This is a genomic window from Acidovorax soli, assembly GCF_014207955.1.
In the GTDB taxonomy this organism is placed as follows: Bacteria; Pseudomonadota; Gammaproteobacteria; order Burkholderiales; family Burkholderiaceae_C; genus Acidovorax; species Acidovorax soli_A.
Genome location: NZ_JACHLK010000009.1, coordinates 1 through 55052, shown reverse-complemented (window position 1 = coordinate 55052; position 55052 = coordinate 1). Strand labels below are relative to the sequence as shown.

Below are 55052 nucleotides of genomic sequence, written 5' to 3'. Positions count from 1 at the left end.
GGCCAATGGCATGCGCGCCAAAGCCCCGTGTCGGTCGCGGCCATGGTGCAGGCATGCCGGGCCGAACTGGCGCAGCGCGGCATCACCGGGCCGTACCACCTGCTGGCCATGTCGCTGGGGGCCATGGTGGCCACCGAATGGGCGCGCAGCGCTCCGGCCGAGGTGCAGGGCTGCGTGCTCATCAACACCAGCTTCGGCAATTTCAGCCCCTTCTACCGGCGGCTGCGGCCGCGCAACTGGGCGCCGCTGGTGCGCGGGGTGCTGCTGGCACGCGGCCCGCGCGAGGCCGAGGCCACGGTGCTGCGCCTCACCAGCCATCGGGCGGCTGAACGCCTGGCCGTGGTGGACGCGTGGGTGGCGGCACGCCAGGCGCGGCCGGTGTCGGGGGCCAACGCACTGCGCCAGCTGGTTGCGGCCGCGCGCTACCGGGCCCCGCGCACCCGACCGCTGGAGCGCATGCTGCTGCTTTGCAGCACCCGGGACGGGCTGGTCAGCAGCCGCTGCTCCGAAGCCATCGCGCGCGCCTGGGGCTGCCCGCTGGTGCTGCACCCCTGGGCCGGGCATGACCTGCCGCTGGATGATCCGGTGTGGGTGGCGGCACAGGTGGCCGGCTGGTCAGCTTGAGGGGGCCCACCAGGTGGGCAGCAGTGCGCGCACTTCGCGCCGGCCGAAACGGTCGTCCATCAGGTGCACCACGCCTTCGTCGCTGGGTGTGCGGATCACGCGGCCGGCTGCCTGCACCACCTTCTGCAGGCCGGGGTAGAGGTAGGTGTAGTCATAGCCTTCGCCGAACAGCGCCTGCATGCGCTCCTTGACCTGCTCGTTGACGGGGTTGACCTGCGGCAGGCCCAGCGTGGCCAGGAAGGCGCCGATCAGGCGCCGGCCCGGCAGGTCGATGCCCTCGGCAAAGGCGCCGCCCAGCACGGCGAAGCCGATGCCTGCGCTGGTCTCGGTGAAACGGTCGAGGAACTGGCGCTGCTCTGATTCGAGCATGCGCCGTGACTGGCTCCAGTGCGGCAGACCGGGGTGCTGTTCGGCCAGCAGCGCGGCGGCCTGCTGCAAATACTCATAGCTGCTGAAGAAGGCCAGGTAGTTGCCCGGCCGCTCGCCGAACTGCCGTGCCATCAGCGCCACGATGGGCGCGAGCGAGGCCTTGCGGTCCGGGTAGCGGGTGGAGATGTGGCGCGCCACCTGCACGCTGAGCTGCGCGGCCTGGAAGGGCGATTCCACCTCGATGGCCAGGTGGTCCTCGGGCAGGCCCAGCAAGTCGGTGTAGTAGCGCTGCGGTTGCAGCGTGGCCGAGAACAGGGTGCTGGTGTGCGCAGCCTCCCAGCGTGGCGCGAGAAAGGGCGCGGGCACCAGGTTGCGGATGCACAGGGTGGAGCTGCCGGGCGCGCGCGCCGCCTTGGGCAGGCCCGGCGCTGTGGGCTGGGTCACGTCCACCAGCGAATGCGCATCGAGCAAGCCGGCCATGCGCACCAGGTGCAGGGCATCGAAGTAGAAGGCCTGCAGGGCCGCATCGGGCTCGGCCGGGTGCTCGGCCAGGTGGTCGGTGAGGGTGTTGCCGCACAGCTGCAGGGCGGCCAGCAGGTCTTCGGGGAAGGTCTCGTGCACGGCGTAGGCGCTGGCCTGCTGCTTGTCCAGCGCCACCCAGGCGCGGCGCACCTTGTCCAGCGCTTTCTTCACCGCGGGGTAGCGGGCCGCGGTGGCGGACTGGCGCGCCTGGGCCATGCCCTCGGGGCGCAGCTCGGCGGTGTACATCTTGCGCCCCCGGTCCACCAGGTTGTGCGCCTCGTCCACCAGCAGCGCCGTGCGCCAGCCGTTGGCCTGGGCCAGGCCGTGCAGCAGGCCCCCCATGTCGAAGTAGTAGTTGTAGTCGCCCACCACCACATCGGCCCAGCGTGCCAGTTCCTGGCTCAGGTAGTAGGGGCAGACCTGGTGCGCCAGCGCGGCGCTGCGCACCTGGGCCTGGTGCAGGGGGATGCGCTCGCTGCCGGCCCGGGGCTGCAGGGCGGCAGCGCGCGCGGCGGGCAGGCGGTCGTAGAAGCCCTGGGCCAGCGGGCAGGACTCGCCGTGGCAGGCCTTGTCAGGGTGCTCGCAGGACTTGTCGCGCGCCACCATCTCCAGCACGCGCAGCGGCAGGGCGGGCGCGCTGTCGGCCAGGCGGGTGAGGGCGTCCAGCGCCATCTGCCGGCCCGAGGTCTTGGCCGCGAGGAAGAACACCTTGTCCAGCCGCTGCATGGGCGCCGCCTTGAGCAGCGGGAACAGCGTGCCCATGGTCTTGCCGATGCCCGTGGGCGCCTGGGCCATGAGGCAGCGGCCGGCGCTGGCGGCCTTGTACACGGCCTCGGCCAGTGGCCGCTGCCCGGTGCGAAAGCCGCCGAAGGGAAAGGCCAACGCGGTGAGCGCCGCATCGCGCGCCGCGCGGTGCGCCACCTGCGCCTCGGCCCAGGCGAGAAAGCGCTCGCACTGCGCCTCGAAGTGCTGCCGCAGCTCCTCGGCCGTTCGGCGTTCGGTGAACACCGTCTCCTTCTGGCTGGCTATGTCGAAGTAGACCAGCGCCAGGTCGATCTGCTCGAGGCCCTCCTGCGCGCACAGCAGCCAGCCGTAGATGCGCGCCTGCGCCCAGTGCAGCGCGCGGTGCGACGCGGGCTGGCGGTCAAGCCGGCCCTTGAAGGTCTTGACCTCGTCGAGCCGTGCGTGCTCGGGGTCGAAGCCATCGGCCCGGCCCCGCACGCGCAGGGTCTTGTAGTCGCCGGCCAGGGCCACCTCGGCGCGGTAGCCCTCGCCCCGGCGCGCGGCGGCCACGGCATGGCCTGCCATGCCCTCCAGGGCCGTGGGGGCGGGCGTGAAGCGCAGGTCCAGGTCACCCTCTTTGGCGGTGAACTCGCACAGCTCGCGCACCGCCACGGTGTAGCTCATGGGGCGTCACCACCAATGGGCTCACCGAGGTGGGCCTGGGCCAGTTCATCCTCGCTGCGCAGCGGCGTGGCCTTGCACAGGGCCATCCACACCGCAAAGGGCAGGGTACAGCTCGCATGGCGCGCCGGGCGCAGCAGCTCGAAGCGGCCATCGTCCACCCCGCCGTGCAGCACCCAGATGCCGAAATGCTCGGGGATTTCTTCCGGCTCGGCGATGCCCGCCGGGAACACGTAGTAGCACTCCTCGCACAGCCACTGGTAGGCCTGGCGCTTGGCATCGTGGCGCAGGTCCGACAGCAGGTCGGCGCGGCTGTGCTTGATCTCGTGCACCATGGGCTGCAGGTAGGCCGGCACGGTGGTGTTGCGCACCGAAAACAGGTCCGGCCGCGCCATGCGCCAGACATTGGCGGCCTTGCGGCTGGCGGGCGTGTCCTCGCTCCACAGCGGGTTGCTCGCTACCGGGGACGGTGGCACCGCCTCAGCGGGCAGGCCCTCGATCACGGCGCGCAGCGACAGCTCGCGCCAGACGATGCGGCCCGAGGCCAGCAACTGCGCCGCAAAGCGCTGGCCCATGCGGTCATGCGGGCTCAGGGCGCGCACGCCGCGCTGGCGCGCCTCGGCCAGCAGGCGGATGCCGCCCTCGGTGAGCTTCAGCGTCTCGAAACCCTCGGCCGAGGTGTGCAGGGCCACGAGCTCAGCGGCCAGCAGGTCGATCTCCAGCGCGTCCTTGCAGGGCCAGCCCGCCGACCGCCAGATCTGCATCAGGCGGGTGCGGTGGAAGCGGGTGATGGTGAGCGCCGTCATGGAGGCCGTGGGGTGGTTGAAGTACTGATTGTAAATACAGTATTTTCCACCCTGCCCACGGCGCGGTCATCCCCGGGGTTTCACCACTCGGCGAAGCTCCCGTCCTTGTGGCGCCAGACCGGGTTGCGCCAGCGGTGGCCCTCGGCGGCACGCTCGCGCACATAGGCTTCGTTGACTTCGATGCCCAGGCCCGGCCCCTGGGGGATGGCGACCATGCCGTCCTGGTACGCGAACACCTCGCCGTTGGACACGTAGTCCAGCAGGTCGTTGCTGGCGTTGTAGTGGATGCCCAGGCTCTGCTCCTGGATGAAGGCGTTGTAGCAGACGCCGTCGAGCTGCAGGTTGGCCGCCAGCGCGATCGGCCCCAGCGGGCAGTGCAGGGCCAGGGCCACGTCGTAGGCCTCGGCCATGGCGGCGATCTTGCGCGTTTCGGTGATGCCGCCGGAGTGGGATGGGTCGGGCTGGATGATGTCCACATAGCCTTCGGACAGCACGCGCTTGAAGTCCCAGCGCGAGTACAGCCGCTCGCCCAGCGCGATGGGGGTGGACGACAGGTGCGCCAGCTCCTTCAGGGCCTCGTAGTGCTCGCTGAGCACCGGCTCCTCGATGAACATCAGCCGGTAGGGCTCGAGTTCCTTGAACAGCACCTTGGCCATGGGCTTGTGCACCCGGCCGTGGAAGTCCACGCCAATGCCCACGTTGGGCCCCACGGCCTCGCGCACGGCGGCCACGTTGTTCAGACAGCGCTCCACCTTGTCGAAGCTGTCCACGTACTGCAGTTCCTCGGTGCCGTTCATCTTCACGGCGGAAAAGCCGCGCTCCACAGCCGCCTTGGCGGCTGCGGCGGTTTCACTGGGCCGGTCACCACCGATCCAGCTGTAGACCTTGATGCGGTCGCGCACACAGCCGCCCAGCAATTCGGAAACAGGCACACCCAGCGCCTTGCCCTTGATGTCCCACAGCGCCTGGTCGATGCCGGCCAGCGCGCTCATGTGGATGCCGCCGCCTCGGTAGAAGCCGCCGCGGTACAGCACCGTCCAATGGTCCTCGATGTGGCGCGGGTCCTTGCCGATCAGGTAGTCGCCCAGCTCCTCGATGGCCGCGGCCACCGTGTGGGCGCGGCCTTCGAGCACGGGTTCGCCCCAGCCGACGATGCCCTCGTCGGTCTCGATCTTCAGAAAGCACCAGCGCGGTGGCACGATGAATGTGGTCAATCGGGTGATCTTCATGGGGGCGGCTCGTCGAAAAAAGGAGAGAGGGCAATCAAATCGGTCAGGGGGCAGGGTAGGCGGCGCGCCAGGCCTGCATGAAATCGGCGGCATGGCGCGCCACGTCGACCGCACTGTCGCCGGGCTTGTACAGGGCCGATCCCAGGCCAAAGCCGCTGGCCCCGGCCTGGGCATAGGCCGCGATGCTGCCGGGCGTGATGCCGCCCACGGGCAGCAGCGCCACGGGAGGGCGCAGCACGGCCCGCCAGGCCTTGAGCACGGCCGGCGCCAGTGCTTCGGCCGGAAAGAGCTTGAGCACATCGGCCCCGGCTGCCAGTGCGGCATAGGCCTCGGTCAGCGTGGCCACGCCCGGCGCGCAGGCCATGCCGGCCGCCTTGGCGGCGCGGATCACCGCCGCATCGCTGTGCGGCATGACCACGATCTGCCCGCCGGCCGCGGCCACGGCGGCGCAGTCCTCGGGGCGGATCACCGTGCCGGCGCCGATCAGCGCATCGGCGGGCAGGGCGTCGCGCAGCGCGCGGATGCTGGCCAGTGGCTCGGGCGAGTTGAGCGGCACCTCGATGACCCGAAAGCCCGCGTCGTACAGCGCCTGGCCGATGGCGATCACCTCGCCGGGCTGCACGCCGCGCAGGATGGCGACCAGGCCGTAGTGGCGCATGGCGCTGGCCAGAAGTTCAGAAGAAGAGGGAAGGGTCATCGTGCAGCCTCCGTGCTGCGGGTGTCTGAAGGGGTGGCCAGGCCGGCGGCGGTGGCGATCTGCCAGAGCCCGCGCGCGGTGGCGTTCTCGGCGATTTCGGGCGCTGGCAGCCCATAGGCTGCCAGCGCCAGGGCGTAGCGCCGGCACAGGTCGGGCTCGCCACAGAGCACGACGCGTGTAGCTCCCTGGTTTGGCTGGGCAGCGAGCGCAGCCACCTCGTGGCCGATAAGCAGGCCCGAGAGGTAGTCGGCCTGGGCCGAGCCGGGTAGCGCGCCGGTGAGTCCCAGGGTGCGCGTGCTGAAGATGTGCGAGAGCAGGCCCAGCGGGGCATCTGCCGAGCGCGCCACCTGCAGGCCGCGTGCGAACGCGGCATCGTCGGTCGTGTCTGCCGCTTGCATGGTGCGGCCCAGGATGGTGTGGCCGCGCAGGGTTGCGAATACCTCGCCCGTCATGAAGGTGTGGAACTGCGCGATGGAGCGTTTGCGCGCCAGCACCCATTTGCTGTGCGTGCCGGGCAGGCCGATCAGCACCGGCGCCTGGTCGGGCCGGTCCGGGCCGGCCATCACGCCCAGCACCTGGGTCTCCTCGCCGCGCATCACATTGGGCAGGTCGCCGCGCTGGATCAGGCCGGGCACGATGTGTACCTGGTGTCCGGCAGCATGCTGCACCAGCGTGAGGCCCTGGGCCAGGTGGTCCAGCGAGGCCGGCGATTCCAGATAAACGGCCTCACGCCAGCCCTGGGCACTGCCCACCATGCCGCAGGCCAGCACGGGTACACCCGGCTCGGCCTGCAGCCAGTCGCCGCAGACATCGTCGAAGGCATGCTCGAAGGCGGCAGCGTGAGTGGTGTGGGGCTGGCCGTCCGCTGCGGGCGGCAGGTTCATGATGCCCCAGGGCCGGTGGCGCATCTGCTGCACCTGGCCGGTGGCATCGAAGCGGAAGGCGCGCAACGAGCTGGTGCCCCAATCCAGGCCGATCAGGGCGGTGTCAGTCTCGGGGGCTTGGGTTTCCTGTTCCATGGCGGCGTTCACTTTGCCCAGCGCAGCACCAGCGGATCGAGCCGGCGTGCGATGTCGATCAATCCCCGCCGCACTTCGGGGTGCATGGCCGGGAAGGGGTGGCGCCCGGCCTCACAGGCGATCACGCCGCCTTCCTTCATGAGCGCCTTGGCGGTGAGGATGCCGCCCTGGCGGTTTTCGTGGTTGATGAGCGGCAGCCAGCGCTGGTACAGCGCGAAGGCCTGGTCCGCATCGCCCTGGCGGTGCGCCTCGATGATGGGGCGGATGCCGTCGGGAAAGCCCCCGCCCGTCATGGCCCCGGTGGCGCCGGCATCGAGGTCGGCCAGCAGGGTGATGGCTTCCTCGCCATCCCAGGGCCCTTCGATGGCCGCGCCGCCCAGGCGGATCAGCTCGCGCAGCTTGCTGGCCGCGCCCGGCACCTCGATCTTGAAGTAGGCCAGGTGCTCGATCTCCTGCGCCATGCGCGCCAGGAACGGGGCCGACAGCACGGTACCGCTGGCCGGAGCATCCTGCACCATGATGGGAATGCCGATTGCATCCGAGACGCGGGCATAGAACTCGTGGATCTGCGCCTCGGGCACGCGGAAGGTGGCGCCATGGTAGGGCGGCATCACCATCACCATGGCCGCGCCCATGTCTTGCGCGGCGCGGCTGCGCTCGGCGCACACGCGCGTGCCGTAGTGGGTGGTGGTCACGATCACGGGTACGCGGCCGGCCACGTGTTCGAGCGAGACACGGGTCAGCGTCTCGCGCTCGGCGTCGGACAGGGAAAACTGCTCGGAGAAATTGGCCAGGATGCACAGGCCGTCCACGCCGGCGTCGATCATGAAGTCGAGGCAGCGCTTCTGGCTTTCGATGTCCAGCGTGCCGTCTTCATGGAAGGTGGTGGGCACCACGGGGAAGATGCCGCGGTAGCGGGGGGAGGAAGAGGTGGTGATTGGCATGTCGTTGCAGTGAGGGGTGTCGATCAGTGCGAGTGGCGCGGCACGGCGGCACCGCGGCAGCCCACCAGGAAGTCGAAGTCGCAGCCATCGTCAGCCTGCAGCACATGGTCCACATACAGGCGCTGGTAGCCGCCGCGACCACCGTTGTCGGTGCCTGCCAGGGCGGCCAGGCGCGCGGCCAGTTCTTCGTCGCTGATATCGAGGTGCAGGCGGCCCTGTTCGCAGTCGAGCTCGATGTAGTCGCCGTCGCGCACAGCGGCCAGCGGGCCGCCCGCGGCGGCCTCGGGCGCCACGTGCAGCACCACGGTGCCGTAGGCCGTGCCGCTCATGCGCGCGTCGGAAATGCGCACCATGTCCTTCACGCCCTGGCGCAGCAGCTTGGGCGGCAGCCCCATGTTGCCCACCTCGGCCATGCCGGGGTAGCCCTTGGGGCCACAGTTCTTCATCACCATCACGCAGCTGGCGTCGATGTCCAGGTCTTCGTCGACGATGCGTTCCTTGTAGTGCTCCAGGTTCTCGAATACCACGGCGCGGCCGCGGTGCTTGAGCAACTCGGGCGAGGCCGCCGAGGGCTTGAGCACCGCGCCACGCGGCGACAGGTTGCCGCGCAGGATGCAGATGCCGCCATCGGCGATCAGCGGGTTTTCGATCGGGCGGATCACCTCGTCGTTGTACTGCGGGGCCTCGCGCACGTTGTCCCACAGCGTCTTGCCGTTGACGGTGAGGGCGTTGGGATGGGGCAGCAGCCCGTTCTCGCCCAGGCGGCGCAGCACGGCCGGCAGGCCACCCGCGTAGTAGAACTCCTCCATCAGGAAGCGGCCCGAGGGCTGCAGGTCCACCAGCGTGGGCGTGCCGCGGCCGATGCGCGTCCAGTCTTCCAGGTCCAGTGGCACACCGATGCGCCCGGCGATGGCCTTCAGGTGGATCACCGCGTTGGTCGATCCGCCGATGGCCGCGTTCGTGCGGATGGCGTTCTCGAAGGCCTCGCGCGTGAGGATCTTCGATAACGTGAGCCCTTCGTGCGCCATCTCCACGATGCGCCGGCCCGACATGTGGGCCAGCACGTAGCGGCGCGCATCCACCGCCGGAATGGCGGCGTTGTGCGGCAGCGAGGTGCCCAGCGACTCGGCCATGCAGGCCATGGTGCTGGCCGTGCCCATGGTGTTGCAGGTGCCGGCCGAGCGCGACATGCCGGCTTCGGCCGCGAAGAACTGGTGCTCGTTGATCTCGCCCGCCTTGAGCGATTCGTGCAGGCGCCACACGGCCGTGCCCGAACCGATGTCCTTGCCGTCGAGCTTGCCGTTGAGCATGGGCCCGCCCGTGACCACGATGGCCGGCACATCGCAGCTGGCCGCACCCATCAGCAGGGCGGGCGTGGTCTTGTCGCAGCCGACCAGCAGCACCACCGCGTCGATGGGGTTGCCGCGGATGGCCTCCTCCACGTCCATGCTGGCCAGGTTGCGCGTGAGCATGGCCGTGGGGCGCAGGTTGGATTCGCCGTTGGAGAACACCGGGAACTCGACCGGAAAGCCGCCCGCCTCGTAGATACCGCGCTTGACGTGCTCGGCGATCTTGCGGAAGTGGGCATTGCAGGGCGTGAGCTCGGACCAGGTGTTGCAGATGCCGATGATGGGGCGGCCATCGAACTCGTGGTCCGGGATGCCCTGGTTCTTCATCCAGCTGCGGTACATGAAGCCGTTCTTGTCGGCGGTGCCGAACCATGCGGCGGAGCGGAGCTTGCGCGGGGAGGATGTCATGCTTTTGTGAGAGAGAGGTGATGCAGTGGTTCAGGAAGGCTTGCCGCTGCGGTGCGTGAGCAGGCGCTGCAGCAGGCAGAAGACGAAGAGCAGCACGCCGACGACGATGCGCGTCCACCATGAGCTGAGCGTGCCGTCGAAGGAGATCAGGGTCTGGATGATTCCGAGCATCAGCACGCCGAACAGCGTGCCGGCCACATAGCCGACGCCGCCCGTGAGCAAGGTGCCGCCGATGACCACGGCGGCGATGGCATCGAGCTCCATGCCCGTTGCGTGCAGGCCATAGCCCGAGAGCATGTAGAAGGTGAACACCACGCCGGCCAGCGCCGAGCACAGGCCCGAGAGCGTGTACACGCCGATCACCGTCGCGCGCACGGGCAGGCCCATGAGCACGGCGGAATGCTCATTGCCGCCCACGGCATACACGTTGCGGCCGAAGGGCGTGCAGTGCGCGACGAAGATCGCCAGCAGCAGCACGGCGATGGCGATCAATGCGCCCAGCGAAAGCGAAGCGCCCTCCCACAGTTCCAGGCGCCACTGCGCCATCTCGGAATAGGCCTCGTCGGCCATGCTGATCGAGTCGATGCTGATGAGATAGCACAGACCGCGCGCGAGGAACATGCCCGCCAGCGTCACGATGAAGGGCTGCAGCCGGAAGCGCTCGATCAGAAAGCCCATGAAGGCCCCGAACACCGTGCCCATGAGCAGCACCAGCGGGATGGCGGTGAGCGGGCTCCAGTGGTGGTGCTCGACCAGGCTGGCCAGCACCATGGTTGTCAGCGCCACGACCGAGCCCACCGACAGGTCGATGCCGCCCGAGAGGATCACGAAGGTCATGCCCACCGCGACGATGATCAAAAAGGCGTTGTCGATCAACAGGTTGAGGAAGACCTGGGCCGAGAAGAAGCCGGTGTAGAGCACCGAGCCGGCCGTGGCCATGGCCAGGAACAGCGCGATGGTGGCGACCAAGGGCAGGTACTTGGGGTTCAGGCGCATGCGGGTGGGGGCAGGGCGTTGGGCGGGCAGGGTGGTGGGTGGGGCGGCACCCAGGGCCGGGCTGTGTCCTTGGCTCATGACAGGGCTCTCCCGGCTGTGGGACGGCGCACCAGCGCGCCGACCTGGGCGCGGAACTCGGGCGATTGCAGCAGCATCACGATGAACACCACCACGGCCTTGACCACCAGGTTGATCTCGGGCGGCACGCCCATGGAATAGATGGCGTAGGTCAGCGTCTGGATGATGAGCGCGCCGATCACGCTGCCCACCAGGCTGAAGCGCCCGCCGGTCAGTGCCGTGCCGCCCAGCGTGACGGCCAGGATGGCGTCGAGCTCCAGCATCTGGCCCGCGTTGTTGGCATCGGCGCTCTTCACGTTGGAGCTGATGAGCAGGCCCGCGATGCCGGCGCAGGCGCCGCAGAAGGTGTAGGCTGCAACCACCAGCCGGCGCGACTGCACGCCGGCCACGCGCGCTGCCGTGGGGTTGATGCCCACCGCCTGGATGAACAGGCCCAGTGCCGTGCGCGTGACTGCCAGGTACAGCCCGGCAAACACGGCGGCCAGCACGAACAGCGAGAACGGCAGGCCCAGCAGGTAGCCCCCGCCCAGGAAGAAGAAGGGCGTGTAGTAGATGGTGATGATCTGGCCGTCGGTGATGAGCTGGGCGATGCCGCGGCCCGCCACCATGAGGATCAGTGTGGCGATGATGGGTTGCATGCCCACCTTGGCGACCAGCAGGCCGTTCCACAGCCCGCACACCAGGGCCACAGCGATGGCGCCCAGGATGGCCAGCGGCATCGGAAAGCGGCTCTCGGTGCCCGAGACCGCGCCGCCGATCATCCAGGCGCCCACGGCCGCCGCAATGGCGACCACGGCACCCACCGAGATGTCGATGCCGCGCGTGGCGATCACCAGGGTCATGCCCAGCGAGACCAGGGCCAGCGGTGCCGCGCGGTTGAGGATGTCGATCAGGCTGCCGTAGAGGTGGCCGTCGCGCCACTCGATGTGCAAAAAGCTGGCGTTGAAGGCCGTGTTCACAGCCAGCAGCAGGGCCAGCGTGACCAGCGGCCAGGTGAGCCGGTGGCGCAGCGCGGCGGCGAACAGGGAGGGGGAGGTGGCTTCAGGCATGTTCGGCGGCAATCAGTTCGTACACGGCGTCTTCGCTGCTGCCGGCGGGCAGTTCGCCGACCTTGCGGCGATCGCGCAGCACCACGATGCGGTGCGCCACGCGCACCACCTCGCTCATTTCGGAGGAGATGAAGACCACGGCCATGCCGGCCTGGGCCAGGCGCAGGATCTGCTCCATGATTTCCTGCTTGGCGGCCACGTCGATGCCGCGCGTGGGTTCGTCCAGGATCAAGAGGCGCGGCTCGGTCGCCATCCAGCGCGCCAGGATGGCCTTTTGCTGGTTGCCGCCCGAGAGCAGGCCGATGGGCGTGTCCACGCTCGCAGTCTTGATGCCCAGGAGCTGCACGTAGCGCTCGGCGATGGCCGCCTGCTCGGCGCGCGACAGGAAGCGCCCCATGCCCATGCGCGCCTGCAGCGCCAGGGCGATGTTTTCGCGCACCGAGAGCTCGGCCACGATGCCGTCGGTCTTGCGCTCCTCGGGGCACAAGGCCAGGCCTTCGCGGATGGCGTCCATGGGGTTGGCGAAGCTCACCGTGCGGCCATCGATGCGCAGCACGCCCTTGTCAGGTGCCTGCAGACCGAAGAGCAGGCGCGCCAGCTCGGTGCGGCCCGAGCCCAGCAGGCCCGCCAGGCCCACCACCTCGCCGGCCCGCACCTGGAGGTCCAGGGGCTGCAGCTGGCCGCTCTGGCCCAGGCCCTCGGCCTGCAGCAGGGCGGGGGCGGCATCGTCGAAATCGGGCGCCACGGGCGTCTCGGTGGACTGGGCGGCCAGCTCGCGCCCCAGCATGGCATTGATCAGCGCCTGCGCCGGCAGGTCGGCCGCGGCCCATTCACCCACCCAGGCACCGTTGCGCAGCACGGTGATGCGGTCGGACACGGCATACACCTGGTTCAGGAAGTGGGTCACGAAGACGATGGCCAGGCCCTCGCCGCGCAGGCGGCGCAGCACCTCGAAGAGCTTTTGCACCTCGTCATCGTCCAGGCTGGAGGTGGGCTCGTCCAGGATCAGCACCTTGGCCTCGATGCTCAGCGCCCGCGCGATGGCCACCAACTGCTGCACGGCCACCGGGTAGTCCGAGAGCAGGCGCGTGACGTCGATGGACAGGCCGATGCGCGCCACCAGTTCGCGCGCGCGCTGGTGCAGCGTGGCCCAGTCGATGCGAAAACCCTGGGCAATGCCGCAGCGCGGGTAGCGTCCGGCAAAGATGTTCTCGGCCACCGACAGGTTGGGGCAGAGGTTGACCTCCTGGTACACGGTGCTGATGCCCAGGCGCTGGGCGGCCAGCGGCGAATCGGGCCACACGGCCTGACCGGCCAGCCGCATCTGGCCGCTGCTGGCCGGCAGCACGCCGGTGAGCACCTTGATCAGCGTGGACTTGCCCGCGCCGTTCTGCCCCATGAGGGCATGGATCTCGCCCGGATACAGGTTCAGCTGCACGTCGCGCAGCACCGGGATGCCGGCAAACTGCTTGTGGATGCCCGTAAGCTGCAGCACGGGCGCGCGGGTGGGGGCATTCATGGGCTTTCAGCCTTTGTTCTTGTTGTAGACATCCACCAGCACGGCGGCGAGCAGCACCACGCCCTTGATGACCTGCTGGTAGTCGATGCCGATGCCCAGGATGGACATGCCGTTGTTCATCACGCCCATCACGAAGGCGCCGATCACCGCGCCCATGACCTTGCCCACGCCGCCCGAGGCCGATGCCCCGCCGATGAAGCAGGCGGCGATCACGTCGAGCTCGAACCCGAGGCCTGCCTTGGGCGTGGCCGTGTTCAGCCGCGCGGCGAAGACCAGGCCGGCAAGAGCCGCCAGCACGCCCATGTTGATGAAGGCATAGAACGACAGGCGCTCGGTCTTGATGCCCGAGAGCTTGGCCGCCTTCTCGTTGCCGCCCATGGCGTAGATGCGCCGGCCGATGGTGGTGCGGCTCGTCACGAAGTCGAACAGCACGATCAGCAGGGCCATGACCACCAGCACATTGGGCAGACCCTTGTACGAGGCCAGCAGGTACGAGAAATAGACCAGCAGCGCCGCAAAAACGGCCGTGCGTGCCGCGAAGAAGGCCAGCGGCTCGGCCTGCACGCCATGCCTGAGGCGGTTGGCGCGGGCCCGCACACCGGCCACGGCCAGCGCGACGGCCACGGCCACGCCCAGCAGCAGCGAGGTGAGCTTGAGGCCTTCCACGCTGAACAGGTCGGGGATGAAGCCCGAGCTCAGCATCTGGAATTCTGGCGGGAACGGACCCACCGACTGCCCCGCCAGCAACGCCAGCGCCAGGCCCTTGAAGACCAGCATGCCCGCCAGCGTGACGATGAAGGACGGAATGCGCGAGAACGCCACGAACCAGCCCTGCAGCGCCCCGATGAGGCCGCCGCACAGCAGGCACACCAGCGAGGCTGGCAGGAAGTGCCAGCGGTACTCCACCATCAGCACCGCAGCCAGCGCGCCGATGAAGCCGCAGACCGAGCCCACCGACAGGTCGATGTGCCCGGCCACGATCACCAGCAGCATGCCCAGCGCCATGATGACGATGTAGCTGTTCTGCAGCAGCAGGTTGGTGAGGTTGAGCGGCTGCAGCAGCGTGCCGTCCGTCATGAACTGGAAGAAGCCCATGATGGCGATCAGCGTGATGAACATGCCGTATTCGCGGAAATTGTGCTTGAGGTGCTCGAGCAGCGGCTTGTCTTGGCCGGCTGGCGCTTCGGCAGGGGCGCTGGCGAGCGTGGCGGTGGGGGTGGGAGTCATTGGGGTCATGTCAACTGGCTTTCACGATGGCGCGCATGATCTTTTCTTGAGAAGCGTCGGCCGTAGGCATTTCGGCCACGAAGCGGCCTTCGTTCATCACGTAGATGCGGTCCGTGATGCCCAGCAGTTCGGGCATCTCCGAGGAGATCACGATCACGCATTTGCCCTCGGCCGCCATCTGGGCGATCAGGGTGTAGATCTCGTACTTGGCGCCCACATCGATGCCGCGCGTGGGCTCGTCGAGGATGAGCACCTCGGGGTTGGTGAACAGCCATTTGCCCAGCACCACCTTCTGCTGGTTGCCGCCCGAGAGGTTCACGGTCTTCTGGTCCACACCCGAGCAGCGGATGCGCAGCTGGCGCCGGTAGCCCTGCGCGACCTGGTGCTCACGGCCCGGGTCCATCACCGTGGCGGTGGAGATGCCGGCGAGGTTGGCCAGCGAGACGTTGAACTGGATGTCTTCATTGAGCACGAGGCCGTTGCCTTTGCGGTCCTCGGTCACATAGGCCAGGCCGTGGCGCACGGCCTTTTCCACCGTGCTGACGTCGATCTCCCGGCCGTGCAGCAGCACCTGCCCGCTGATGCGCTGGCCCCAGGAGCGGCCGAAGAGGCTCATGGCCAGCTCCGTGCGGCCTGCGCCCATGAGACCGGCGATGCCCACGATCTCGCCGCGGCGCACCGTGAGATCGATGCCCTTGAGCACCTCGCGCTCGCTGTGCTGCGGGTGGTGGGCGCGCCAGTTGCGCACCTCGAACACGGTGTCGCCGATCTCGGGCTGGCGCGGCGGGTAGCGGTCGGCCATTTCGCGGCCCACCATGGCTTTGATCACACGGTCTTCGCTGACCAGGCCGGTGCGGCAGTCCAGCGACTCGACCGTGCTGCCATCGCGCAGCACGGTGATGGCATCGGCCACGCGCGAGATTTCGTTGAGCTTGTGCGAGATCAGGATGCAGGTGATGCCTTGCTTTTTCAGCTCCAGCAGCAGGTCCAGCAGGGCCTGGCTGTCGTTCTCGTTGAGGCTGGCCGTGGGTTCGTCCAGGATCAAGAGGCGCACCTGGCGCGATAGCGCTTTGGCGATCTCCACCAGTTGCTGCTTGCCCACGCCCAGGTGGGTGACCAGGGTCTCGGGCGATTCCTTGAGGCCCACCTTTCTGAGCAGGGCCTGGGCCTTGCTGTGCGCCTCCATCCAGTCGATCACGCCGTGGCGCGCGGTTTCATTGCCGAGGAAGATGTTCTCGGCGATGGAGAGCAGGGGCACCAGCGCCAGCTCCTGGTGGATGATGATCACGCCCAGGTGCTCGCTGTCGCGGATGCCGCCGAACTGGCGCTCCTGGCCTTCGAAGACGATATCGCCGCTGTAGCTGCCGTGCGGGTACACGCCCGAGAGCACCTTCATCAGCGTGGACTTGCCTGCGCCGTTCTCGCCGACGATGGCGTGGATCTCGCCGGCGCGCACGTTCAGGTTCACCTGGTTGAGTGCGACCACGCCGGGAAAGGTCTTGCGGATGTTCCGCATTTCAAGAATCATGGACTGGGCCCGTACAGGAGGCGCCGCCGGGGCGTCCGTCCTCTGTTGTCTCACGCTGCCCTGGCACCGGGGAGATGCGCTGCCTCCCCGGGGCCAGGCCTGGCTTACTTCACCTGCGATTCCTTGTAGTAACCGCTGCCGACCAGCACCGCATTCCAGTTGCCGGCATCGACCGACACCGGCTTGAGCAGGTAGGAGGGGACGACCTTCTCGCCATTGTTGTAGGTCTTGGTGTCGTTGACCTCGGGCTGTTTGCCCGAGAGCGTGGCGTCCACCATGCCGGCGGCCACCTTGGCCAGCTCGCGCGTGTCCTTGAACACGGTGGAGAACTGCTCGCCCTTGAGGATGGACTTGACCGAGGGGATCTCGGCGTCCTGCCCGCTCACCACGGGGCAGGGCTGCTGCGCCGTGCAGTAGCCCACGCCCTTGAGCGAGGACAGGATGCCGATGGACAAGCCGTCGTAGGGCGAGAGCACGGCATGCACCTTGTCCTTGCCGTAGTAGGCCGAGAGCAGGTTGTCCATGCGCGCCTGGGCCACCGCGCCGTCCCAGCGCAGCGTGCCTACCTTGTTCATGCCCACCTGCTTGCTGCGCACCACCAGCTTGCCGCTGTCGAGGTAGGGCTTGAGCACGCTCATGGCGCCGTTGTAGAAGAAAAAGGCGTTGTTGTCGTCGGGCGAGCCACCGAACAGCTCGATGTTGAACGGGCCCTTGCCCTGCTTCAGGCCCAGCTTGTCCACGATGGAGTTGGCCTGCAGCACGCCCACCTGGAAGTTGTCGAAGGTGGCGTAGTAGTCCACGTTCTTCGAGCCCTTGATCAGCCGGTCATAGGCGATGACCTTGACGCCCTTGTCGGCCGCGCTCTGCAGCACGCGCGACAGCGTGGTGCCGTCGATGGAGGCGATCACCAGCACCTTGGCGCCCTTGGTGACCATGTTCTCGATCTGGGCGAGCTGGTTGGGGATGTCGTCTTCGGCGTACTGCAGGTCGGTGCGGTAGCCGCGCTCCTTGAGCACCTTGACCATGTTGTCGCCGTCGGCGATCCAGCGCGACGAGGACTTGGTGGGCATGGAGATGCCGATCAGGCCCTTGTCCTGCGCCTGGGCCAGCGGGGCCGCGCCGATGGCAGCCAGGGTCGCGGTGGCCAGAACGGCCTTGAAAATTGCTCGCTTCATCTTTCTGTCTCCAAGTTTTGTGTTTTTGGTGTTGGCCTGTGCCATGTCTGTTGCCTGTGAAACGGGCGCGGCCCAGGCCAGTGCCGCCGCGCAAGGGCCGCCCCGCCGCGCGGGCGGCGTCCCCCTGAGGGGGAAGGCGCGCAGCGACTCAGGGGGCATCAATATTTGCGTTTCGGGAACTCGGCGGCGGCCACTTCCATCGGGAAGATGCCTTCCTCGGTCACGATGCGCTTTTGCACCGCCTTGCCGGCCTTGATGTCCTTGACGGCCGCCATCAGCTGCGGGCCCAGCAGGGGGCTGCATTCCACGCTCACATTGAGCTTGCCGGCGATCATGGCCTCGAAGGCGCCCTTGACCGCGTCGATGGAGATGATGGTGATGTCCTTGGCGGGTTTCATGCCGGCCTCTTCAATGGCCTGGATCGCGCCGATGGCCATGTCGTCGTTGTGCGCGTAGAGCACGTTGATCTTCTTGCCCTCGGCCTTGAGGAAGGCTTCCATCACCTCCTTGCCCTTGGCGCGGGTGAAGTCGCCGGTCTGCGAGCGCAGGATCTTGAACTTGGCATCGGCCTTGATGATCTCCTCGAAGCCCTTCTTGCGGTCGATGGCCGGGGCCGAGCCCACGGTGCCCTGCAGCTCGACGATGTTGATGTCGCCCTTCTGGTCCTTCATCTTGTCGACCAGCCAGCGGCCGGCCTTGCGGCCTTCTTCCACGAAGTCCGAGCCCATGAAGGTCACGTACAGCGACTGGTCCTTGACGTTGACCGAGCGGTCGGTCAGCACCACGGGGATCTTGGCGGCCTTGGCTTCGCGCAGCACGTTCTCCCAGCCCGACTCGACCACGGGCGAGAAGGCGATCACGTCGACCTTCTGGGCGATGAAGGAGCGGATGGCCTTGATCTGGTTCTCCTGCTTCTGCTGCGCGTCGGAGAACTTGAGCTCGATGCCCGCCTCCTTGGCGGCGGACTTGATCGATTCGGTGTTGGCCGTGCGCCACTCGCTCTCGGCGCCCACCTGGCTGAAGCCCAGCACGATGGGTTTCTGCGCCCAGGCGGCGCCCGGGAGCAGCCCGGCCGCGGGGGCGCAGGCGAGGGCGGTGACGAGGGTCCGGCGGTTCAGTTTCATCATTTGTCTCCTGTCTGTCGGTTGTTGACGCTGTTGTGGAAGAAAGAAATGCACTGCGGGAAAGAAACCGGGGGCGTCAGGCCAGCATGTAGCCGGTCTTGACGGTGGTGTAGAACTCGGCGGCGTAGCGGCCTTGCTCGCGTGGGCCGTGGCTTGAGTCTTTGCGCCCGCCAAAGGGCACGTGGAAGTCCACGCCCGCCGTGGGCAGGTTGACCATGGTCATGCCGACCACGGCGTTGCGCTTGAAATGCATGGCGTGCTTGAGCGAGGTGGTGCAGATGCCGGCGCACAGGCCGTAGGGCGTGTCGTTGGCCAGGGCCAGCGCATGCTCATAGTCGTCGGCGCGCAGCACGCAGGCCACGGGGCCGAAGATCTCCTCGCGCGCGATGCGGTGCTCGGGCCGCGCCAGGAACAGTGCCGGCGCCATGTAGTGGCCGGGCGTGGCGCGCGCCAGGCGCTCGCCGCCCCAGACATGCTGGGCGCCCTCGCTGCGGGCGACTTCCAGATGGGCGAGGTTCTGCTCCAGCTGGCCGGCGTCGGCCACCGGGCCCATCTCGGTGCCGCGCTCCAGCGCATGGCCGACCTTGAGGGCCGTGAGCCGCTGGCGCAGCCGCTCCACGAAGGCATCGTGCACGCGCGATTCCACGATCAGCCGGCTCGATGCCGTGCAGCGCTGGCCGGTGGAGAAGTAGGCACCCTGCAGAGCGCAGTCGATGGCCTGGTCCATGTCGGCGTCGGCCAGCACCACCAGCGGGTTCTTGCCGCCCATCTCCAGCTGCACCTTGGCGCGCCGTGCCGTGGCCGACTTGAGGATGCGGTCGCCGGTATCGACCGATCCCGTTAAGCTGATGGCGTTGACCAGCGGATGCTCCACCAGGGTCTGGCCGACCTCGCGGCCGCTGCCCATGAGCAGGTTGAACACGCCGGCCGGAAGGCCGCAGCGGCTGATGATCTCGGCCAGGGCCCAGCCGCAGGCGGCCACCAGTTCGGCCGGCTTGAACACCACGGTGTTGCCATAGGCCAGGGCGGGCGCGATCTTCCAGGCCGGTATGGCGAAGGGGAAGTTCCAGGGCGCGATGATGCCGACCACGCCCACGGGCTCGCGGGTCACGTCCACCTGCACGCCCTGGCGCACCGAGGCCATGAGCTCCCCCGGAATGCGCAGTGCCTCGCCGGCAAAGAACTTGAAGATCTGGCCCGCACGGGCGACCTCGGCCACGGCCTCGGGCAGGGTCTTGCCTTCCTCGCGGGCCAGCAAGGTGCCCAAAGCGTCCTTGCGTGCCAGCAGCTCGCTGCCGACCAGGTCGAGCACATCGGCGCGGCGCTGGGGGCTGCTCTGGCTCCAGTGGGGCAGGGCGTCGGCGGCGGCACGGATGGCGCGCTCGGTCTGGTTGCGGTCGGCCCGGGCGTACTCGGCCACCACCTCACGGGTGTCGGACGGATTGGTGCTCACCCCGGTGGTGGTACCGATCTCCCAGCGCCCATTGATGAAGTGCCGGGGGGTGAGTTGCTGTGTATCGCCGAGTTTCATGGAGACCTTGGAAGAGCCCTTGGTGCAGAACTGCGGCGAAGTCTAAGATTGATTTATATATCAATCTAATAGTTTTTTTGACAAAATAGATATACGTCCACGCATTCTGGAAAACCCCATGAGCACCTACAACCACTGGTTCATCCGCGCACGGCTCAAGACGCGCCAACTGCTGCTGCTGGTGGCTCTGGCCGAGGAGGGCAACATCCACCGCGCGGCCCAGGTGCTGAGCATGACGCAGCCCGCGGCCTCCAAGCTGCTCAAGGACCTGGAGGACGTGCTGGAGGTCTCGCTGTTCGAGCGCCTGCCGCGCGGCATGCGCCCCACCTGGTATGGCGAGACCATGATCCGCCACGCGCGCATGGCCCTGGCCAGCCTGAACCAGGCCCATGTGGAGATGGCGGCGCTCAAGACCGGGCACTTCGGCCAGGTGGGCATTGGCGCCATCACCTCGCCGGGCCTGAGCCTGCTGCCCGCCGCCGTGGCCATGGTCAAGCAGGAGCACCCGAGCCTGCGCATCTCGCTCGACATCGAGACCAGCCCGGTGCTGATGGACCGGCTGGAGCAGGGCAAGCTCGACATCCTGGTGGGCCGTCTGTTCGAGGAGCACGACAAGACCAACCTGCGCTACGAGCCGCTGAGCGAGGAACTGGTCTGTGCCATGACCCGGCCAGGCCACCCCCTGCTGAGCGTGCCGGGCCTTGCCCTGCGCGACGTGCTGGCCGCGGGCTGGATCGTGCCGCCCGCAGGCAGCGTGCTGCGCCACCGCTTCGACCTGATGTTCCAGCAAGAGGGTCTTTCGCCGCCGGTCAACGTGGTGGAGACTGCGGCCCTGCTGTTCATGACGCGCATGCTGCAGCAGAGCGACATGATCGCCGTCGTGGGCGCCGACGTGGCGCACTACTACGCCTCGCATGGCATGGTCGCCATCCTGCCGCTGGCCGTGCCCTGCCACATGGACGCCTTCGGCATCATCACCCGCACCGACCGCCTGCTCTCGCCTGCGGCCAAGGTGATGATGAAGGCGCTCAAGCAGACCAGCCTGGTGCAGTACGGGCGCCGGCTGGAAGCCGGAGACTAGGTCTTTCACCCCGCGCTGGTGCATATTCCGACCACCACTCTGTGGGACTGGCTCGGCCTAGGCCAGGACCGCCGCGCAAGGGCCGTCCCGCCGCGCTGGCGGTGTCCCCCTTCCCGAACTACGCAGTAGTTCGAGAGAAGGGGGAAGGCGCGAAGCGACTCAGGGGGATGGTCCGAATCACACCCAGCCGGCGTCGACCTTGAATTCCTGGGCGGTGCACATCGCGGCATCGTCGGAGGCCAGGAACAACACCATGCGCGCGATGTCGTGCGGGCGCAGCTTGTCGGGCAGGCACTGGTTGCGCGCCAGCTCCTTCTCACCCTCGGCGTCGAGCCAGAGCTTGATCTGGCGCTCGGTCATCACCCAGCCGGGCGACACGGTGTTGATGCGGATGCGGTCCTGGCCCAGGGTGCGCGCCAGGCCACGCGTGAGCCCGTTGACCGAGGATTTGGCGATGGCGTAGCAGGGGTAGCCTGCGCCCTTGCCCTGCCAGCCCGTGGAGCCCAGGTTGACCACCGAACCCGCGCCCAGGCGGCGCATGCCGGGCACCACGGCCTGGATGGCGAAGAAGGCCGGCCGCTCGTTGATGGCCATGCGCTCGTCGTAGTAATCGGGGGTCACGGATTCGAGCGTGTGGCGGTCGTCGCTGGCCACGTTGTTCACCAGTACCGAGAAATCGCCCAGCGCGGCCGCTGCGCGGGCGATGGCGTCCTGCAGTGCGGCGATGTCGCGCACATCGCACACCTGCCACCAGGGGCGGGCATGGCCGGCGTCGGCGATCTGCTGGGCCAGGGTTTCGCTGGCCTCGCGCGCCACGTCCACGAAAGCCACGCGCGCGCCCTGCTCGGCGAAGGCGGTGACGATGGCCGCGCCGATGCCGCTGCCGCCGCCGGTGACGAAGACCGACCGGCCCTGCAGGCTGGGGAAGCGGGCGAGCGTGGCGGGCTGGGGGAGGGATTGAAATTCTGTTGTCATTGCAATTTGTATATCAAAAAATTCCAAAAATAATTAATACATGCATCAATTGACGTTGATAAGATGCCCGGCGTCAAGAGGCAGGCCAACAAACAACCCACACAGGAGACAGGCTTTGAGCAACCCGAGCCCCATGGCAGCGTCCGCTGCGTCGCGATTTCCCGCCCCCACCCTCACCGGGCCCCTGCGCTGCGTGGTCGAAGCCGACGCGCAGCTGGGGGAGGGGCTTGTCTGGTCGGTGCGTGATCAGGTGCTGTACTGGCTGGACATCCTGGGCTGCCGCCTGTTCCGGCTCGACCCGGCCACGGGCGTGCAGACACAGTGGGGCTTTGACGAGGAGATCTCGGCCCTGGCCGAGCGCCGGGATGCGCCCGGCCTGATCATCACGCTGCGGCGCGGCTTTGCCCTGTTCGACCCGGCCGCCGACAGCGCACCCCGCTACCTGCACCAACCCGTGGCCGAACTGCCCGGCAACCGCTTCAACGACGGCAAGTGCGACGAGCATGGGCGCTTCTGGGGTGGCAGCATGGACTTCGACTGCAAGCTGCCCACGGGGGCGCTCTACCGCTACGATCCCGATGGCCGCTGCACGCGCCACGACGAAGGCTTTGTGGTGACCAACGGGCCCACCTGGGCAATGGCGGGTGGCCGGCCGTGCCTGTACTTCAACGACACCCTGGCGCCGGTCACCTGGCGCTACGACTTCGACGCGGTTGCCGGCACGGTCTCCAACAAGCAGGTCTGGAAGCGTTTCGGCCCCGGGGAGGGCCTGCCTGACGGCATGACCACCGATGCCCAGGGTCGCCTCTGGATCGCCCACTGGGGCGGCCACTGCGTGAGCTGCCACGACCCCGAGACGGCCGAGGAACTGGCCCGCGTGGTGCTGCCCGCCAGCCAGGTCACCACCTGCGCCTTCGGCGGCGCAGACCTGCGCACGCTGTTCATCACCACCGCGCGGGTCGGCCTCACGCCGGAGCAACTCGCAGCCGAGCCGCTGGCCGGCAGCGTGTTTGCCGTGCAGGTCGACAGCCCGGGTGTGCCGGCCCATCTCTTTGGCGGCTGAGCCTCTTCACAGGAAGGCATGCACATGAGCGATACCACCCACCCCGTCACCTGGCTGCGCCACGCTGGCCAGCACCTGGGCCTCGTCCCCTCGCTGGGCGGCAGCGTGGCGGCCTGGCAGATCGACGACCCGCAGCAGCCCGGTGGCCGGATCGATCTCTGGCGCCCCTGGGACGGTGCCACGCCCGATCTGTACCAGATGGCCTCCTTTGCCATGGTGCCCTGGTCCAACCGCATCAGCGGCGGCGGCTTCACGCACGTGGGCCGGTTCCACCCCATGCGGCCCAACCGGGCCGGTGAGCCCTATCCCATCCATGGCGATGGCTGGCTGCAGCCCTGGACCCTGGCCCAGACCGCGCCCGACACGCTGGAAATGCGCCTGCGCTCCGAGCGCTTCCAGGGTAACCCCTACGACTACGAATCGGTGCAGACCTTCCGCCTGGTGCAGGGCGGGCTGGACCAGCATGTGCTGGTGCGCCACCGGGGGGCCGAGCCGCTGCCCTATGGCATCGGCGTGCACCCGTGGTTTCCGCGCACCCCGGCCACGCGCATCAGCGCGCCGGTCGAAGGCGTGTGGCTCTGCGGCGATGACCCCTTGCCGACCGCGCACACCACACAGTTCCCCGAGGGTTGGAACCTCAACGCCGGCATTTCCGCGCATGGCGACTTGATCGACAACGGCTACACCGGTTGGGGTGGTGCTGCCCGCATCGAGTGGCCCGAGCGCGGCCTGGTGCTCACGGCGCGCATGCCCGAGTTTGCGCAGGATGGCGGCACCGCAAAGCACTTCTGCCTCATCTACCGCCCACCGCAGGGCCCCGCCTTCTGCTTCGAGCCCATCACCCAGCCCATCGATGCCTTCCACCTGCCGGGGCAGCCGGGGCTGCGGGTGCTTGCGCAGGGCGAGGCGATGGCACTGCACGTGCAGTGGCGCTTCGGACCGAGCGCCTAGGATCAGTCCGCAGGCACCGGGCGGCCCAGCAGCCGGTCCACGGCCGCGCGCAGGGCCACGAGGGAGGTGGTGTTGAGCACGAAGACCACGAAGCCCTCGATCTGGCTGCTCAGCAGCTCGAAGCGGATGTGCAGGAACACCACCAGGTGGTTCTGGATGCGCGTGCCCAGGATGGTGCGGCTGTCGCCCACATCGACGCGCGGCGGGCTCAGCTCGAACTCGTTGCCCAGCAGGTCGGCCAGGGCCGCCAGGCAGGCACTGAGCATCACATTGCCCAGCTCGCTCATCGCGTCCTGCTCGATGGCGCTCAGGTCTTCGCCCGGCACGCTCTGGCCTGCAACGATGCGCACGATCTCCAGGCTCTTGTCACCCGGGAAGATCAGCAGCGCATCGCCATTGAAGACCCCGCGAAAGGGCTGGCGAATGCCGTGCATGGTGCTGCCGGCAGCGCCCAGTTGCTGGGCCGCCTCGCTCACCGTGAAGATGCTCACGTGCGGCACCGAGAGCAGCACCTCGTCGTGCATCAGCCGGCCCATGGCTGCGGCGGCTTTGCCGACGCCGATGTTGAAGATCTCGCTGAGCGCGTCTATCTGTTCCGCATCAAGCTTGGCAGTCATCTCATGCTCCTGTCAGTGTGGCGAGCTTTTTTACCGCTTCGGCCGTGATGGGCTTGGCAATGAAGGCCAGGCCCGCCTCCTCGATGCGCTCCTGCACGGCGCCCTGGACATTGGCCGTGACGATGGCGATGGGCAGCTGGGGCCGCAGCTTGCGCAGGGCGAGGGCGGCCTCCAGGCCGTTCATGCCGTGCATGTTGAAGTCCATGGACACCAGGTCCACGGGGTGCTGCTCGGCCATGGCCAGGGCTTCTTCGCCGCTGCTGGCATGCAGGATGCTCCACTGGGGATAGGCCTGCAGGACCAGGCCTTGCAGGATGAGGCGGGACATGCGGCTGTCGTCAACGATCAATAGCTGGAGGCTCATGGCAGGGGCGTGCTTTCTGGTGCGTCATGGGGTGGGGGTGGCGCCGTCATAGGCCAGCACCTTGTTGCGGCCGGTGGCCTTGGCGCGGTACAGCGCCTGGTCGGCCCAGGCCAGGAGGGTCTCGATCCCGGCGTCGCGGTGCGCCATCTCGGCCATGCCGATGGACACGGTGATCTTCAAGGGATCGCTGGCGAGGGAGACGATCTCGAGCCGCGAGATGGCCTCGCGGATGCGCTCGGCCACAGACCAGGCACTTTCGGCGGACGAATGGGGCAGCAAGGCCGCGAACTCCTCACCCCCCAGCCGGCCCAGGATATCGGCCTCGCGCAGCGCGCCGGCGATCGCGGTGGCGCAGGCACGCAGCGAGTCATCGCCGGCCTGGTGCCCGTGGCGGTCGTTGATGCGCTTGAAGTGGTCGATGTCGATCATCAGCACCGTGCAGGGCTTGGCATGGCGGCGGCAATGGTCGATGAGGGCCGTGCCGCGCTCCAGGAAGGCCCGCCGGTTGAGCATGCCGGTCAGCGAGTCGCGCGTGGCCAGTTCGCGCAGCTGGGTTTCCAGCTGCTTGTGCGTGCTGATGTCGAAACCCCAGAGCAGATGGGCCAGCTTGCCATCGACCTCGATCAGGCGCGCGGACAGCGAGCTCCAGCGCGGATTGTTCTTCGCGCCGATGAGGGCTTCCATGCCGTCCACCTGGCCGTAGGTGTCGAGCGCCTCCATCAGTTGCCGGCTGGCTCCGGGATCGTGCAGCAGTTCGGGCAGGAACAGCTTGATCGGCGGCCACTGCAGGCCCAGGCGCTCGACCATCTGGTTGTTGATGAAGTGCACGAAGCCGCTTTCGACATCCACCAGCACCACATCGCTCGGGCTGGAGTCCAGGATGAAGCCCAGCAGCGCGCGGCTTTCCTCGATCTCGCGTGTGCGGCTGGCCACGCGCATCTCCAACTGGCGGTTGGCCTGCGCCAGTTGCAGCGACAGGGCCTGCGCAGCCCGGGCCTCGTGCAGCAGTCTGTGGATCAGCAGGGCCGTGCCCAAGAGCAGGCCTCCGAGCACGGCGCTGAGCAGCATGAACTGGTTGTGCAGTTCCTGGCGGACGCCATCGGCTTCCTGCGTGGAAAACAGGTGCACCGCCACGACGGCCTTGCGGATGCGCTGCAGCAGTTCATCGGAGTGCAGGAGGATGTCATTGGCCACCTGGGTGCGTTCGGCCGGTGCCGATGCAAACCGGCTGGCCCACCGCTCGACATGCCTGGCCAGGTCCTCCAGGTCGAGTGCCGTCTGCGGCAGTGCCTGGCGCAGGCGCACGCCGGCGCGCGGGTTGGCGCCGGACATGTCGAGCGTGCTCAGCAGCACTTCCAGGCGTTCCTGCAGATCGGCATCAGGCGCCTCCTGCGCCCTGAGCTTGCGCGCCAGCAGGGCCACGCGCGCCAGTTCGCTGTGCACGCTGGACACATGCCAGAGCTCGCTTTGCTGGAACGGCTGCGCCAGCGAGCGCACCTGGCGCAGCGTCCACCACAGGGCCATGGACGTGGCCAGCACCATGGCCACCACCAGGGTCAGAAGCCAGTAGGTGCCGCTGCGGTGGCGCAGCAGCCGGCCGGCCCCGGCCGGCAGGGGCTTACCGGACGGAGATGACATGGACCTGCCAGATGGTGCGGTTGATGTAGTCCTGCCGGTGCAGCCGGGGGTTCTGGTCAAAGGGGTAGATCAGGATCAGGGGGCCCTTGTCGCGGATGCTGATCGGCTGGTTGTTGCGGCGGTAGGCCAGGATGGGGTCGTACTGGACCAGATCGCTCCAGGGGATGCGAACGGCGTAGTCGTTCAGGGCCGTCAGCTCGATCTGCTGCGGTTCGTTGCCACCCAGCAGCTCCACGAGGTGGCGCAGGGACACGCCGCGCCACCGGGACTGGCCCGGCATGCCCAGGGCCTGCGGCAAGCTGGTGACGATCTCGCGGCTGGGCAGCTTCTCCAGCGCCTGCATGGCGCAGGGCAGCACCGTCTGGGTCGCGAGCTGCAGCCGCAGCACCGTGCGCTCGCCGGATGGCGGGCACACCGGGCTGGCGTGGGCGGGCCGGGGCAGCCACAGGCTCAACAGGGCAAACAGTGCGAAGGTTGCACTGGGCAACCCCGCCAGGGATCTGGGCATCATCAAAGGCTCTCGCTGGCGCGCTCCTGCGGGCAGTTGCAGGAGCAGACGCAGCGACTATGCCGGCATGCCTTGTGGAAATGGCCGGACTTGCCTGCCGTTGTGGGGGCAATCGACCCGTTTTGACAATTGTTGACGGCCTGGCAGGGCGCCAGGCCCGCGTGGCACCCGCTTCAGATGACCCGAAAGCCGTGCGTGCCGTCGCGCCCGAGCTGTTCGACCAGCCCGAATTCCCAGTCCAGGTAGGCCTGCATCGCTTCGCGCGGGCTCTCCGTGCCCTCGTAGGGGCGGCGGTAGCGGTCGGTGCGCGGCGAGGCCAGGCGTGCCTCACCATGCTCCAGGGGCAGGCCGGCCGCGATCCAGGCCAGGGTGCCGCCTTCGAGCACATGCACCTCGGTGCCCGTGAGGCGCGCCAGGTCTTGCGCCGCATAGCGCGCCAGCAGGCTGCTGCCGCAGGTGAGCACATAGCGCTCGGCGCGCGGGATGGCCGCCACGGCCTGCGCCAGCTGCGCGCGGATCACGAACCAGGCGCCAGGAATGTGGCGCTGGGTGTAGTTGGCGCTGGTGGTCAGGTCCAGCACGGCGGTACGGCCCGGGGCCTTCTCCTGCAGCCAGGCCGCCAGTTGCGCGGGCGTGGTCCAGGCGATGGGGCCTTCGGGTTCGGGCACGGTGTTGGCCACGGCGCCGGCCTCGCTGAAGTCCGACGCCTGCGCGCCATCGAGCACCCAGGCCTCCCAGCCCATCTGGGCCAGCCACGAGGCACTCATGTTGGCGCGCACGCCATCGTCGTCCGCCAGCACCAGGCGCGCACCGCGCACGGCGGCCGTGTGGTCGGTTTCCTGCACCAGCTGACCGCCTGGCGTGTTGCGAAAGCCGGGCAGGTGGCCGGCCGCGAACTCCTCGGGCGTGCGCACGTCCAGCAAATAGGTGGTGCGGCTGGCCTCGGCCGCAAAGCGCGCCAGATCGCCGGCCTGGGCGCGCTGCACGCCCGCGCGGTCGGCCACCTTGCGGGCCTGTTCTGGCGCCCGGCTGCGGTCGATGTGCAAGGCCGGGTCGAAGCGGCGGCTGGCGCCGCGCTCCAGCGTCTGCCCGGCCAGCAGCCAGCCGATGGTGCCGTTGCGCAGCGCGGCCACGGGGTTGGGGATGCCCGCGTTGACCAGCGACTGCGTGCCGATGATGCTGCGCGTGCGCCCCGCGCAGTTCACGATGATCTGGGTGGCCGGGTTGGGCGCCAGCGCCTGGGCGCGCAGCACCAGCTCGGCGCCGGGCACGCTCACGCCCGTGGGAATGTTCATGGTGTGGTATTCGTCGTAACGGCGCGCGTCGAGCACCACCACGTCGGCCTTGGCATCGATCAGGGCCTGCACTTCCTCGGCCGCGAGCGACGGGGTATGGCGCTCGGCCTCCACCAGCTCGCCAAAGGACTTGCTGGGCACGTTCACGTCGATGAACAGCTCGCCCCCCGCATCGCGCCAGCCTTGCAGGCCGCGTGCGAGCAAGGTCACGCGCGTGTAGCCCAGGCGCTGCAGGGTGCGCGCTGCGGGCTCGGCCAGGCCCTCGCCGTCGTCGTAGACCACGATCAAGGTGTCGCGGCGGGGGATGCGCGTCCAGGCGTCCAGTTCGATCTTGCCCGCAGGCAGGTTGGCGGCGAACAGCGGGTGGCCCTGGGCGTAGGGGTCTTCCTCGCGCACGTCGAGCAGGGCGATTTCCTCGTGGGCGAGCAGGGCCTCGCGGACCTCAAGGACGGAGGTTTCTGGAATGGCGGGTGCGGTCATGGGTGGAATCGTACGGTCTTTGGAAAAGGGTCAGGCCGAGGCAGCCGGGTTCTTGGAGAGGTCCCAGATATTGGGCAGGGTGCTGTTGCTGTAGCCCGAGATGAAGGGTTTGCGCGTACCGTCTTCCAGGTACACGCTGCGCTGCACGGCGCCGATGTTGGCGCCATACACATGGATGCTGACGGAGGTGCGGCCCTCCCACGCATTGCTCACGCGGTGCACATCGCCGATGGTGGGGGACACGGCCTCCACCTGGCCTGGTTGCAGGCGGTGCGGCGCGCCCTGGGGGGCCCAGCGGCCATCCGCCGTGCGGGCATAGGCCTGCGAGTCTTCGGCGCCGCGCAGCATGCCGATCAGCCCCCACACCGTGTGGTCATGGATGGGCGTGGCCTGGCCCGGCCCCCAGACAAAGCTCACCACCGAGAAGCGGCCCAGCGCATCGGCGTGCAGCAAAAACTGCTGGTAGCGCTCGGGATTGGGCTGGGCATAGGCGGCGGGCAGCCAGTCGTCATGGGCCACCAGGGCGCCAAGCAGCGCGCCGCCGCGCGTGAGCAGCTCGGGCTCTGGCGGGGCGCTTTCCACCAGGGCCGCCAGTTGCTGCACAAAGCTGCGCAGGCGGGCGGTGTTGGGGGCTGTGGAGGATGCTTGTTCGAGAACGTCGGGGGCGAGGGCATTCATGCCCTGCATTGCACCAGTGTTGGGCGTTGGGGTGTGTGGAAAGTTTTGCATATCCATCTCCGTTTTTCTTCGTTCTCTTTTGGGGGCCCGCCTTGTGCAATGCGGATGGTGCGGTGTCTGCCACCGCTGTCTCTTTCTTTTTCATTACACACGAGGTGCAGGGCATGAACAACAAGGGCCGGATTCTGGGTGGAGGAGAGGCGCGTTGGTCGCGCCGGCAGGTGCTGCGCGCCACCGGCGCGGCCACGGTGGTGGGCGCATCGGGCGTGGTGGGCAGCCAGGTGCTGGCCGCTGGCAAGCTGCGCGAGGTGAAGCTGGCGTGGAACGCCAATGCCATCTGCCTGTCGGCCGCCCCGGTGGCGATCGAGCGCGGCATCTTCGAAAAGCACGGCCTCAAGGTCGAGCTGGTCAACTTCGCGGGCTCCACCGACCAGTTGCTCGAAACCATCGCCACTTCCAAGGCCGATGCCGGCCTGGGCATGGTGCACCGCTGGATCAAGCCGCTGGAGTCGGGCTTCGATGTGAAGCTGGTGGGCAGCTCGCACGGCGGCTGCTCGCGCCTGGTGGGCTACGAAGCTGCGGGCGTGACCAGCCTGCAAAAGCTCAAGGGCAAGACGATTGCCGTGTCGGACCTCAACAGCCCGGGCAAGAACTTCTTCTCGGTGCTGCTGGCCAAGGCCGGGCTGAATCCCGAGAAGGATGTAGCCTGGCGCCAATTCCCCGGCGACATGCTGGGCCTGGCCGTGGAAAAGGGCGAGGCCCAGGCCATTGCCGATGGCGACCCCAACCTGCTCTTGATCCAGCGGCGCACCAAGGGCCTGGTGGACCTGGCCTCCAACCTCTCGGGCGAGTACGCCGCCAAGACCTGCTGCGTGCTGGGCGTGAGCGGTGCCATGGTGCGCAATGACAAGGGCACGGCGGCCGCGCTCACGCGTGCCATCATCGAGGCATCGGACTTCGTGGCCGACAACCCGAACGAGACGGCACGCATCTTCAGCCCGTACTCCAAGGTGCCGCAGGAAGATCTGCGCGCGGTGCTGGGCACGCTCACCCACCGCAGCCACCCCGTGGGCACGGCCCTGCGCCAGGAGATCGAGTTCTACGCGCGCGATTTCAAGCTGGTGGGGGTGCTCAAGCCCTCCACCGACCCGGCACGCTTTGCGGCCCATGTCCACGCGGATGTACTGGCCTGAGCCCGCCATGAGCACTGTTGCCGATCACATCCTTCCTGCGCCGGCCGCCGTGGCCGCAGCCCCGGCGGTGACCGCAGCGCGGCGGACCGCGACTGCTCCCGCGTTCTGGTGGACCGGCTTGGCCGCCGCCGTCGCCTGGGCCGCACTGGGGCTTGTCACCTCCCTGTGGCCCAACAAACCCGTGGGTTTCAGCGACTGGGCGTTCACCGAAGAGTTCGCCCTCGGTTCGGGCGCTGTAGCGCTGGTTCTGGCGGTGCTGGCCTTCGTGCCGGGCGCGCTGGGCCGCGCCGCACCGCGTGTGCGCAAGGCCGGCCCCTGGCTCGTGGCCCTGGCGCTGGGCTTTGCGGTCTGGGAGGTCTTCACGGCCAAGCTGGGCACCTTGCCGCCGCCATTCTTTGCGCCGCCGCAGAGCCTGGTGGAGGTCTATGCCACCGACTGGGCGCGCCTGTTGGAAAGCGCGGGCGCATCGTTGCGCCTGCTCGCCCTGGGCATTGCCATCGGCGCGGCAGCGGGCTTTGTCACCGGGGTGCTGATCGGCTGGTCGCGCCAGGCCAGCTACTGGATCCACCCGGTGCTGCGCATCCTCGGGCCCGTGCCCACCACGGCGCTGCTGCCGGTGAGCTTCTATTTCTTTCCGTCGAGCTGGTCCACGGCCATCTTCCTGATCGCGCTGGGCACGGCCTTTCCGGTGGCCATCCTCACCTGGTCGGGCGTGGCAGGCGTGCACAAGAATTACTACGACGTGGCGCGCACCATGGGCGCATCGCCCTGGTTCCTGGTGCTGCGCGTGGCCATACCGGCCGCACTGCCGCAGGTCTTCGTGGGCCTGTTCATGGGCCTGGGCGCGGCATTCTCCACCCTGGTCGTGGCCGAGATGCTGGGCGTGAAGGCCGGCCTGGGCTGGTACCTGACCTGGGCCCAGGGCTGGGCGGCCTATCCCAACATGTATGCGGCGCTGATCGTGATGGCGCTGCTGTTCTCGGGCGTCATCACCTTGCTGTTCGTGCTGCGCGACCGGGTGCTGTCCTGGCAGAAGGGGGTGGTGAAATGGTGAGCGCTGTTGCTTCGGAGCCGACCACTTCCAACAAGGTCGCAGGCGCACGCATCGAGGTGCGCAATGTCAGCCACTGGTTCGATCTGCCCGCGGGCCCGCTGCATGTCATCGACGAACTCGATCTGTCCATCGCTCCCGGCGAATTCGTGGCCCTGCTCGGCCCGAGCGGCTGCGGCAAGAGCACCTTGCTGCGCCTGGTGGCGGGGCTGGAGCCCGCCACCACGGGCGAGTTGCTGCACGACGGCGCGCCCATCACCGACCCTGATCCCTCGCGCATCGTGGTTTTCCAGGACCCCACGCTGTTTCCCTGGCGCACCGTCTGGGACAACGTGGCCCTGGGCCTGCAGGCGCGCGGCATTCTGCGCGCCCAGCGCCACCGGGTGGACCAGGCGCTGCGCCTGGTCGGCCTGCAGGACTTTGCCAAGGCCTTCCCGCACCAGCTCTCGGGCGGCATGGCCCAGCGCGTGGCGCTGGCGCGGGCCCTGGTGAACGACCCGAGCCTCCTGGTGCTGGACGAACCGCTGGGCAAGCTCGACTCGCTCACGCGCCTGACCATGCAGACCGAGCTGGTGGACCTGTGGCAGCGCACGGGATTTTCGGCCCTGCTGGTCACGCACGACGTGGAGGAGGCGCTGTTCATGGCGCAGCGCGTGGTGGTGTTCTCCGACCGGCCGGCGCGCATCCGCCAGGTGCTGGTCAACGACCTGCCGTACCCGCGCCACCGTGGTGACCCGCGCCTGGCCGAGCTGCGCCGCGAAGCCCTGGCCCTGCTGGGGCTGGATGCCAGCTGGTAGCCTGCGCGCCTTGTCCCCGGACCTGTTGAACGGCCTGCTCGAAGGCCTGCATGCCGCGCAGCAGGGCCTGCGCGCGCTGCTGCACGCCCTGGGCTGGGCGCCCGATGTCCATGGCCAGCCCAGTTGGCCGCTGGCGCACCGCATTGCGGCCGAGATGCTGGTGGTGGACGCAGGCCACGCCCGGCGTGTGCTGGGGGCGCTGGCCTGCACGGGCGCTGCGCTGGTGCTGCTGGCCCTGGCGCTGCCCTGGCGCCGCGCCCGGTGGCCGCTGGCGGCGCTGGCCGCCACCGTGCTGGTGCTGGCGCCCTGGCCGCCGGCCCATCTGCTGCTGGCCCCGGCCGTGCCCACCAGCCTGCACCAGTCACCCACCGGTTTCCGTGCGGCAGGCATCGTGCGCGGCCAGGCCATCTACCAGCAGCACTGTGTGCGCTGCCATGGCACCGATGGCCGGGGCGAAGGCCCCGACGCGCCGCAACTGGTGCAGTGGCCGCCCAACCTGAACGGGGCCTTGCTGTGGAAGCGGCTCGACGGCGAGCTGTTCTGGCGCGTGCGCGAGGGCATGCACAACCGCGCGGGAGTGCCCACCATGCCCGGTACTGGCGCTGCGTTGAGCGATCAGCAGATCTGGGAGGTGCTGGACTACCTGCAGGCCCATGCGGCCGGGCAGATGCTGCGCGAATCGGGCACCTGGGACCGCCCCGTGCGCCTGCCCGGCATGGCGCTGGACTGCCGCCAGGGGCGCTCGCGGCAATCCCGCGACCTGGTGGGGCAGCGCGTGCGCGTGGCCGTGGCAGGGCCTGGTGTGGCGCCCGTGGCGGACGACCCGCGCCTGGTCACCCTGGTGGCCGGCACGCTGCCACCAGGGGCCGATCCTGAATGCATGCCGCAGGGCGATGCGCAGGCCGTGGAGCAGGCCCTGGGCCTGGTGCTCGGCATCCCGGCCGCCGAGCTGCCGGGCTACCAACTGATCGTGGACCGCAGCGGCTGGCTGCGTGCACGGGGCCAGCCGGGCCAGGCCGCCTGGTCCGAGGACGACCTGGTCTGCCGCTCCACGACCGTGCCCAGGGCGCCCCTGGATGGGCCGGTGGCGGCCAGTGGCACACCCCAGGGCGACGGACTGGAGGCCTTGATCCGCCGCATGGATGCAGAGCCCGTGCGCCTCACACGCGGTGGCTTCCCCCACTGAGCCCTGGCAGGGGTTTTCAGTCCGGATCGCGGCGGCTGCGCAGAAAGTCCGCCAGCGCCTGGCTGGCAGCCCCCATGCCGCTGGCCGGCTGCAGCACGCCGATGGGGTCGATGGGCACAGGCTCGCCAAAGGGCAGTACCTCCAGCTCTCCGGTGTCGAGCAGGGGCTGCACCAGGTTCACGGGCAGCAGGGCCAGCAGGTCGCGGCTGCGCAGCAGCGACCACAGCATGGGCAGCGCCCGGGTGACCACGGGGTAGATCGGGGGAGGGTGGGGGAAATGCGCCTCGGCCAGCGCGTCGAAGCGCCAGCGGCCGGCCACGCCCGCGGGCAGCAGCAGCCAGGTCTGGCACGCCAGGTCGGCCGGCTGGACGGGGGCGCCACCCACCAGGGCGTGGCCGGCGCGGGCCACGATCACGAAACGGTCCTCCCGCAAGGCGTGGAACTGCCAGCCTTCGGGAATGGCCGGAGGCTTGCGGCACACCACCAGGTCCACCTCGCCGCGCGCCATGGCCAGGAGCTGGTCTTCGCCCTCGGCCTCGGCCAGTTGCACCTGGATCTGCGGATGCCGGTCGCAGAAGCCGGGCAGGGCGGCAACCAGCACGCCGTTGATGGCGCTGGCCGAGCCGAGCAGGCGCACCAGCCCCTGGCCCTGGTTCTGCCGCGCGGTAATGAGCTCGGCACCATCGGCCATGCCCAGCATCAGCTGGCGCGCCACGGGCAGCAGGTCGGTGCAGGCGGGCGTGGGGCGCACGCCGCGCGCATGCCGCTCGAACAGGCGTATCTGCAGCAGGTCTTCCAGGTAGGCCAGGGTCTGCGTCACGGAGGACTGCGTCATGCCGATGGCATCGGCCGCGCGCTGCACGCTGCCCAGCTCGGCCAGGCGCAGCAGCACCTGGATGTGGCGGAACTTGCCGCGCGCGAGCAGCCGGTTCAGGAGCGAGGAGGCGGAGTGTTGCAAGGCACGTCGTCGGCGAAGGTGTGGGCTGCGACTGTACCCTGCCGATGCCGTGTTCAATCCTGAAGTGCGTTCAGCGTGAACGGCGCCGCAGCGAACATGCGCACGCCATGCTCCAGCGCATCCTCGTCGAAGTCGAACAGCGGGTGGTGGTGCGGGTGGCAGATGTGCTTGGCCGCGCTGCGCGCGCCGATCAGCGCATAGGCGCCTGGGGCGTGCTCGGTGAAGGCGCTGAAATCCTCGCTGTTGGGCAGCGGGTTCATGGTGTGCAGCGGCACCTCGGGCAGGGCCTCGCGCACGGCGGCGCGCAGGGCGGCGGCGGTGGCCGGGTCGTTGACCACCGGGCGGTAGCCATGCACGTACTCCAGCTCCACCGTGGCGCCATGGGCCTGGGCCACGCCGCGGGCAATGCGCTCGATGGCCTGGGGGACCCGCGCGCGCACTTCGGGCGAGTAGCAGCGCACCGAGCCCGAGAGTTCCGCGCTGTCCGGGATCACGTTGAACGCCGAGCCGGCCTGGAACTTGGTGACCGAGAGGATCAGCGCCTCGTGCGCATCGGTGTTGCGTGCCACCACGGCCTGCAGGTTGGCCACGATCTGCGCGCCGATCCAGATCGGGTCGATGCATTTGTCGGGGTTGGCCGCATGGCCGCCCTTGCCCTGCACGCGCAGCACGAAGCGGTCGGAGCTGGCGAGCGTGGGCCCGTCGAGCACCACGATGCGGCCCGTGTCCACGGTGGACATGACGTGGGCCGAGATGATGCGGTCCACGCCCTGCATCACGCCGGCGTCCACCATCTGCTGGGCGCCGCCGGGGTGCTGTTCCTCGGCATGCTGGAAGAAAAAGCGCACCTCGCCCGGCAACTGCCGGCGCAGCCCGGCCAGCAGCCGTGCGGCCCCGAGCAGCATGGAGGCATGGCCATCGTGCCCGCAGGCGTGCATGGCACCCGGCCGGGCCGAGGCATAGTCGCAGGTCTTCTGGTCGTGGATGGGCAGGGCGTCGATGTCGGCGCGGATCGCCAGCACCTTGCCGGGCAGGGCGCCGCGCAGCGTGGCCACCAGGCTGGTGGGCGTGGGGCGGTGGATGGCCAGGCCGTCGATCTGGCGCAGCTCGCGCTCCAGGAAATCGGCCGTGTCGATCTCCTGGAACGACAGCTCGGCGTGGCGGTGCATGTGGCGGCGCCAGGCCACGACCTGCTCGTGCTGGGCGCGCGCCTGTTCGGTGATGGTGTCGATGAGCAACTGGGTGGTCATGGCGCGGCTCACTCCATCTCGATCTTGCGGGCCTGCACCACCTTGCGCACGCGCTCCAGGCTGGTGGCTATCAGGGCGCCGAACTGCTCGGGCGTGCCGGCGATGGACTCGGCGCCCAGCTCCTTCAGGCGGGCCTGCAGGGCGGGATCCTTGAGCGCATCGGCCGCGGCGGCGTTCAGCCTGGCCACGATGGCCGGCGGCGTCTTGGCAGGCGCCACCAGGCCGAACCAGGTGATGGCGATCTCGTTGAGGTCCGCATGGCCCAGCTCCTTGAAGGTGGGCACATGGGGCAGGGCGGGCAGGCGCTTGTCGGCCGCCACGACGAAGGGCACCAGCTTGCCGGCCTTGATGTAGGGCGCGGACGAGGGGTACTGGTCGCTCAAGAGCTGTGTCTCGCCACCCAGTGCGCCCGTGATCACCGGGCCCATGCCCTTGTAAGGCACGTGGCGCACCTGGATCTTGAGCTCGTCGTTCATGGCCTCGATGATCAGGTGGCCGATGGAGCCTGTGCCCGGCGAGCCGGCATTGAGCTGATCGGGCTTGCTGCGGGCCAGGGCCACCACGGCGGGCAGGCTGTCCACCTTGAGGCTGGGGTGGGCCGAGAACACCGAAGGGATGGAGGCGAGCGCCGTGATGGGCGCGAAGTCTTTGAGGGGGTCGGTGCGCGAGGCCTTGAGCAGTACGGGATTCACGGCCAGCGTGCTCACCGTGCCCACGCCGATGGTGTAGCCATCGGGTGCCGAGCGCGCCACGGCCTCGGCACCGATGGCGCCGCCCGCACCGGCGCGGTTGTCCACCACCACCGACTGGCCCAGCGACTTCTGCATGCGGTCGGCCACCAGGCGCGCCACGATGTCGGTGGAACCGCCGGGGGCAAAGGGCACGATCAGCTTCACGGGCTTGTCGGGGTAGGCCTGGGCGAACGCGGCAGGCATGGCGGTGCACAGGCTGGCGGCTGCAGCGGCCAGCAGCGTGGCACGTCGGGAGAGGAGGGTGTTCATGGTGAAAGCCGGGCTGTAGAAGATGCTGCGGCGGATTGTGCGGCTTGGCTATTGGGCTGACCAATAGAATTTAGGGGTTTTGTATTGGATGGGCTTATGGCAAAGGCTGCAACGGCAGTGACCGACCCCGGCGTAGTGTTCAACCGCCTGCTCGCGCGCGGGCGGCTGCGGCACCTGCAGCTGATCGCCGCCCTGGCCGATGCCGGCAGCGTGCAGCGCGCGGCGGTGGCGGTGGGCATGAGCCAGCCGGCCGCCACCCAGGCCCTGTCGGACCTGGAAGACCTGTTGCAGGCCCCGCTGTTCGAGCGCCACAACCGCGGCGTGCGGCCCACGCGCTTTGGCGAGGCGGTGGTGCCCGTGGCGCGCAATGTGCTGCAGGCCCTGCGCGCCACCACCGAAACCCTGTTGGCCCTGCAGGCCGGGGCCCAGGCCTTTTTGCGCCTGGGCTGCATTCCCGCGGCGGCCTCGGGCCTGCTGGCCCGCGCCCTGCCAGCGCTGCTGCAGGCGCAACCGGGGCTGCAGGTGGAACTGATCGAGGAGAACATGGTGCACCTGCTGCCCGAGCTGGCTGCAGGGCGGCTCGATGCCGTGGTCTGCCGCCGCCCGCAGGACGTACCCGCAGCCTGGCAGTTCGAGCTGCTGCAGGGCGATGCCCCCATGGTGGTGGTGGCGCCCGGCCACCCGCTGGCGGGCCAGCGCAGCGTGGCGCTGGGCCGGCTGGCGGGCCTGCCCTGGGTGCTGCCGCCCCGGGGCATGGGCGTGCGCGACTACTACGACCGCCTTTGGGCCGGCCGGGCAGAACGCCCGCAGCTCTACCCCATGGCCACCACGGCCCTTCCCGTGGTGCTGGAGGTCCTGCGCAGCACCGGTGCGGTGAGCCTCATGCCGCAAAGCATCGCGCAGGGCCTGGTGGACACGGGCCTGGCGGCCGCGCTGGCGGTGCGCCTGCCCGAGGCGCTGGAGTCCTCGCTGCAGGGCCTGGGCCTGCTGACCACGGGCCTGGCCGATGGGCCGGCCCTGGCGGCGCTGCGCAGCCGGCTGCGGTCGGCTTGAGCTATCGGTATCCCTAATGGGTCGGCCCACAAATTAATTGGGCAGCGATGGCTGCGCCAGCCATGATGGCGGCATGCCAGGGCGCAGTGAACGCCCGGCCGATCGACCACCCAGGAGACAAGAATGATGACCACCTTCCGCGCCAGGCGCATGGCTGCCCGCCTGGCTGCCTGCGCCGCCCTGTTCCTTGCTGCCACCGTGCCTGCCCAGGCCCAGCCGGCCGACTGGCCGAGCCGGCCCATCAAGATCATCGTGCCGGCCCCTGCGGGCGGTCCGTTCGACCGCACCATCCGCCCGCTGGCACAGCACCTGTCGCAGACGCTCAAGCAGCCCGTGGTGGTGGACAACCGGCCCAGCGCGGGCAACATCGTCGGCACGCAGGCCGGGGCCACGGCCGCGCCGGACGGCTACAGCGTCACCATGACCGGCATGCTCAACACCATTGCCCAGCACATGTACCCCGGCATTCCCTTCGACATCGTGAAGGACTTCGAGCATGTGGGCAGCATCGGTGCGGGCGCACAGTGGCTGGTGGTGCGCAGCGATGCAGGCATTGGCAGCTTCCAGGACCTGGTGCAACAGGCCAAGCGCGAGCCGGGCAAGATCAACTACGCGAGCTCGGGCGCGGGCAGCACCGGGCACCTGGTGATGGAGGTGCTGCAGCAGGCTGCCGGCCTGCAGCTCACGCACGTGCCCTACAAGGGCGGGGCGCCGGCGCTGCAGGACGTGCTGGCCGGCGTGGTCTCGGTCATCGTGATTCCGCCGAATGCCGCCCTCAGCAGCATCCAGAGCGGCAAGCTCAAGGTGCTGGCCGTCTCCAGCACCGAGCGCAGCCCGATAGCGCCGGCAGCGCCCACCTTCACGGAGCTGGGCTACCAGCAGCTGTCCATCAGCTCCTGGGTCGGCCTGTCCGTGCCCAAGGCCACGCCAGCGGCCATCGTGGCACGGCTGGCGGCGGCGCTGCAAGCGGCCGTCAAGGATCCGGCCATTGCCAGGCAGCTTGAATTCGAGGGCCTCACGCCCCTGGTGAACACCCCGCAGCAGTACACGCAACTGGTGCGCGACGACACCCAGCGCTGGGGCCAGCTGGTGCGCAGCCTGAACATCAAGGCCAACTGACGTTGCTGCTGCTTCTGCGCTTTTCCCCACCCATTCCAGAGGAACCGTTCCCATGCCTTTCGTGACCAGCCACGGCCGAGCCATCTACTACGAGCGCCATGGCGAGGGGCCGGCCATCGTGTTCTGCCACGGCGCCGGATCGAACGCCGCCACCTGGTGGCAGCAACTGCCCGTGTTCACCCAGGCCGGCTACAGCTGCGTGACGCTGGACATCCGCTGCTTCGGGCGTTCGGTCGCGCCGCTGGCCGAATTCACGCTCGAGAACTTCGTCGACGACGTGATCGCCATCGCCGACCAGGAGCAGATCGAGCGCTTTGCGCTTGCGGGCCAGTCGCTGGGCGGCATGGTCGGCCTGAAACTGGCGCTGACCCACCCGGGCCGCATGGCAGCCTTCGTGGCCTGCGACAGCTCGCTCGCCATCGACCATGCCGAGCTGATCGCCATCATCGGCCAGCGCCAGATCAGCCACCGCGCCGTCACCATCGAGCAGCGCTCCCTGGGCGCCTGGTTCCTCAAGAACCACCCCGACAAGGCAGCGCTTTACGCTCAGATCAACCACTTCAACCCCAGCGCGCATTCCATTCCCGCCGCAGAGTGGGGTGGCGCCATCACAGGCCTGCTGCAGCCGCAGCACCTGATCCCCATGGCGGCGCTGCAAACGCTGGCCTGCCCCACGCTGCTGCTGGTGGGCAGCGAAGACCCCATCGTGCCCGTGCGCGTGATGCAGGAGGTGCAGCAGTTGGTGGCGGGCAGCGAACTCGTGGTCGTGCCCGATGCGGGGCACTCGGCGTATTTCGAGAAGCCCGCCGAATTCAATGCCGCCGTGCTGGACTTTCTTGGGCGGCGGGCAGCGCACTGAGCGTGCGTCAGCAGTCGCGCTGTTCTTCGATCAGCACCTGCCGGATCCAGGCGGCAAGCGAGGGCCAGGTCTCGGTGGCTTCGCCGTCGTCGTGCGCCCAATAGACGACCTGGCCATCCGGGGCGACGCAGTAAAAATTGGCGTTGTCGGCACAGACCGGGACCAGGTCGCGGGGGACGCCCCAGGCACCCCAGGCGTTCTCGCACACCCGGGGAAGGAACCGGTGCGAGTCCGGCTTGGTCAGGACCACTGAGGCCAGGGCCCCATGGTTCACATCGCTGGCGCGCATCAGGAAGCGGCGCAGGTCCGGGTGGAAACGCAGGGCCATCTGGTCTTCCATCGCCGCCACTTCCTCCTCGGTGGGCAGGCGTGTCGGGATCGGTACCGCCTCATGGAGCTGGCGGTAGGCGTCGATGGCTGCGTCGAGTGCTGTGGCGGTCATGGTGGCCCGAGTATAGGCAGGCCATTTGCTGACAGGACCGCGCTACATGGGCTCGATCTGCGCCTTCTTCATCATGGCCTCGGTGAAGCCCATTTCCTTGGTGAAGGCGCGCCGGTAGGCCTCTGCGTCCAGGGGCGTGACGCTGCCGCCTTGCTCCTCCAGCGCCGCAATCACGGTGGGTTGGCGGATGGCCTTGTCGAAGGCGCTGCGCATGCGCGCCACGATGGGCTCGGGCGTGCCCGTGGGCACCGACACCCCGCCCCAGGACGTCAGCTCCACCCCGCGCACGCCCAGTTCCGCAAGGGTGGGCACCTGGGGCAGCTTGGGGTTGCGCCGCGTGCCCGCAATCGCCAGGGCGCGCAGCTTGCCGGCCTGGATGTTGCCGTAGGCCACCGAGAAGATGGGCGCACCAAAGGTGACCTGCTGGCCCATGACGGCGTTGACGATCTCGGACGCGCCCTTGTAGGGCACATGGGTGGCACGCACGTCCACCGCGCTCAGCAGCAGCTCCACCCCCAGGTGCGAGGGCGTGCCCACGCCGCCCGAGGCATAGTCGAGCTTGCCGGGGGCCGCGCGGGCCTTGGTGAGCAACTCGTCCAGCGTGCGGATGCCGGATTCCGAATGCACGATGACCACGATGTCCGCGCTGGTCAGGCCCATCACGTGCTGGAAGTCCTTGAGCGCATCGTAGCCCGGCGCCTTGTACATGTGCATGCTGGCGGCCATGGGCGCGCTGGAGTAGATCCAGGTGTAGCCATCGGGGCTCGACTTGGCCACCTGGCGCGCGCCCAGGTTGCCGCCCACACCGCCCCGGTTCTCGATCACCACGGGCTGGCCCAGCTCGCGCGAGACCGCATCCTGGAAGATGCGCGCCGTGGTGTCGGGCGCCGTGCCTGCGAGGAAGGGCACGACCCACTTGATGGGGCGCGAGGGCCAGGCGTCTGCCGCCAGTGCCTTGCCGGGCAGAAGCAGGGTGGATGGTGGGATGAGTGCGGCGGCCAGGCCGTGGCCAAGGAACTGCCGGCGTTGCAAAGGGCGTGCTGTCATGGTCTTTGTCTCCTGTCTTTATAGTGGAATCGGATCGGGCGCTCGAACACTCAGGCTTGGGGTGTCAGCAACTCCTTGGCAATGGTGTTGCGCTGGATCTCGCTCGTGCCCGTGAGCACGCGGTACATGCGCAGCATGCGGAACAGGAACTCCACGCGCCGGCCTTGCACGATGCCTTCGCCGCCATGGATCTGCACGGCCCGGTCGGCGATGCGAAACGCCGTCTCGGAGCAGAACAGCTTGGCCATCGAGGCCTCGGCCCGGGCCTGGCTGCCCGCGTCGATCTGGCGCGCCGTGCCCAGCATCAGCGCACGGGCCGCGCACAGCTCGGTCGCCATGTCGGCCAGCAGGTGCTGGATGGCCTGGAAGTCGCCGATGGCGCGGCCGAACTGGCGGCGCTGCAGCGCGTAGTCGCATGCATCGCGCAGGGCCACCTGGGCCAGGCCCAGCATGGCTGGGCAATGCAACAGCCGGTTCACAGTGATGCGCCCCAGCGCCAGCGCCAGGCCCCGGCCGGCCTCGCCGATCTGGTTGGCGGCCGGCACGCGGCAGCCCTCAAGCACGATGTCGCCGGTGGACGACTGGCCCGCCATGGTCTTGTAGCCCGTCTCCACGCGCACTCCGGGTGCCTTCAGGTCCACGAAGAAGGCCGTGACCTCGCGCTCGGCCGGGTCGCTGGCCGTGGAGGCCATCAGCACCGCGTAGTCGGCAAACGGCGAGCCCGAGATGAAGCGCTTGCGCCCGTCGATCACGAAGCTGTCGCCATCGCGCACCGCTCGGGTTTGCACGGCGCCGGCGTCCGATCCGGCCTCGGCCTCGGTCAGCGCAAAGCAGATGGCCTTGTCGGCCCGGGCCACGGGCGCGATGAACTGCTGCAGCTGGTAGGGCGTGGCCTGGCGCGCCAGTGCCCCCACGCGCGGCGGGCCGCTCAGTTCGCCGAACACATGGGGCGCAAAGGGCGAGCCGCTGGCATAGAGGGCCTCCTTGATGAGCACATGGTCCAGCACCGACAGGCCCAGCCCGCCCATGGCCGTGGGCAGGGTCATGCCGTAGAAGCCCAGTTCGTGCGAGCGCTTCCACACCTGCTGCAGCAGAGCGCGGTCGGCGCCCTGCTCATGGTCGGTGCCATGCTCGCGCGCCAGCGCGGCCAGCTCGCCGAACAGGAACTCGTTGATGCGGCCGATCAGCTCGGCGGCACGTTCCGAGCCTTCGAAGGGGATGTCGAACAGGGGCGCGGGGATGGTGTTGATGGAATCGGTTTTCATGTGTTTCGTCCTCGTGTTCAATTCACCATGCGAGATTGGCCGGTCCAGTAGCTGGCCTGGATCGCCTTGCGCATGACCTTGCCGTTGGGGTTCTTGGGCAGCGAGGGCACGAACTCGATGTGGCGCGGCCGCTTGAAGCCGCCCAGCAGCGGGGCGCAGAAGCGGGCGATGGCCTCGGCGTCCGCATGGCGGCCGGGCTTGAGCACCACGTGCGCGGCCACGGCCTCGCCCCATTTGTCGTCGGGAATCGCGAACACGCAGGCATCGGCCACGGCCTCATGCTGATAGAGCACGGCCTCCACCTCCGAGGGGTAGACATTGAAGCCGCCGCTGATCACCATGTCCTTCTTGCGGTCCACGATGTAGACATAGCCCTCGTCGTCGGCGCGCGCCAGGTCGCCGGTGTGGTAGCGGCCGTCCTTGAGCACCTCGGCCGTGAGTTCGGGCGCGCGCCAGTAGCCGGCGAACACGTCGGGCCCGCTGACCACGATCTCGCCGATCTCGCCCGGGGCCACGGGCTGGCCCTCGTCGTCCACGATCTCCACCAGCGATTCCAGGAAGGGCCGGCCGCACGAGGCCAGGCGCTCGGGCAGGGCAGCGCGGGCGAACAGGTGGTCTTCGACCGACAGGCCGCACACGCCCGAGGTGGTCTCACCGGCGCCGTAGCCCTGCGACAGCACGGGGCCGAACACGTCCATGGCGCGCAGGATGCGCGCGGGCGCCATGGGCGCCGCCCCGTAGCCCAGGCGCAGCAGGTCGGGCAGGGGGCGGTACTGGCCCTCCAGCTCGGCCAGCAGCATGTTGATCATGGTGGGCACCATGAAGGTGTGGGTCACGCGCTCGGCGCGCATCTCGGCGATGAAGCGGCCCGGCTCGAAGCCCGAGAACAGGCGGATGGTGACGCCGCTGCACAGCGCCGGCACGAGCTGCATGCCCGAGGCATGGGTGACCGGCCCCACCAGGCCCAGCAGGTGGCCGCTGCGCATGCCATCGGAGCGCATGAGGAACTTGCGCAACTGCGCCAGCCGGTTGCCGAAGGTCTGCATGGCCGCCTTGAGCACGCCCGACGAACCCGAGGTGTAGTGCAGCACGGCCACCTCATCGGCTGTGACGCGCTCGGCCGTGAAGGTATCGCTGGCAGCGGCCAGTGCGGCTTCGTACGAGCTGTCCGCCGGGCCGTCGAGCAGCAGCAGGCGCGGCATGGCGCCCGTGATGTGCGCGCGAAAGGACTCGGCGCGTTCGGCCGTGGTGACGATCACCGCGGCATCGCTGTTGGCGGTGATCGCGCCCACCTCGGCAGGCGACAGGCGGGCGTTGAACGGCGCCTTGATGAAGGCGCCCTTGTAGCAGGCCAGCTCGATCTCGACAATCTCGGTGCAGTTGGGCAGGTAGATGCCCACGCGGTCCCCGCGCACCAGGCCCATGCCGCGCAGGGCATTGGCCAGGCGGTTGGAGCGCTGCTCCAGCTCGGCATAGGTGAGGCTGCGCGTGGCGCTGGTGACGGCCAGTTGCCGGGCATGGGCCCGCGCGCTGCGCGAGACGAGTTCGCCGACGTTGGCAACAAAAGCGGCGCTCGGGCCGGGGCTGGGGGCGGGGTTTGGCATGTGTCTCCTGGTGTGCTCCATGTCCGTGGCGGCATGGCATGGGGGCACTGTTCCAGAAGATGGCCGGCTGCAGGAAATACTGTTTGTTGATGCCAGGCCATCAAAAAAATTGATGGCCTGTCTGGTGGGTCAGAACTGCAGCTCGGCCCGCCAGACGCCTTCGCGCACCAGCCGCGTGGTCTCCTGCCGCAGCGCGTCGATGACCACTTGCGTCACTGCATCCACCGGCCGGTCCGCCGGCGTGGCCAGGCTGTAGGTGCGCTGCAGCTGGGGGCGTACCACGCGGGCCACGATCCAGCCCTCGCGGTCCTGGTGCGGGCTGTCGGCGAGCGAGCAGGCAGGCGTGAAGGTGAAGCCCGCACCGCACTGGTAGAGCGAGCGGATCACGCGGGCCGAGTCGTGTTCGTGCACCACGTTCAAGGCCACGCCCAGGCTGGCGGCGGCTTCCTCCACGCTCTGGCGGATCGAAAAGCGCCGTGACTGCAGCACCAGAGGCAGTTGCGCCGCCTGGGCGAAGTCGATCTCGGGCAGGCCTTCGCCCTTGCGCCCCCGCGCGGCGGGGCGCAGCAATGGCGCTACCGTGCCGTCGGCGTCCCGGCCGCACGTGTAGATGGACTCGCGCACCAGCGGCGTGCAGCGCAGCCCGTCGATCTGCGGCGTGTCCACCAGAATGCCCACGTCGGCCCGGCGGTCCAGCATGGCCTTGCGCACCATCAGGCTCAGGTCGTCGAGCACGAACACGCGGATGCGCGGGTGGCTGCGCTTGAGTGCGGCCAAAACCGGCCCGAGCAGCAGAGAAGCCAGCAGAAAGGGCGCCGCCACCGTCACCGAGCCCTCGGGCCCCTGCGGCAGGCGCTGGATGCGTTCGCGCACGGCCTCGGCGTCCGAGAGCAGGCGGCGCGCGTCCTCGTACAGCTGCATGCCGGCCGGTGTGGGGGTCACGCCCGCATGCGAGCGGTCGAACAGCAGCGTGCCCAGCTCGGCTTCGAGCTTCTTGATCTGCGCGGTCAGCGCCGGCTGGGCCACGTACAGCGACCCTGCGGCGCGCGACAGGCTGCCCGCTTCGAGCACGGCGATGAAGTAGCGAAGGGTGCGCAGGTCCATGGCACGACTCTACCCGGTGGCTGGATCGGTATGCGCCCACCGAGTTTGCAAACGCGGATTTCTTCGTTGGCAGGCGCTGGCCGGCTCCCCATGATGGGCGCAGTCCCCCATTCCACCTTCTCAGGAGCCCGCTATGCCCGTCCAGTTCATCGGCATGATCCAGCCGCACGAAGTCTCTGAAACCATTGCCCGCAAGGGCCCGGCCGTGGATTCCGCCTATGTGCGCGTGTTCGCCCAGGCGCATGAGCATGCGGGCTTCGACCGCATCCTGGTGCCGGCCAGCTCGTCGAGTCCGGACACGTTGCTCACCGTGGCCTACGCCGCCTCGGTCACCGAGAAGATCGGCTTTCTGCTGGCCCACCGCCCGGGCTTCGTGGCGCCCACGCTGGCCGCGCGCCAGCTGGCCACGCTGGACCACTACACCGGCGGCCGCCTGGCGGTGCACTACATCAGCGGTGGCTCCGACGAGGACCAGCAGCGCGACGGCGACTTCCTCGACCACGACCAGCGCTATGCGCGCACCGACGAATACCTGGAGCTGCTGCGCCGCGTCTGGACGGCCGACAAGCCCTTCGACCACGAAGGCGCCCACTACCGTGCCAAGGGCGTGTGGTCCGAGGTCAAGCCGCTGCAGCAGCCCTTTGTGCCCATCTACTTTGGCGGTGCCTCGGCGCCCGCGCTGCAGGTGGCCGGCAAGCATGCCGATGTGTACGCCCTGTGGGGCGAGTCGCTGGCCCAGGCCGGCGACCTGGTGCGCCGCGTGCGCGCCGAGGCCACGCTGCACGGGCGCGAGGTGCAGTTCAGCATCTCCTTCCGCCCCATCCTGGGTAAGACCGAGGAGGAGGCCTGGGCCCGTGCCGACCAGATCCTCGAAGACACGCGCCGCCTGCGCGTGCAGCAGGGCTATTCGCGCGGCATCGGCCCGCAGCAGAGCGAAGGGGCCCAGCGCCTGCTGGCCGACGCCGCCAAGGGCGACCGCGTGGACGAGCGCCTGTGGACCGCCATCGCGCGCGAGATCGGCGGGCGCTCCAACTCCACCTCGCTGGTGGGCACGCCCGAGCAGGTGGCCGATGCACTGCTGAAATACTATGACCTGGGCATCACCACCTTCCTGATCCGCGGCTTCGACCCGCTGGTCGACGTGATCGACTACGGCCGCGAGCTGCTGCCCCTGGTGCGCGCCAAGGTGGCCGAGCGCGACCGGCAGGCCGCTGGCCAGGTGGCGTTGAAAGTCGCCTGACCCCTTCGGACCCGTGCCTCTGCGGCGCGCACTCCTTGCGGGGTGCGCGCCGTGGCATTTGGCGATCAGGCGGGGGAGGGCGCAGCACCCCGGGCACCGATGGCGCTGCCGAAGCTGCGGTCCCACAGCGGCGCCACCTGGGCCGGGCCGTCGAGCACGCCCAGCTGCAAAAAGGTGTCGGCCACGGCCTGGTGGCCCTTGACCACGCTGTCGTCCACGGCGCGCAGGTCGTAGTCGGTGCTGCGGTTGTTCCACAGCTCGATCAGGTCGCCCACGGGCACGCGGGTCTCCTCGGACTGGGCGCGTGCATAGGCCAGGTAGTTGCCATTGGCCCAGAGGTAGGCGCGGCGCAGGCGCTGCAGGTAGTCGCTGATGGCCGCTTGCTTGGGCGGGTCCTGGATGGACTTGGGGTTGGCATAGATGGGAAAGTTGCCCGAGAGGTAGCCATCGCCCGTCTTGAGCACGCGCGCGCCATAGCGCAGGCGCGCCAGTTGGCCGTTGTAGCCGTAGATGGCCCAGGCATCGAGGTCGCCGCGGTCAAAGGCCGACAGGCCGTCGGCCGGCGTGAGGTTCACTGCGTTGATGTCGGCAAACGACAGCCCGGCCTCGGCCAGCTGCCGGCTCAGGTAGTAGTGCGAGGTGGTGGCGCGCACATAGCCCACGCGCTTGCCTTTCAAGTCCGCGATGCGCTGGATGGGAGCCTCCTTGCGCGCCAGCGTGACCTGGTTGTTCAGGTCCTCGCGCACCACGGCGATGAAGCGCACCTGCGCCTTCTGGCGCGCGGCGAACAGCGCAGGGATCTCGCTGCCCGAGCCCAGGTCCAGCGCATCGCCGTTGATGGCCTCGATGTGCAGCACGCCGTTGTTGAGCTCGCGCCACTCGATGCGGTAGGGCGTCTGGCCCTGGCCGCTGGCGGCAATGAGGGGGCGCCACAGGCCCTTGTAGGTGCCGATGCGCAGGGTGACCTTGGACAGATCGGCGGCGCTGGTGGCCAGTGCCGGCGCGCCCAGCGTGGCCAGGGTGGCGGCGCCCAGGCCAGCGCGCAGCAGGCTGCGGCGGTGGTGGAATAGGGGGGATGGCATGGGGGATGGTCCTTTCGTCGTATGGGCAAAAGCCGCAAGCGTCGCCCAGCAGGTGCGCCGGCCCAACGACCATTGCGTAGCATCGATATGCGGAAATCGGCGCGCTGCAGGGCGGGCCCGCGCTTCATGCCAAAACCGAATGTGCACGCGCGCTTTTCTTCGTTGGCGGTGCCTGGGGCGGCCTTTAAGGTGGGCAGCACATTTCCCCCGACCCAAGGCTCCCCCCATGTCTTCCCCTGCCACGCTGCTGCAATCGCCGAACCTCCCCGCCCGCAACCCCTTGCCCCAGCGCAAGGACTGGTTCGACCCGCCGGCTGCGCGCCCCACGCTGGAGGCCGAGCGCCGCCACCGGCAGGAGAACCTGGCCGTGGCTTTTCGCCTGTTTGCCCAGCATGGCTTCGACCATGGCCTGGCGGGGCATATCACCGCGCGCGACCCGGAGTGGAGCGACCACTTCTGGGTCAATCCGCTGGGCCTGCATTTTTCGCAGATCAAGGTGTCAGACCTGCTGCTCGTCAACTCCCAGGGCGAGATCGTGGTCGGCAAAGGCCCGCTGAACCGCGCGGCCTTTGCCATCCACGCGGCGCTGCACGAGACGCGGCCCGACATCGTGGCCGCCGCGCACACGCATTCGACCTATGGCAAGGCCTGGTCGGCGCTGGGCCGCCGGCTCGACCCGTTGACGCAGGACTCGTGCATCTTCTACGAGGACCATGCCCTGTTCGACGACTTCACGGGCGTGGTGCTCGAGACCGACGAAGGCTTTCGCATCGGCCAGGCCCTGGGCCACAAGAAGGCCGTGATCCTGCAGAACCACGGCATCCTGACGGCCGGCCCCTCGGTGGAGGCGGCTGCCTGGTGGTACATCGCGCTCGAGAACGCCTGCCACACCCAGCTGCTGGCCGAGGCCGCGGGCGTGCCCCGGCCCATCCGCCCCGAGGTGGCGCGCCACACGCATTCGCAGATCGGCGGGCCGGGCGGGGCGCATTTCACTTTCAGGAGCCTGTTCGACATCGTGGTGCGCGAACACCCCGAGGTGCTGCAATGAACGCGCCGCTCACCGCAGGCCAGCTGGCCCGCACCCTGGCCGTGGAGTTCGGCGCGCGCGCTGCCGCGCACGACCGCGAGGGCAGTTTTCCGCACCGCAACTTCACCGAGCTGCAGCAGGCCGGCCTGCTGTCGCTGGCCGGCGCACGCCACCTGGGCGGGCAGGGGGCCTCTCTGGGGCAACTGGCCGAGGTGGTCGGTGCCGTGGGGCAGGGCTGCCCGGCCACGGCGCTGGTGCTGACCATGCAGTACATGCAGCAGCGCGCCATGGGCCGCGCCGGCTCTCCCTGGCCCGAGGCGCTGGCGCGCCAACTGGTGCAGGAGTCGGTGCGCGAGGTCTCGCTGGCCAATGCCTTGCGTGTGGAACCGGAACTGGGCTCACCCGGGCGCGGCGGGCTGCCGGCCACCGTGGCGCGGCGTGTGGGGGAGGGCTGGCGCATCAGCGGCCACAAGATCTACTCGACCGGCGCGCCCATTCTGCGCTGGTATGTGGTCTGGGCCCGCACCGACGAGGAGGTGCCGCGCACCGGCGCCTTTCTGGTCCGCGCGGGGGCGCCGGGCATCCGCATCGAGCCCACCTGGGACCACCTGGGCCTGCGCGCCAGTGGCAGCCACGACGTGCATTTCGACGGCGTGCCCGTGCCCGCCCACCATGCACTGGAACTGCGCCTGCCGCAGGACTGGGCGCGCGGTGACGCGCTGGCGCAGGCCGAGATGGTGGTCCTGCTGGGCAGTCTTTATACCGGTGTGGCGCGGGCTGCGCGTGAATGGCTGCTCGAGTTTCTGCGCACGCGCATCCCTACCAGCCTGGGCGCGCCGCTGGCCAGCCTGCCCCGCGTGCAGGAGGCCGTGGGCACGCTCGAAGGGCTGCTGCTCACCAATGATCGCCTGCTGCGCGGCCTGGCGTCCGACGTGGATGCCGGTGTTCCGGTGCCGTCGGTCGACAGCGGCCTTGTCAAGTCCACCGCCACCCACAACGCCGTGCAGGCGGTGGAAGTGGCGCTGTCGCTCACCAGCAACCACGGCCTGGCCCGGCGCAACCCGCTGGAGCGCCACCTGCGCGACGTGCTGTGCGGCCGCATCCATACGCCGCAGGACGACAGCGTGCATGTGGCGGCCGGCAAGGCGGCCCTGGGGCAGGGGGCGGCCGCATGAGTGCCGTGCTTGCGCCCCGGCCCACGGTGGTGCTCAACCAGACCGGCGAGACCGCAGATGCGCTGCTGGCCTCGGCTGCGCTGCCGGTCGAACTGGCTGCCGACCCCGTGGCACCGCCTTGGACGCGGGCTGGCGAGGTGGACGTGTTGTTTACCGGCCCGCGCAACGGCTGGCGCGATGCGCCGGCCCAAGCGCCCGCGGGCTGGCCCGGCCGGCTGCAGTGGGTGCACCTGGCATCGGCCGGCATCGATTTCTTTCCGCCCTGGCTGCTCGACGTGCCGCTGGTGACCTGCTCGCGCGGCGTGGCCGCTGTGCCGATTGCCGAATACGTGCTGGCGGCGGTCCTCACCCACGAAAAGCACTGGGACACGCTGCAGGTGGACGGCGCCAGGCGCTGGCGCGACACCTTCCAGCGCGTGGACCGGCAGCCAACGGGTTCCCTGCGCGGCCGCGCGCTGGGCATTGCCGGCTACGGCGCCATCGGGCGCGAGGTGGCGCGGCTGGGGCAGGCCTTCGGCATGCAGGTCACGGTGCTGCGGCGCGGGGGTGTGCCGGTTGATGGGGTACCGTCGGCCGCTTCCATCGAGGAACTGCTGGCCGCATCGGACCACCTGGTGCTGGCCCTGCCGATCACGCCCGAGACGCAGCACCTGGTCAACGCCGCCACCCTGGCCCATGCGCGGCCCGGCCTGCACCTGGTGAACGTCGCGCGCGGTGCGCTGGTGGACCAGCAGGCCTTGTTGCACGCGCTCGACGAGGGGCACCTGTCGGGCGCGACCCTCGATGTGACCGACCCGGAGCCATTGCCCGAAGGGCACCGCCTGTACCGCCACCCGCGCGTGCGGCTCACGCCCCATGTGTCCTGGGCCGTGCAGGATGCGGGCGAGGCCACGGCGCGCAAGTTCGTCGCCAATCTGTCGCGTTTTCTTGCAGGCGAGTTGCTGGAAGATGTGGTGGACCGGGCGCGCGGCTACTGAGAAAAGCGCATATGCATGGGTGCAAGCCTTCGTTGGCCGGGCGCGCCCTGGGTGCTGCAATCGTGGCAGTTCCAACCGATTGACGCCCTGCTGCGTCCCCAGACCACCATGCTGCGCCGCCAATTCCACCATCTGCTCACCGCTTCCGTCGCCGCCAGTTCCTTTCTGTCGCCGGTGCTCACCCATGCCCAGTCGCGCGTGCTGTTGCGCGCGGGCGACCAGAAGGGCGGCCTGCAGGCCCTGCTCGATGCCGCGGGTGAACTCAAGAACCTGCCCTACGACATCAAGTGGAGCGAGTTCCCGGCTGCGGCGCCACTGGCCGAGGCACTGAACGCCAATGCCGTGGACTTCGGCCCCATCGGCGATGCGCCGCTGCTGTTCACCCTGGCCGCGGGCAGCCGCGTCAAGGCCTTTGCCGTGAGCCGTTCCGATGCCTATGGCACGGCGGTGCTGGTGGCGCCCAACTCGCCGCTCAAGACGGCGGCCGACCTCAAGGGAAAGAGCATTGCCACCAACCGCGGCTCTATCGGCCATTTCGTCACCTTGAAGGCGCTGGAGTCCGCGGGCCTCAAGGCCGAGGACGTGCAACTGCGCTTCATCCCCCCGGCCGATGCGAAACTGGCCCTGACCCAGGGCTCGGTGGACGCCTGGGCCACCTGGGAGCCCTATACCGCGCTGGCCGAGACCAGCGGCCATGCGCGCGTGCTGGTCAATGGCCGCGGCCTGTGGACCGGGCTGAGCTACCTGGCCGCCACCGATGCGGCCCTGGCCGAGAAGGCCACCGTGCTGCAGGACTTCAAGGAGCGCGTGGAGCGCGCGCAGGTCTGGTCGTACAAGAACGCCAAGCCCTTCGGCCAGTCGCTGGCGCGCATCATCGGTATCCCGGCCGATGCCGCACAGCTGCAGTTCGAGCGCCGCGCCACGCGCTGGCAGGACATCGATGCCCAGGTGATCGCCGACCAGCAGCGCACAGCCGATTTCTACCTGGCGGCCGGCCTCATCAAGCAGCGGCTGGATGTGCGCGCGACATTCGATACCCGGTTCAATACCGGAAAAGCCTGACGGGGGCGGACCGGCGGCGCCAGGGCATTCGGCCCGCCGCCAGCAGCCTTGCGCGCTGCGCCGCACAATCGGCGCCTATGAATTCTTCTTCGACGATGCTGCGCCTGATCAGCGTGGCGGGCTTTGCCAGCATGGCCTCCATGCGCATCTGCGACCCCATGCTGGTTGCCTTGTCCCGCGAATTCCAGGTCACCACGGGCGATGCCTCGGCCGTGATCGCCGCCTTTGCTGTGGCCTATGGCGTGCTGCAGCTGTTCTACGGCCCGCTGGGCGACCGCTTTGGCAAGGTGCGCGTGATCATCAGTGCCACGTTTGCCTGCGCCGTGTTCAGCGCCGTCACGGCGCTGGCGCCCACGCTGCCGATGCTGGTGGCTTCGCGCGCCTTCATGGGCGCGGCGGCGGCCGGCATCATCCCGCTGTCCATGGCCTGGATCGGCGACAGCGTGGCCTATGAGCAGCGCCAGGAAACGCTGGCCCGGCTCATGGTGGCCACGGTATCGGGGATGATGGCCGGCCAGTGGTTCGGTGGCTTCGCCGTGGAGGTGCTGGGCTGGCGCCTGGCGTTTGCGGTGTTGTCCTTGTTGTTCCTTAGCGCCGCCACCATGCTGTTGCGCCAGGTGCGCCTGACAGCGGCGCGTGCGGTCGCATCCGGTGAAGGTGTGGCAGAAGAGCCCGCGCCATTCTCGCTGCAGGCCTACCTGGCCACCACCAAGCGCCTGCTGAGCATGCCGCGCGTGCGCTGGGTGCTGGCCATCGTGGCGGTGGAGGGGGCCCTGGGTTTTGGCACCATGGCCTTCGTGCCGGCGCGCATGGTCGATGGCTTTGGCCTGTCCCCATCGGCGGCGGGCGGGGTGATGGTGCTGTATGGCGTGGGCGGGCTGGTCTACAGCCTCATGGCGCGCCGCTGGCTGGCCATGCTGGGCGAAAAGGGCCTGGCCTTGCTGGGCTCCGTGATGATCGGCGGGGGCCTGCTGCTGCTGGCCTGGGCGCCGCTGGTACCGCTGGCGGTGCTGGGCTGCTTCTCTGCCGGCCTGGGCTTTTACATGCTGCACAACACCTTGCAGGTGCAGGCCACGCAGATGGCGCCCGAGGCGCGCGGTACGGCCGTGACACTGTTCGCCTGCCTGCTGTTCCTGGGGCAGTCGCTCGGAGTTCTGGCCGTTGCGGCCAGTGTGGACCGCGGGTGGATCGCGCAGGTGTTCTCGATCGCCGCCGTGTGCGTGGTGGTGCTGGGTGTGCTGGTCTCACGCAGGGTGAATGCGCGGGTTTTACAGGGCAAGACCGCCTGATTTCAGCGTCTAAATAACCAAACTGTCTTATTACCCAATTTTTTGATAGTTTGTTTCTTTATGTTGCAATAGTACATTCCCTTATCCTTTTCATCCAGGGCCGGACCGGCGCCACAGGCGGGCGCACGGCGGCCTTTTTGCATTTCATGATCGACTTACGGGGTATCACCCAGATTTACCCGGGCCCACAAGGCCCGGTGGAGGCCCTCAAGGGCATCGACCTGCACATCCAGACGGGCGAGGTCTTCGGCATCATCGGCAGGAGCGGCGCGGGCAAGAGCTCGCTGGTGCGCGTCATCAACCTGCTCAACCGGCCCACGCAGGGCGAGGTCATCGTCAATGGCCGCGACCTCACCAAGCTCAATGATGCGCAACTGCGCGAAGCGCGGCGCGACATCGGCATGGTGTTCCAGCACTTCAACCTGCTGTCCTCGCGCACGGTGTTCGACAACGCGGCCCTGCCGCTGGAGCTGGCGGGCATGGACAAGGCCGCCATCCGCGAGCGCGTGAACCCGCTCCTGGAACTGGTGGGCCTGTCGGCCCTGGCCAACCGCTACCCGGCGCAGATCAGCGGCGGGCAAAAGCAGCGCGTGGGCATTGCGCGTGCGCTGGCCAGCCGCCCCAAGGTGCTGCTCTCCGACGAGGCCACCTCGGCGCTGGACCCCGAGACCACGCGCTCCATCCTCGACCTGCTGCGCCAGGTGAACCGGGAGCTGGGCCTCACCGTGGTGCTCATCACCCACCAGATGCAGGTCATCAAGCAGATCGCCGACCGCGTGGCCGTGATCGAGGCCGGCCGCATCGTGGAGCAGGGCCGCGTGCTCGACGTGTTCACGCGTCCCGAGCAGGCCATCACCAAGAGCCTGATCGACGAGATCCTGCCGCAGGAGCTGCCCGCCAGCGTGCTCGACCACGTGCGCAAGCTCACCGGCCAACTGGCCACCACGGCACCCGGCAACGCCGGCCGCCTGCTGCGCCTGTCGTACTCGGGCGACAGCGCCTACCAGCCCATTTTGTCGCAGCTGATCCGCGAGTTCGGCGTGGACATGAGCATCCTGCACGGCCAGGTCGACGAGATCCAGGACGAGACCTTCGGCTCGCTGGCCGTGTACGCCAGCGGCGAGCCCGCGCGCCTGCGCGGTGCCGTGGAGCACCTGCGCGCCGGTGGCGTCGCGGTCGAAGAAGTCATGATCGAAACCTGAGGGGGCAAAAGCAATGTTCGACCATTTCACTCCGGCCATGCTGGAACTCTTTGCTTCGTCCCTGTGGGAGACGCTCATCATGGTGGGCATCTCGGGCATCGTCGGCGGCCTCATCGGCGTGCCGCTGGGGGTGTTCCTGCGCCTCACCGACCATGGCGGCGTGCTGCAGAACGGCCCCGTCAACAAGCTTGTGGGCTGGCTGGTGAATGCGGTGCGCTCCACGCCCTTCATCATCCTGCTGGTGGCCATCATCCCGTTCACGCGCTTCATCACGGGCTCGTCCATCGGCACGGCGGCGGCCGTGGTGCCGCTGACCATTGCCGCAGCCCCTTTTGTGGCGCGGTTGGTGGAGGCAGCGTTGCGCGAGGTGGACCATGGGCTGGTCGAGGCCGCCCAGGCCATGGGGGCTACGACCAGCCAGATCGTCTGGAAGGTTCTGCTGCCCGAAGCCTTGCCGGGCATCGTTGCTGGGTTGACCATCACCTTTGTCAGCCTGACTGGCTACTCTGCCATGGCGGGGGCCATTGGTGGTGGTGGGCTGGGTGATCTGGGGATTCGGTATGGGTACCAGCGGTTCTTGCCGGAGATCATGCTGGCTGTGGTGCTGGTGTTGATTTTCTTTGTGCAGGCGGTGCAGAGTCTCGGGGATTGGGCTGTGCGTCGGCTGAGCCATCGCTAGTCTCTGTGATGGTTGCTGCATGCCTTGATTGAGGGCGGGAGCCGGGGTGTGCGCCCGGCGGCGCACCTACTTTCTTTTTGCGCATGTATAGACCGGGGACATGGTGAACAGGTGTGCGAGGACATGGTGAACACTTTGGGCG

Annotated in this window: 50 protein-coding genes (1 of these 50 running past the window's edge); 19 read left to right on the top strand and 31 right to left on the bottom strand. The window is 68.8% G+C overall.

Annotation, left to right across the window (positions count from 1 at the left end):
* A protein-coding gene (locus tag HNP48_RS21180; protein ID WP_184860760.1) for an alpha/beta fold hydrolase crosses the window boundary here: on the top strand, positions 1 to 624 show its 3' portion. The gene continues 135 nt to the left of window position 1, outside the view; the window shows 624 of its 759 coding nt (coding positions 136-759); its start codon lies beyond the left edge, outside the window; the stop codon is at positions 622 to 624.
* Here the strand turns inward: HNP48_RS21180 and HNP48_RS21175 are convergent.
* From HNP48_RS21175 to HNP48_RS21105, 15 genes are all read right to left on the bottom strand, one after another.
* Positions 616 to 2922 (bottom strand): ATP-dependent DNA helicase, encoded by a 2307-nt coding sequence (locus tag HNP48_RS21175; RefSeq protein WP_184860757.1) that lies wholly within the window; start codon positions 2920 to 2922, stop codon positions 616 to 618. The two genes, HNP48_RS21180 and HNP48_RS21175, sit on opposite strands and share 9 nt — an antisense overlap.
* Positions 2919 to 3725: a hypothetical protein gene (locus HNP48_RS21170; protein ID WP_184860755.1), complete on the bottom strand. Its 807-nt coding sequence runs from the start codon at positions 3723 to 3725 to the stop codon at positions 2919 to 2921. Before HNP48_RS21170 ends, HNP48_RS21175 begins: the two co-directional genes overlap by 4 nt.
* An 80-nt stretch (positions 3726 to 3805) precedes the next feature.
* Positions 3806 to 4954, bottom strand: a complete 1149-nt coding sequence (gene dgoD / locus HNP48_RS21165; RefSeq protein ID WP_184860753.1) for a galactonate dehydratase — start codon at positions 4952 to 4954, stop codon at positions 3806 to 3808.
* A gap of 43 nt (positions 4955 to 4997) precedes the next feature.
* Positions 4998 to 5651 carry a 2-dehydro-3-deoxy-6-phosphogalactonate aldolase gene (locus HNP48_RS21160; RefSeq protein ID WP_184860751.1) on the bottom strand — a complete coding sequence of 218 codons (654 nt, stop codon included), beginning with the start codon at positions 5649 to 5651 and terminating at the stop codon, positions 4998 to 5000.
* Positions 5648 to 6670 carry a 2-dehydro-3-deoxygalactonokinase gene (locus HNP48_RS21155; RefSeq protein ID WP_184860749.1) on the bottom strand — a complete coding sequence of 341 codons (1023 nt, stop codon included), beginning with the start codon at positions 6668 to 6670 and terminating at the stop codon, positions 5648 to 5650. The genes HNP48_RS21160 and HNP48_RS21155 overlap by 4 nt, the downstream gene beginning before the upstream one ends.
* Before the next feature lie 8 nt (positions 6671 to 6678).
* The gene (locus HNP48_RS21150; protein ID WP_184860747.1) at positions 6679 to 7614 is read right to left on the bottom strand and encodes a dihydrodipicolinate synthase family protein; all 936 of its coding nucleotides are present in this window, start codon (positions 7612 to 7614) and stop codon (positions 6679 to 6681) included.
* A gap of 23 nt (positions 7615 to 7637) precedes the next feature.
* Complete coding sequence (locus HNP48_RS21145) at positions 7638 to 9371, bottom strand: IlvD/Edd family dehydratase (RefSeq protein ID WP_184860745.1); 1734 nt, start codon at positions 9369 to 9371, stop codon at positions 7638 to 7640.
* 30 nt (positions 9372 to 9401) lie between these two features.
* Positions 9402 to 10445, bottom strand: coding sequence for a galactofuranose ABC transporter, permease protein YjfF (yjfF, locus tag HNP48_RS21140; protein WP_409362576.1), 1044 nt, complete (start codon positions 10443 to 10445; stop codon positions 9402 to 9404).
* The gene (locus HNP48_RS21135; protein ID WP_184860743.1) at positions 10442 to 11494 is read right to left on the bottom strand and encodes an ABC transporter permease; all 1053 of its coding nucleotides are present in this window, start codon (positions 11492 to 11494) and stop codon (positions 10442 to 10444) included. The genes yjfF and HNP48_RS21135 overlap by 4 nt, the downstream gene beginning before the upstream one ends.
* Positions 11487 to 13013 (bottom strand): sugar ABC transporter ATP-binding protein, encoded by a 1527-nt coding sequence (locus tag HNP48_RS21130; protein WP_184860741.1) that lies wholly within the window; start codon positions 13011 to 13013, stop codon positions 11487 to 11489. Before HNP48_RS21130 ends, HNP48_RS21135 begins: the two co-directional genes overlap by 8 nt.
* 6 nt (positions 13014 to 13019) lie before the next feature.
* Positions 13020 to 14249, bottom strand: a complete 1230-nt coding sequence (gene mmsB, locus HNP48_RS21125; protein ID WP_184860739.1) for a multiple monosaccharide ABC transporter permease — start codon at positions 14247 to 14249, stop codon at positions 13020 to 13022.
* Between the two features lies 1 nt (position 14250).
* A complete protein-coding gene (mmsA, locus tag HNP48_RS21120; RefSeq protein WP_184860737.1) occupies positions 14251 to 15768 on the bottom strand; it encodes a multiple monosaccharide ABC transporter ATP-binding protein in 1518 nt (505 codons plus the stop codon).
* A 104-nt stretch (positions 15769 to 15872) separates the two neighbouring features.
* Positions 15873 to 16943, bottom strand: a complete 1071-nt coding sequence (chvE, locus tag HNP48_RS21115; RefSeq protein ID WP_184860735.1) for a multiple monosaccharide ABC transporter substrate-binding protein — start codon at positions 16941 to 16943, stop codon at positions 15873 to 15875.
* Positions 16944 to 17101: 158 nt separating this feature from the next.
* Positions 17102 to 18067, bottom strand: coding sequence for an ABC transporter substrate-binding protein (locus tag HNP48_RS21110; RefSeq protein ID WP_184860733.1), 966 nt, complete (start codon positions 18065 to 18067; stop codon positions 17102 to 17104).
* A 76-nt stretch (positions 18068 to 18143) separates the two neighbouring features.
* The gene (locus tag HNP48_RS21105) at positions 18144 to 19598 is read right to left on the bottom strand and encodes an aldehyde dehydrogenase family protein (RefSeq protein ID WP_184860731.1); all 1455 of its coding nucleotides are present in this window, start codon (positions 19596 to 19598) and stop codon (positions 18144 to 18146) included.
* Positions 19599 to 19716: 118 nt separating this feature from the next.
* Here HNP48_RS21105 and HNP48_RS21100 point away from each other — a divergent pair, with 118 nt between their 5' ends.
* Positions 19717 to 20679, top strand: a complete 963-nt coding sequence (locus tag HNP48_RS21100) for a LysR substrate-binding domain-containing protein (protein ID WP_184860729.1) — start codon at positions 19717 to 19719, stop codon at positions 20677 to 20679.
* Between the two features lie 177 nt (positions 20680 to 20856).
* On the opposite strand, the gene HNP48_RS21095 is transcribed toward HNP48_RS21100, so the two are convergent.
* The gene (locus HNP48_RS21095) at positions 20857 to 21654 is read right to left on the bottom strand and encodes an SDR family NAD(P)-dependent oxidoreductase (RefSeq protein WP_184860727.1); all 798 of its coding nucleotides are present in this window, start codon (positions 21652 to 21654) and stop codon (positions 20857 to 20859) included.
* Positions 21655 to 21787: 133 nt separating this feature from the next.
* On the opposite strand from HNP48_RS21095, the gene HNP48_RS21090 reads away from it, so the two are divergent.
* A complete protein-coding gene (locus tag HNP48_RS21090; protein ID WP_184861213.1) occupies positions 21788 to 22717 on the top strand; it encodes an SMP-30/gluconolactonase/LRE family protein in 930 nt (309 codons plus the stop codon).
* Positions 22718 to 22741: 24 nt separating this feature from the next.
* Complete coding sequence (locus HNP48_RS21085; protein WP_184860725.1) at positions 22742 to 23668, top strand: aldose 1-epimerase; 927 nt, start codon at positions 22742 to 22744, stop codon at positions 23666 to 23668.
* A gap of 2 nt (positions 23669 to 23670) precedes the next feature.
* Here HNP48_RS21085 and HNP48_RS21080 read toward each other — a convergent pair whose 3' ends face one another.
* From HNP48_RS21080 to HNP48_RS21055, 6 genes are all read right to left on the bottom strand, one after another.
* Positions 23671 to 24285 (bottom strand): chemotaxis protein CheC, encoded by a 615-nt coding sequence (locus tag HNP48_RS21080; RefSeq protein ID WP_184860723.1) that lies wholly within the window; start codon positions 24283 to 24285, stop codon positions 23671 to 23673.
* 1 nt (position 24286) lies between these two features.
* The gene (locus HNP48_RS21075) at positions 24287 to 24649 is read right to left on the bottom strand and encodes a response regulator (RefSeq protein ID WP_184860721.1); all 363 of its coding nucleotides are present in this window, start codon (positions 24647 to 24649) and stop codon (positions 24287 to 24289) included.
* A 24-nt stretch (positions 24650 to 24673) separates the two neighbouring features.
* Positions 24674 to 26287, bottom strand: coding sequence for a GGDEF domain-containing protein (locus HNP48_RS21070; RefSeq protein WP_184860719.1), 1614 nt, complete (start codon positions 26285 to 26287; stop codon positions 24674 to 24676).
* Complete coding sequence (locus tag HNP48_RS21065; protein ID WP_184860716.1) at positions 26268 to 26795, bottom strand: molybdopterin-dependent oxidoreductase; 528 nt, start codon at positions 26793 to 26795, stop codon at positions 26268 to 26270. Before HNP48_RS21065 ends, HNP48_RS21070 begins: the two co-directional genes overlap by 20 nt.
* A gap of 173 nt (positions 26796 to 26968) precedes the next feature.
* Positions 26969 to 28570, bottom strand: coding sequence for a rhodanese homology domain-containing protein (locus HNP48_RS21060; RefSeq protein ID WP_184860714.1), 1602 nt, complete (start codon positions 28568 to 28570; stop codon positions 26969 to 26971).
* A 30-nt stretch (positions 28571 to 28600) separates the two neighbouring features.
* Positions 28601 to 29248 carry a cysteine dioxygenase gene (locus HNP48_RS21055; protein WP_184860712.1) on the bottom strand — a complete coding sequence of 216 codons (648 nt, stop codon included), beginning with the start codon at positions 29246 to 29248 and terminating at the stop codon, positions 28601 to 28603.
* A 164-nt stretch (positions 29249 to 29412) separates the two neighbouring features.
* Here HNP48_RS21055 and HNP48_RS21050 point away from each other — a divergent pair, with 164 nt between their 5' ends.
* Genes HNP48_RS21050 through HNP48_RS21035 form a run of 4 tightly spaced genes read left to right on the top strand, consistent with a single transcriptional unit; the run spans position 29413 to position 33475 of the window.
* Positions 29413 to 30441, top strand: coding sequence for an ABC transporter substrate-binding protein (locus HNP48_RS21050; RefSeq protein ID WP_184860710.1), 1029 nt, complete (start codon positions 29413 to 29415; stop codon positions 30439 to 30441).
* A 7-nt stretch (positions 30442 to 30448) separates the two neighbouring features.
* Positions 30449 to 31495, top strand: coding sequence for an ABC transporter permease (locus tag HNP48_RS21045; RefSeq protein ID WP_184860708.1), 1047 nt, complete (start codon positions 30449 to 30451; stop codon positions 31493 to 31495).
* On the top strand, positions 31489 to 32289 hold the full coding sequence (locus HNP48_RS21040) for an ABC transporter ATP-binding protein (RefSeq protein WP_184860706.1): 801 nt from the start codon (positions 31489 to 31491) through the stop codon (positions 32287 to 32289). Before HNP48_RS21045 ends, HNP48_RS21040 begins: the two co-directional genes overlap by 7 nt.
* A 10-nt stretch (positions 32290 to 32299) precedes the next feature.
* On the top strand, positions 32300 to 33475 hold the full coding sequence (locus HNP48_RS21035) for a cytochrome c (RefSeq protein ID WP_260420319.1): 1176 nt from the start codon (positions 32300 to 32302) through the stop codon (positions 33473 to 33475).
* A 16-nt stretch (positions 33476 to 33491) separates the two neighbouring features.
* Here the strand turns inward: HNP48_RS21035 and HNP48_RS21030 are convergent, their stop codons facing one another.
* The 3 genes from HNP48_RS21030 to HNP48_RS21020 are packed head-to-tail and all read right to left on the bottom strand — an operon-like array spanning position 33492 to position 36684.
* Entirely contained in the window at positions 33492 to 34433 is a 942-nt protein-coding gene (locus HNP48_RS21030; RefSeq protein ID WP_184860702.1) for a LysR family transcriptional regulator, read from the bottom strand.
* Between the two features lie 53 nt (positions 34434 to 34486).
* Positions 34487 to 35683: a M20 family metallopeptidase gene (locus HNP48_RS21025; protein WP_184860700.1), complete on the bottom strand. Its 1197-nt coding sequence runs from the start codon at positions 35681 to 35683 to the stop codon at positions 34487 to 34489.
* Between the two features lie 8 nt (positions 35684 to 35691).
* Positions 35692 to 36684: a tripartite tricarboxylate transporter substrate binding protein gene (locus HNP48_RS21020; protein ID WP_184860698.1), complete on the bottom strand. Its 993-nt coding sequence runs from the start codon at positions 36682 to 36684 to the stop codon at positions 35692 to 35694.
* Positions 36685 to 36780: 96 nt separating this feature from the next.
* Here HNP48_RS21020 and HNP48_RS21015 point away from each other — a divergent pair, with 96 nt between their 5' ends.
* The 3 genes from HNP48_RS21015 to HNP48_RS21005 all read left to right on the top strand — a co-directional run bounded on the left by HNP48_RS21015 (position 36781) and on the right by HNP48_RS21005 (position 39715).
* Positions 36781 to 37737 carry a LysR substrate-binding domain-containing protein gene (locus HNP48_RS21015; RefSeq protein ID WP_184860696.1) on the top strand — a complete coding sequence of 319 codons (957 nt, stop codon included), beginning with the start codon at positions 36781 to 36783 and terminating at the stop codon, positions 37735 to 37737.
* A gap of 123 nt (positions 37738 to 37860) precedes the next feature.
* Complete coding sequence (locus HNP48_RS21010) at positions 37861 to 38856, top strand: tripartite tricarboxylate transporter substrate binding protein (protein WP_184860694.1); 996 nt, start codon at positions 37861 to 37863, stop codon at positions 38854 to 38856.
* Between the two features lie 52 nt (positions 38857 to 38908).
* A complete protein-coding gene (locus tag HNP48_RS21005; RefSeq protein ID WP_184860692.1) occupies positions 38909 to 39715 on the top strand; it encodes an alpha/beta fold hydrolase in 807 nt (268 codons plus the stop codon).
* A 7-nt stretch (positions 39716 to 39722) separates the two neighbouring features.
* Here the strand turns inward: HNP48_RS21005 and HNP48_RS21000 are convergent, their stop codons facing one another.
* The 5 genes from HNP48_RS21000 to HNP48_RS20980 form a co-directional block, all read right to left on the bottom strand.
* Complete coding sequence (locus HNP48_RS21000) at positions 39723 to 40157, bottom strand: SMI1/KNR4 family protein (RefSeq protein WP_184860690.1); 435 nt, start codon at positions 40155 to 40157, stop codon at positions 39723 to 39725.
* A 42-nt stretch (positions 40158 to 40199) separates the two neighbouring features.
* Entirely contained in the window at positions 40200 to 41204 is a 1005-nt protein-coding gene (locus HNP48_RS20995) for a tripartite tricarboxylate transporter substrate binding protein (protein ID WP_184860688.1), read from the bottom strand.
* A 50-nt stretch (positions 41205 to 41254) separates the two neighbouring features.
* A complete protein-coding gene (locus tag HNP48_RS20990) occupies positions 41255 to 42469 on the bottom strand; it encodes an acyl-CoA dehydrogenase family protein (RefSeq protein WP_184860686.1) in 1215 nt (404 codons plus the stop codon).
* Between the two features lie 17 nt (positions 42470 to 42486).
* A complete protein-coding gene (locus HNP48_RS20985) occupies positions 42487 to 44073 on the bottom strand; it encodes an AMP-binding protein (protein WP_184860684.1) in 1587 nt (528 codons plus the stop codon).
* A 129-nt stretch (positions 44074 to 44202) separates the two neighbouring features.
* Positions 44203 to 45177, bottom strand: a complete 975-nt coding sequence (locus HNP48_RS20980; protein ID WP_184860683.1) for a LysR family transcriptional regulator — start codon at positions 45175 to 45177, stop codon at positions 44203 to 44205.
* A 133-nt stretch (positions 45178 to 45310) separates the two neighbouring features.
* Here HNP48_RS20980 and HNP48_RS20975 point away from each other — a divergent pair, with 133 nt between their 5' ends.
* Complete coding sequence (locus HNP48_RS20975; RefSeq protein WP_184860681.1) at positions 45311 to 46417, top strand: LLM class flavin-dependent oxidoreductase; 1107 nt, start codon at positions 45311 to 45313, stop codon at positions 46415 to 46417.
* 65 nt (positions 46418 to 46482) lie between these two features.
* Here the strand turns inward: HNP48_RS20975 and HNP48_RS20970 are convergent, their stop codons facing one another.
* Positions 46483 to 47499 carry an ABC transporter substrate-binding protein gene (locus HNP48_RS20970; RefSeq protein ID WP_184860679.1) on the bottom strand — a complete coding sequence of 339 codons (1017 nt, stop codon included), beginning with the start codon at positions 47497 to 47499 and terminating at the stop codon, positions 46483 to 46485.
* Positions 47500 to 47725: 226 nt separating this feature from the next.
* Here HNP48_RS20970 and HNP48_RS20965 point away from each other — a divergent pair, with 226 nt between their 5' ends.
* The 7 genes from HNP48_RS20965 (at position 47726) to HNP48_RS20935 (ending at position 54910) form a co-directional block, all read left to right on the top strand.
* Positions 47726 to 48547, top strand: coding sequence for a class II aldolase/adducin family protein (locus HNP48_RS20965; protein WP_184860677.1), 822 nt, complete (start codon positions 47726 to 47728; stop codon positions 48545 to 48547).
* On the top strand, positions 48544 to 49701 hold the full coding sequence (locus HNP48_RS20960) for an acyl-CoA dehydrogenase family protein (RefSeq protein ID WP_184860675.1): 1158 nt from the start codon (positions 48544 to 48546) through the stop codon (positions 49699 to 49701). The genes HNP48_RS20965 and HNP48_RS20960 overlap by 4 nt, the downstream gene beginning before the upstream one ends.
* Complete coding sequence (locus HNP48_RS20955) at positions 49698 to 50678, top strand: NAD(P)-dependent oxidoreductase (RefSeq protein ID WP_184860673.1); 981 nt, start codon at positions 49698 to 49700, stop codon at positions 50676 to 50678. Before HNP48_RS20960 ends, HNP48_RS20955 begins: the two co-directional genes overlap by 4 nt.
* A 108-nt stretch (positions 50679 to 50786) precedes the next feature.
* Positions 50787 to 51740 carry an ABC transporter substrate-binding protein gene (locus HNP48_RS20950; RefSeq protein ID WP_184860671.1) on the top strand — a complete coding sequence of 318 codons (954 nt, stop codon included), beginning with the start codon at positions 50787 to 50789 and terminating at the stop codon, positions 51738 to 51740.
* Positions 51741 to 51817: 77 nt separating this feature from the next.
* On the top strand, positions 51818 to 53029 hold the full coding sequence (locus tag HNP48_RS20945; protein ID WP_260420318.1) for an MFS transporter: 1212 nt from the start codon (positions 51818 to 51820) through the stop codon (positions 53027 to 53029).
* A gap of 146 nt (positions 53030 to 53175) precedes the next feature.
* A complete protein-coding gene (locus HNP48_RS20940; protein WP_184860669.1) occupies positions 53176 to 54231 on the top strand; it encodes a methionine ABC transporter ATP-binding protein in 1056 nt (351 codons plus the stop codon).
* A gap of 13 nt (positions 54232 to 54244) precedes the next feature.
* Positions 54245 to 54910 carry a methionine ABC transporter permease gene (locus HNP48_RS20935; RefSeq protein ID WP_184860667.1) on the top strand — a complete coding sequence of 222 codons (666 nt, stop codon included), beginning with the start codon at positions 54245 to 54247 and terminating at the stop codon, positions 54908 to 54910.
* The last annotated feature ends 142 nt before the right edge of the window (positions 54911 to 55052 follow it).

What these genes read in the sequence shown, in the direction of transcription:
- chvE (WP_184860735.1), bottom strand. Translation starts at nt 16,943, where the DNA reads ATGAAGCGAGCAATTTTCAAGGCCGTTCTGGCCACCGCGACCCTGGCT.
- HNP48_RS21000 (WP_184860690.1), bottom strand. Translation starts at nt 40,157, where the DNA reads ATGACCGCCACAGCACTCGACGCAGCCATCGACGCCTACCGCCAGCTC.
- mmsA (WP_184860737.1), bottom strand. Translation starts at nt 15,768, where the DNA reads ATGATTCTTGAAATGCGGAACATCCGCAAGACCTTTCCCGGCGTGGTC.
- HNP48_RS21075 (WP_184860721.1), bottom strand. Translation starts at nt 24,649, where the DNA reads ATGAGCCTCCAGCTATTGATCGTTGACGACAGCCGCATGTCCCGCCTC.
- HNP48_RS21015 (WP_184860696.1), top strand. Translation starts at nt 36,781, where the DNA reads ATGGCAAAGGCTGCAACGGCAGTGACCGACCCCGGCGTAGTGTTCAAC.
- HNP48_RS20950 (WP_184860671.1), top strand. Translation starts at nt 50,787, where the DNA reads ATGCTGCGCCGCCAATTCCACCATCTGCTCACCGCTTCCGTCGCCGCC.
- HNP48_RS21155 (WP_184860749.1), bottom strand. Translation starts at nt 6,670, where the DNA reads ATGGAACAGGAAACCCAAGCCCCCGAGACTGACACCGCCCTGATCGGC.
- HNP48_RS21025 (WP_184860700.1), bottom strand. Translation starts at nt 35,683, where the DNA reads ATGACCACCCAGTTGCTCATCGACACCATCACCGAACAGGCGCGCGCC.
- HNP48_RS21135 (WP_184860743.1), bottom strand. Translation starts at nt 11,494, where the DNA reads ATGCCTGAAGCCACCTCCCCCTCCCTGTTCGCCGCCGCGCTGCGCCAC.
- HNP48_RS21070 (WP_184860719.1), bottom strand. Translation starts at nt 26,287, where the DNA reads ATGTCATCTCCGTCCGGTAAGCCCCTGCCGGCCGGGGCCGGCCGGCTG.
- HNP48_RS20960 (WP_184860675.1), top strand. Translation starts at nt 48,544, where the DNA reads ATGAACGCGCCGCTCACCGCAGGCCAGCTGGCCCGCACCCTGGCCGTG.
- HNP48_RS21105 (WP_184860731.1), bottom strand. Translation starts at nt 19,598, where the DNA reads ATGAAACTCGGCGATACACAGCAACTCACCCCCCGGCACTTCATCAAT.
- HNP48_RS20975 (WP_184860681.1), top strand. Translation starts at nt 45,311, where the DNA reads ATGCCCGTCCAGTTCATCGGCATGATCCAGCCGCACGAAGTCTCTGAA.
- HNP48_RS20980 (WP_184860683.1), bottom strand. Translation starts at nt 45,177, where the DNA reads ATGGACCTGCGCACCCTTCGCTACTTCATCGCCGTGCTCGAAGCGGGC.
- HNP48_RS21010 (WP_184860694.1), top strand. Translation starts at nt 37,861, where the DNA reads ATGATGACCACCTTCCGCGCCAGGCGCATGGCTGCCCGCCTGGCTGCC.
- HNP48_RS21130 (WP_184860741.1), bottom strand. Translation starts at nt 13,013, where the DNA reads ATGAATGCCCCCACCCGCGCGCCCGTGCTGCAGCTTACGGGCATCCAC.
- HNP48_RS21040 (WP_184860706.1), top strand. Translation starts at nt 31,489, where the DNA reads ATGGTGAGCGCTGTTGCTTCGGAGCCGACCACTTCCAACAAGGTCGCA.
- HNP48_RS20935 (WP_184860667.1), top strand. Translation starts at nt 54,245, where the DNA reads ATGTTCGACCATTTCACTCCGGCCATGCTGGAACTCTTTGCTTCGTCC.
- HNP48_RS20995 (WP_184860688.1), bottom strand. Translation starts at nt 41,204, where the DNA reads ATGACAGCACGCCCTTTGCAACGCCGGCAGTTCCTTGGCCACGGCCTG.
- HNP48_RS21170 (WP_184860755.1), bottom strand. Translation starts at nt 3,725, where the DNA reads ATGACGGCGCTCACCATCACCCGCTTCCACCGCACCCGCCTGATGCAG.
- HNP48_RS20985 (WP_184860684.1), bottom strand. Translation starts at nt 44,073, where the DNA reads ATGCCAAACCCCGCCCCCAGCCCCGGCCCGAGCGCCGCTTTTGTTGCC.
- HNP48_RS21045 (WP_184860708.1), top strand. Translation starts at nt 30,449, where the DNA reads ATGAGCACTGTTGCCGATCACATCCTTCCTGCGCCGGCCGCCGTGGCC.
- HNP48_RS20940 (WP_184860669.1), top strand. Translation starts at nt 53,176, where the DNA reads ATGATCGACTTACGGGGTATCACCCAGATTTACCCGGGCCCACAAGGC.
- HNP48_RS21110 (WP_184860733.1), bottom strand. Translation starts at nt 18,067, where the DNA reads ATGAAACTGAACCGCCGGACCCTCGTCACCGCCCTCGCCTGCGCCCCC.
- HNP48_RS21055 (WP_184860712.1), bottom strand. Translation starts at nt 29,248, where the DNA reads ATGAATGCCCTCGCCCCCGACGTTCTCGAACAAGCATCCTCCACAGCC.
- HNP48_RS21085 (WP_184860725.1), top strand. Translation starts at nt 22,742, where the DNA reads ATGAGCGATACCACCCACCCCGTCACCTGGCTGCGCCACGCTGGCCAG.
- HNP48_RS20990 (WP_184860686.1), bottom strand. Translation starts at nt 42,469, where the DNA reads ATGAAAACCGATTCCATCAACACCATCCCCGCGCCCCTGTTCGACATC.
- yjfF (WP_409362576.1), bottom strand. Translation starts at nt 10,445, where the DNA reads ATGAGCCAAGGACACAGCCCGGCCCTGGGTGCCGCCCCACCCACCACC.
- HNP48_RS21090 (WP_184861213.1), top strand. Translation starts at nt 21,788, where the DNA reads ATGGCAGCGTCCGCTGCGTCGCGATTTCCCGCCCCCACCCTCACCGGG.
- HNP48_RS21065 (WP_184860716.1), bottom strand. Translation starts at nt 26,795, where the DNA reads ATGCCCAGATCCCTGGCGGGGTTGCCCAGTGCAACCTTCGCACTGTTT.
- HNP48_RS21160 (WP_184860751.1), bottom strand. Translation starts at nt 5,651, where the DNA reads ATGACCCTTCCCTCTTCTTCTGAACTTCTGGCCAGCGCCATGCGCCAC.
- HNP48_RS21145 (WP_184860745.1), bottom strand. Translation starts at nt 9,371, where the DNA reads ATGACATCCTCCCCGCGCAAGCTCCGCTCCGCCGCATGGTTCGGCACC.
- HNP48_RS21050 (WP_184860710.1), top strand. Translation starts at nt 29,413, where the DNA reads ATGAACAACAAGGGCCGGATTCTGGGTGGAGGAGAGGCGCGTTGGTCG.
- HNP48_RS20955 (WP_184860673.1), top strand. Translation starts at nt 49,698, where the DNA reads ATGAGTGCCGTGCTTGCGCCCCGGCCCACGGTGGTGCTCAACCAGACC.
- HNP48_RS21150 (WP_184860747.1), bottom strand. Translation starts at nt 7,614, where the DNA reads ATGCCAATCACCACCTCTTCCTCCCCCCGCTACCGCGGCATCTTCCCC.
- HNP48_RS21175 (WP_184860757.1), bottom strand. Translation starts at nt 2,922, where the DNA reads ATGAGCTACACCGTGGCGGTGCGCGAGCTGTGCGAGTTCACCGCCAAA.
- HNP48_RS21095 (WP_184860727.1), bottom strand. Translation starts at nt 21,654, where the DNA reads ATGACAACAGAATTTCAATCCCTCCCCCAGCCCGCCACGCTCGCCCGC.
- HNP48_RS20970 (WP_184860679.1), bottom strand. Translation starts at nt 47,499, where the DNA reads ATGCCATCCCCCCTATTCCACCACCGCCGCAGCCTGCTGCGCGCTGGC.
- HNP48_RS21060 (WP_184860714.1), bottom strand. Translation starts at nt 28,570, where the DNA reads ATGACCGCACCCGCCATTCCAGAAACCTCCGTCCTTGAGGTCCGCGAG.
- HNP48_RS21100 (WP_184860729.1), top strand. Translation starts at nt 19,717, where the DNA reads ATGAGCACCTACAACCACTGGTTCATCCGCGCACGGCTCAAGACGCGC.
- HNP48_RS21005 (WP_184860692.1), top strand. Translation starts at nt 38,909, where the DNA reads ATGCCTTTCGTGACCAGCCACGGCCGAGCCATCTACTACGAGCGCCAT.
- HNP48_RS20965 (WP_184860677.1), top strand. Translation starts at nt 47,726, where the DNA reads ATGTCTTCCCCTGCCACGCTGCTGCAATCGCCGAACCTCCCCGCCCGC.
- HNP48_RS21020 (WP_184860698.1), bottom strand. Translation starts at nt 36,684, where the DNA reads ATGAACACCCTCCTCTCCCGACGTGCCACGCTGCTGGCCGCTGCAGCC.
- dgoD (WP_184860753.1), bottom strand. Translation starts at nt 4,954, where the DNA reads ATGAAGATCACCCGATTGACCACATTCATCGTGCCACCGCGCTGGTGC.
- HNP48_RS20945 (WP_260420318.1), top strand. Translation starts at nt 51,818, where the DNA reads ATGAATTCTTCTTCGACGATGCTGCGCCTGATCAGCGTGGCGGGCTTT.
- HNP48_RS21080 (WP_184860723.1), bottom strand. Translation starts at nt 24,285, where the DNA reads ATGACTGCCAAGCTTGATGCGGAACAGATAGACGCGCTCAGCGAGATC.
- mmsB (WP_184860739.1), bottom strand. Translation starts at nt 14,249, where the DNA reads ATGACCCCAATGACTCCCACCCCCACCGCCACGCTCGCCAGCGCCCCT.